Genomic DNA, 57,671 nt, shown 5'->3' with positions numbered 1-57,671 from the left:
TCTTTTTTCGTTAGATATTTCTTCTTTCCCATAAAAACAAGTCTTAACTATTAAAGCTTTTAAATTATCAGACTCTAAATATTGATGACTTATTTTATGGTCAATTTCATTTAATTTATAATAAAAAACTTCCATAATATTTTTAACATTCCGAGTTTGGACGTGGTTCTTATATTCATTCCAACCTGTTGCCAATGATGCAAGGACAGGAAATGAAGATGCAACGGAAACTGCAGTAGATTCAATAATTTTTAATAGTTCATTATTTTTCATACATCAAAAAATCAATAATATCTTTCTAGACTTAAAATGTTTATATAAAGCATATTATATTTAAAAACAGAACACCCACACAACAAATAACAAAACATTAGTCATGATATGACTATGACGTGGTTGGACACAAAACTTCGTCACACCAACCAATGATGACTCCAAACCTAAATCGTAAATTAGTTCGGTGATACTTGGCACAAGACACACTATACGTTTTGGTGTATTGTTTAAATGGATATTTCTTTGTAGTTGATCTTTAATCTGCATGGTTTAAAATACTTGCCATTTCCATTTGCATATTTTGAGCTTTTTGGGCTGCTGCTTCCGCAAAATCGGCTTGATTGGATGCATAGATTATTCCTCTAGATGAATTGATTAGTAATCCCACGTTATCAGCCATACCATATTTACAGACATCCTGTAAGTTTCCACCTTGCGCGCCAACACCAGGAACGAGCAAAAAGCTGTTTGGAATAATTTTCCGAATTTCCGAAAAATATTCTGCTTTAGTCGCACCAACAACATACATGAGGTTTTCAGAATTCTCCCATGTTTTAGAGGTTTCTAAAACCTGTTTGTACAACTCTTTATCATCAATCTGTTTCGTTTGAAAATCGAAAGCACCTTGATTAGAGGTTAAGGCTAATAAAATCGTGTGTTTGTTTTTGAAAGCCAAAAACGGTTCCACTGAATCTTTACCCATGTAAGGTGCTACAGTTACACTATCAAACCCTAAATCCTCTAAAAAAGCTTTGGCATACATGCTACTTGTATTTCCTATATCGCCACGTTTTGCATCTGCAATGGTAAAAATATCCGGATGCTTTTCGTTTAAATAATTAATGGTTTTTTCAAGTGCTTGCCAACCTTTTAAACCATAAGCTTCATAAAATGCTGTATTGGGCTTGTAGGCTACGCACACATGATGTGTAGCATCTATAATAGCTTTATTGAACGCAAAAATAGGATCTTCCTCCTGCAGTAAATATTGTGGAATTTTATTCAAATCCACATCCAACCCAATACATAAAAAGGATTGTTTTTTTTGGATTTGTTCCGTTAGTTGTTGTGTTGTCATGTTATAAAAAAAGCCTCAAAAATAGAGGCTTTAAAATTAAATATGTTCATCACTAGCCTTCAACTTCTCGGTGTTGTCCGCCAGCATTAATTCATCTATAATTCTTTGAATATCCCCATTTACAATATTCGATAAATCGTAAAGCGTTAATCCAATTCTATGATCGGTTACACGACCTTGTGAATAGTTGTACGTTCTAATTTTTGCACTTCTATCACCAGATGTTACCATCGTTCCTCGCAAGGCAGAATCTTCTTCCATTTTCTTGGCTAATTCCATATCATATAAACGGGAACGCAATACTTTAAAAGCTTTTTCCTTGTTTTTATGTTGGGATTTCTGATCTTGACATTGGGCTACCAATCCGGTAGGAATATGCGTTAAACGCACGGCTGAATAGGTTGTATTTACCGACTGACCACCAGGACCTGACGAACAGAAAAAATCGACTCGAACATCTTTCGGATTAATTTCTACATCAAATTCTTCAGCTTCCGGAAATACCATAACCGTTGCTGCACTGGTATGCACACGACCTTGGGTTTCTGTTTGCGGAACACGCTGTACACGGTGAACACCTGCTTCAAATTTAAGCGTTCCGTATACATCATCACCCGTAACTTCAAACTGAATTTCTTTAAATCCACCATTAGTACCTTCACTATAATCTACCGTGTCTACCTTCCATCCTTTACTCTCGCAGTATTTGGAATACATACGAAATAAATCACCTGCAAAAATACTCGCCTCATCACCACCAGTTCCGGCACGTAGTTCTACCACTGCATTTTTAGAATCTTGGGGATCCTTCGGAATCAACATAAATTTAATTTCATCCTCTAATTTCGGAATCCCTTCTTTAGCTTCTTCATATTGCATTTTAGCCATTTCTACCATTTCTGGATCGCTACCATCATCTAGAATTTCTTCGGCTTCTTTTAGGTTGTTGGTAAGCTCCAAATAGACCTCACGCTTATCCATTAACAACCTTAAATCCTTGTACTCTTTATTTAAAGCCACATAGCGTTTCTGATCTGTAATGATATCCGGTTGAATGATTAAATCACTCACCTCATCAAAACGCTGCTTTATAATCTGTAATTTGTCTAACATCTTCTTCCTTGAATTGTACCCCAAAAATACGATAATTTATGAATTGATATATTTTTTATGAATGACTTTAAAAATAATTAATCTAATTTTCCGTTTTTATGTCATGATACAACGTTTCGGAGCCATATTATTATTTTACAAACCTTACCTAATTTGGTCATTTGCGGCAACTATTTTATTAATTTCTCTTGGTTCTGAATATGCTGTTATTTGCCTAGCAAAACTATTTTTAACCGGATTTTTATGGTATTTCCTTTCCGAAACAACCGCCAAACGCAAACTCATTTTTTATAAGAACCTGGGGATATCATCCTTCAAACTCTTCGGTATTATTTATATTATTGATATCTTTATAACCAGCCTATTTTATAAGTTGATTGGCGTTTTTATATGATTTTAGAATTAGATAATGTTGAGCTGTATTTTAAAGAAAAGCGCATTCTTAATGGCATTTATCTAAAAGCCCAAACGGGTGAAGTTACCGGGATATTGGGTAGTAATGGCTGCGGAAAAAGTTGTATTCTGAATATTATTTTTGGCACCTTAAAACCAAAGTATAAACTAATCCGATTGGATAGTAAACCCATATTAAAACCTTTGTACAGAACCGAACGCGTTCATTTTCTACCACAACTTCCAATTGCGCCCAACAACTTAAAACTACAAACAGCTTTCAAATTATTTCAAGTGAATTGGAACGAATTCATTGCGCATTTTGAATCCTTTTCCATCTATAAAAACTATAAATTTCATCAGCTTTCAGGTGGCGAACGTCGTGTTGTGGAAACATACATGCTATTAAAAAGCTCGACAGACATTGTGCTTTTAGACGAACCATTTTCTCATGTAGCACCTTTGTATATTGAAAAAATAAAAGAGCTTATTGCTGAAGAAAAACAGCGAAAAATTATCATTATAACCGATCATTTATATCGTGATATTATTGAAACTAGCGATAATTTATATTTGATAAAAGATGGCCATTCTAAATTAATAACGGATTTAAAATTGTTAGAAGATTATAAATATATTAGTCAGGATATGTTGAGATAAATGGCGTTGTTGCCACTAATTTTATGTTGGAAGTACTATGAAATTCACGCCAACCAATTGCGATTCTTGAATGCGTAAAAAAACATTAAAGAACCTTCCAAAACACCAAATACCATTATTCTGAATTTGTTTCAGAATTACATCTTTAAGGTTTAGAATAGCAGCAAATACTGATTATAATTAAAAAACGCTATCTCATTAGAAATAGCGTTTTTTTTTTACAATTAACACATTTTTTTTGTTTTAACCACATTTTGAAGAGCCACAATCCTTACAGGTCAGGCAACCTTCTTGGTAAATTAAATTTTCCGATTCGCAATTAGTACATCTATGACCTTTGGCTTTCGTTCCATCGGCAACATAACGTTTCAACGCACGACCAACACCATTTTTCCACGTGTTGATAGATTCACTATCTAATTGTAAACTATTAATTAACTCTACAATATTATCAATTGGCATTCCATGACGCAACGTACTTGAAATTAGTTTCGCATAGTTCCAGTATTCTGGATTAAATTTATGCGATAAGCCTTCAATGGTTGTTTTATATCCGCGTTTGTTTTCATACTGAAAATCGTACCGTGAGGTTCCGTCTTCGTTTCGGCTTTTCATGATTACGCCTTTTTCAGCCCAACGTGGAATTAAAATACCGTCTTCATCATCTGCTAAACCTGTGAAAATTTCGTAGGGTTTCCCATCTATTAAACCAATAAATGCAATCCATTTTTCTTTTTTATTCTGAAAACGCACCACATCAGCATCTAACACTTCTGGGCGTTTAACAGGGAAATTTGTTAAGGTTTCTGCTTGACTTTCTTCCTTTTTCTCATCGTTTGAAATAAGTACTCCGGAACGCGATCCGTCACGATAAACGGTTACACCTTTACAACCTACTTCCCAAGCTTTTAAATACAAATCGCCTACTAATTCTTCACTTACATCGTTCGGTAAGTTGATAGTAACAGAAATAGAATGATCTACCCATTTTTGTACCGCACCTTGCATGGTTACTTTACTTAACCAATCCACATCGTTAGACGTTGCCTTATAATATGGTGATTTCTTAATAAGATCATCTAACTCTTCTTGTGTGAAGTTTTGCGAAGAATCAATCCCATTTACGTCCATCCACTGCTTAAAACGGTGGTGAAACACCACATATTCTTCCCAAGAATCGCCAACCTCATCAACGAAATCAATGCGTACATGTTTATCATTTGGGTTTACCTTTCGTCTCCGCTTGTAAACAGGCATGAAAACAGGTTCTATACCTGATGATGTTTGTGTCATTAAACTCGTTGTCCCTGTAGGTGCAATAGTTAATAGGGCTATATTACGACGCCCATACTCCAACATATCAAAATACAGTTTTTCATCTGCTTCTTTTAATCTAAGTATAAACGGATTATTCTTTTCGCGTTCTGAATCGAAAATAGCAAAAGCGCCACGCTCTTTCGCTGCCATAACGGATGCACGATAGGTTTCAATAGCTAATGTTTTATGAACTTCCACTGAAAATGCATTTCCAGCTTCACTACCATATTGAATACCTAAAGCTGCTAACATATCGCCTTCGGCTGTGATACCAATACCAGTTCTTCTTCCTTCTTCTGCTTTTTTCTGAATGTTAACCCATAAATTACGCTCTGTTGCTTTAATTTCAGCTTGTTCTGGATCGGCGTCAATTTTTGCCAATATTGCATCAATTTTTTCTAACTCTAAATCGATAACGTCATCCATGATTCGCTGTGCCACAATCACGTGTTTTTTAAACAATTCGAAGTTAAAAGATGCTTGTTTTGAAAATGGATTATCAACATAAGATAATAAGTTGATAGCTAGCAAACGACATGAATCGTAAGGACATAATGGGATTTCGCCACATGGATTTGTAGACACAGTTTTATACCCTAAATCGGCATAACAATCTGGAACGGACTCATTTATAATGGTATCCCAAAACAAAATTCCTGGTTCAGCTGATTTCCATGCATTATGCACAATTTTTTTCCAAATTCCGTTGGCATCAATAGTTTTAGAAACTTTTGGGTTTTTACTAAATATAGGATAGGTCTGCGTATACTCACCATTATTTTTAACGGCATTCATAAACGCATCATCAATACGAACAGATACATTGGCACCCGTTACTTTTCCTTGCTCCAATTTAGCATCGATAAAATCTTCTGAATCTGGATGATTTATGGAAACTGATAACATTAAAGCACCACGACGACCATCCTGTGCAACCTCACGTGTGGAGTTAGAATAACGCTCCATAAACGGCACAATGCCTGTAGATGTTAAGGCTGAATTTTTAACTGGAGATCCCTTTGGACGGATATGCGATAAATCGTGACCAACACCACCACGACGTTTCATTAATTGTACTTGTTCCTGATCTATTTTCATGATTCCTCCATAAGAATCTGAATCGCCATCATTACCAATTACAAAACAATTAGACAAGGAACCCGTTTGGTATGGATTTCCAATTCCAGCCATTGGACTTCCTTGAGGCACGATGTATTTAAAGTCTTTAATTAAATCGAAAATCTCTTGTTCAGACATAGGATTTGGATAACGAACTTCTACTCGCGCAATTTCTTTAGCGATACGTTTATGCATATCGTTAGGTGTTAATTCATAAATATTGCCTTGAGAATCTTTTAAAGCATATTTATTAATCCAAACACGTGCAGCAAGATCATCTCCATTGAAGTATTTAACGGATGCCTCAAAGGCTTCGTCTTGCGTATATGTTTTTGGTTTTGTAAGGGTTTTGGTTTGTGTTGGCATGGATTATATTTATTTAAAATTTTATTGCTTTTTACGAACTGTAAATAACGGAAAAATTTTAAACTTAATCCATGATAAAAATCATGAAGTTTCCAAGAAAAATATATAACAAACTGACTGTCAGCAAACTAATTACTTATCAACATAAAAAAGTTAACAAATAATTATTTTTTTTCTAAAACTCATAAACAACACCAACACCTAGCAATTGCTTCCATTGAATACGTGCACCTAACGGAACAAACTCCGTTTCATCAGTTTCCACATTTACAATTTCCTCCTGAATTTTAACATCGTTATCATATTTTAAATGTGAACCTAAAGTTGCGCGAACAAAATTATTCACCTTAAAATCTAAAACAATTTCCCAATCAATATCCACATTTCCAAAATCGTTGATATAATCGGTGTAGAAACTCATAAGGTTATGAATGGATATGTTTTCAAATAGCGTTGTTTCATAAGCACTCGTTAACAAAACACCTAATTCCTTTCTCACACGTTCTCCGGACCGAATCAGGTTTCCGTTTGAGTCATATTCGGCAGGCCGAACACCAAATGATCCTGCGTCTGACAATGCTGAATCCAAAACAAATGTCGTTTTCAGGGTTAAGGGTGAAAAATACAGAGAAAATTTATCAATATTCTTTCCGTACTCTGCACCACCACCAAGGAATAAATATCCAGGCGCCATAAATTTTGAAATCTCATTGGAGGTATTTGGATAACTATACCCGTTGGCAAACTGCGTTTTAAAACTAAATCGTGCCGAATAATACCAATTAGTTAACTTATTTTTCCGAAAGCCTAAACTGGAACTAATTTCTAATAAATCGTCAGTTTTTCTAAACTCTTGCTCCTCTTGCTTATTTAGTCCGTATCGTGCAAGTAAATTACTGTCCCAAATAAAATTTCGGTACTGGTAACGCAACATACTTTTAAGTCCTATTAGTGCCGAAATAGAGTTACTACCTCCAGAATTCCAATTAACAAATGCCACCTCATTAATATCTAACCCAGCCGTATTGGTATTTGTCCAAACGGGAATATTAGGGTTAGTAGCGGGTTTAAAATATAAAGAATCTGGTTGCGCACTTACAAATTGAACGAGAAGAATAAAAATTACAAAAACACTCTTATGCATTGAACTACTTTTTTTTGGGAGATTTAAAACTTAATGGTATACAAACTCACCAAATTCACTTTTTATTGTTAGTTTTTTCGCTGAAGCTGCTTCTACTCGACCAACTATTTTAGCATCAACATTATAGGATTTAGATATTTTAATAATCGTATCTGCTACTTTTGGATCTACATATAACTCCATACGATGCCCACAATTAAACACCTGGTACATTTCCTTCCAATCTGTTTTAGATTGTTCTTGGATTAGCTTAAACAGCGGTGGCACTGGAAATAAATTATCTTTTACAATATGAAGGTTATCCACAAAATGTAAGATTTTTGTTTGTGCGCCTCCACTGCAATGCACCATTCCATGAATGGTATCACTAGAAAATTTATCAAGAATTTCTTTAATAATTGGCGCGTAGGTTCGTGTTGGAGATAACACTAGTTTACCGGCATCAATTGGCGAATCTGGAACACTATCTGTTAATTTCATAGCTCCCGAATAAACCAGGTCATTAGGAACGGCTGCATCAAAACTTTCTGGATACTTTTCTGCTAAATAGTTATGAAACACGTCATGTCTGGCAGATGTTAAGCCATTACTTCCCATACCGCCATTGTAACTTTTCTCATAAGTAGCTTGACCAAAAGATTCAAGACCTACAATAACATCTCCAGGTTTTATGTTTGCATTATCAATTACATCGGCACGTTTCATTCTAGCTGTAACGGTAGAATCCACAATAATGGTTCGTACCAAATCACCAACATCAGCTGTTTCACCACCTGTAGAATGAATAGTAACGCCAAAGGATTTTAAATCGGCAATAAGCGCTTCGGTTCCATTAATGATAGCCGAAAGCACTTCGCCAGGAATATTGTTTTTATTACGGCCAATGGTTGAAGAAAGCATAATATTATCTGTAGCACCAACACAAAGCAAATCATCAATATTCATAATCAACGCATCTTGTGCAATACCTTTCCAAACAGACAAATCGCCTGTTTCTTTCCAATACATATAAGCTAATGATGATTTTGTTCCGGCACCATCTGCATGCATGATTAGGCAATATTCTGAATCGTTGGTTAAATAATCAGGAACTATTTTACAAAAAGCTTTAGGGAACAAGCCTTTATCTATGTTTTTTATGGCGTTGTGCACATCTTCTTTTGAGGCCGAAACACCTCTTTGCGCATATCGTTTACTTACTTCTTCACTCATATCCTAAAATTGAGCCACAAAAATAAGAATTGTTATTTAGTTATCGGCAGGAATTAGGTTAGTTTTAATAATTGTTGGCACAGCATTTAACAGTTTGGCTTTTTTCTTGGCACCACCAAAATAAAAATTCAGACCACAACCCATTCGCCAATAAACATCATCTGCATCTCCATATATTTTACCATCAAGCGCATCACTAAACACGTGGTTATAATCACCAAAAATTCTAAAACTTAATCCTTCATAAATAATATACTCTAAACCGAGACCTCCTTGCATTTTTGGATCTACAGCTTCAAAATAGTTAGAAGCATTTGCCCCACCACCAAAAAACACAAACGGTGAGAAACGCTCGTGCGGAAAAACTAAAACTTCCGCATTCAAATCGAACGACATGAAACCATTATTAAACAAATCTTTATATACGAGATTGAATTTATTAAATGTTAGGTTAACATTTACATGTGGAATAATGGATTTTTTATAGCCAAAACCCATATATATACCAAATTCCGGATTGGCATAATCCCCATTTATTACAGCCGAACCTAAAGCCGTAGACAGACCATGTGTGCCGCGATAATCATAGAAATCAGTTTTAGGTAATTGGGTTTCTTGAACACGCTCCGAATTATTTTGAGCGAAACTAGCACTACCATTCCATAAACCAATTGAAATGATTAAACCAAAACACCATTTCATTGGAGTTAAAAATGATGATTTTGCAATAAGATATCTCATTATTAGCTTTTTAACAAGTGGGCAATATAACAAATTTCCTATAAGAATAACCTCAACAAACTAAAATTTAAGGCCATAAAAAAACCATATTAAAATTTTAACGTATATTACAATACTTAAAATTTTAATATGGTAAATTCATCAACGTGACCGACTCAAATATTACCCTAATGTTGTTGACATTTTCTCTGGACTAACAACTTCTTGCTTTGACGCATTGTCATCGATTGAGTCTTTAGCTTGAGAAAAAATCAGGGTTGCAGCCATAAGCATAAGAACACTTATAATAAGCCTTTTCATAATGTAATTTGTAATGATTAATAGCATATCAAAAATACGATTTATTTACAAAAATTTGCATGTTAGATTATATTTTCGTTGACTTACAAAATATATCAGACAAACTACATAATAGAACCTTTAGCTCATGCAAAACGCCCTACATAAGTAAGGCGTTTAGAGCATATTAGCATGATTTTATTGTTATTTAGTAAACAATAATTCGCGGTATTTTGTCAAAGGCCAAATTTCATCATCAACCAATAATTCAAGCTTATCACAATGATATCTAATATCATCAAAAATAGGTTTCACTTTATTGCAATAGGCATCCGCTTTTTTATCAATTTCACCAATTTTGTTGGCTATTTTACGCTCATTAATCATAAGCGTTACATCGGAATTAATGGATGCAATGTGTTCAGAAATATCTTCAATTAAATTTAACTGTTCTTGTCCAAATTTCTTAAAGTCTTTACCATATATTTCCTTCAAGCCTTTTACGTTTTCAATTAAGATATTCTGGTATCGCACTGCAACAGGAACAATATGATTTCGAGCAATATCTCCTAAAACACGTCCTTCAATTTGAATACGCATAACGTAATCTTCCATTTCTATTTCGTAACGCGCTTCAGACTCAACACGATTCATAACCCCTAAATCCTCAAAAAGCTTTATTGCTTTTTCTGATATTTTAGCTTTTAATGCTTCTGGTGTTGTTTTATGGTTACTTAACCCACGTCTTTTAGCTTCAATTTCCCATTCTTCACCATAGCCATTTCCTTCAAACAATACGTTTTGAGATAATTTAATATATTCTCGCAGTACGTTAAAAATAGCTTCATCCTTTTTAAGACTTTCTTTCTTTATTAATGCATCAACCTCTGTTTTAAAGTCTATTAATTGCCTAGCCATAATAGTGTTTAAAACGGTCATTGGGTTTGCACAATTAGCTTTGGAACCAACAGCTCTAAACTCAAATTTATTACCTGTAAACGCAAAGGATGATGTTCTATTTCTATCCGTATTATCCAATAAAATTTCAGGGATTTTACCAACCACGTTTAGTTTTAAATCAGTTTTTTCTTCTGGTGACAATTTGCCGTTCGTCACGTTTTGTAGCTCGCTTAATACGTTTGTTAACTGTTCGCCTATAAATACAGAAACAATGGCTGGAGGCGCTTCATTTGCTCCTAAGCGATGATCATTACTAGCTGATGCGATAGCGGCGCGAATTATTTCCTCATGATCGTTAACTGCTTTAATAGCATTGATAAAGAAGGTTAAGAACTGCAAATTACTCATAGGTGTTTTTCCAGGCTGAAAAAGATTAACACCTGTATCAGTAGTTAAACTCCAATTATTATGCTTTCCGGAACCATTAACACCTTTGTATGGTTTTTCGTGAAAAAGCACTTTAAAGTTGTGGCGCTCCCCTACTTTATGCATTAAGTCCATTAATAAGGAGTTATGATCTACGGCTAAATTAGCTTCATCAAAAACAGGTGCCAGCTCAAATTGATTTGGCGCTACCTCATTATGTCGTGTTTTTGCAGGAATACCCAATAACATACATTCGGTTTCTAAATCTCTCATGAATTGCATAGCACGAGTTGGAATGGTTCCAAAATAATGATCATCCAACTGCTGTCCTTTGGCTGGCGAATGCCCAAGCATAGTACGACCGGTTAAAACGATATCAGGTCTTGAAGCTGCTAAAGCACTATCAACTAAAAAGTATTCTTGCTCCCAACCAAGAGATGCATTTACTTTTTTAACATTTTTATCAAAATATTTACACACATCTACAGCTGCTGCATCCACCGCTTGTAAAGCTCTTAATAAAGGTGTTTTATAATCTAAAGCTTCTCCGGTATACGCTACAAAAACGGTTGGAATACATAAGGTAGTTCCGTAAATAAAAGCGGGTGATGTAGGATCCCAAGCTGTATAACCACGTGCTTCAAATGTATTTCTAATGCCACCATTTGGAAAACTAGAAGCATCTGGTTCTTGCTGCACTAATTGTCCACCACCAAATTTTTCAATAGCACGACCATTACCAATAGGCTCAAAGAAAGCATCATGCTTTTCGGCTGTTGTTCCTGTTAATGGCTGAAACCAATGCGTATAATGTGTAGCACCTTTGGAAATAGCCCATTCTTTCATACCTGTAGAAATATGGTCGGCAACATGACGGTCAATTTTAGATCCGTTTTGCATGGCATCCATAACACTAACAAACGCTTCTTTTGTTAGATATTGACGCATGGTGTCTTCATTAAAAACGTTAGCTCCAAAAATAGCGGAACGCCGTTCATTTTCATCAATTTTAATAGGCTTACGGTTCAACGTTTCCTTAATAGCATAAAATCTTAATGTGGACATGTGTGTGGTTTTTTAAAATAATTAGAGTACAAAAGTAAACTTTTTTTTTAAAAAACAATATTGACCCCTATTTTTTTAGGGGGTTAAGATAAAATAAAACAACTTTAATCAATCTTAACCCTTCTAGTTACCTCCCATAAACGCTAAATACACAAAAAGTATATATGACCCTAAAAGCAAGGCGCCTTTATAGCGACCTAATGATAGTCGTTTTGGCAGAAATGCTAACGGTATAAGTATAGCAGCAAATCCTAACATCCAAAAGATATCTTGACTTAATATATTAGGATTATTAACAGGTATTGGATGGATCATAGCTGTTAACCCTAAAACAGAAGCAATATTAAATATATTAGACCCAATTAAATTCCCTAAAGAAATAGCTTTTTCCTTTTTCATAGCTGCTATAACAGATGCTGCTAATTCTGGCACACTGGTACCAATAGCTACCATGGTTACAGAAATAACGCGTTCACTAACACCCAAACTGAATGCCATATCTTTAGCGCCAGCTACTAACCATTCACTACCAAAGTATAAAGCTACACCTCCAATAAGCAACCATACAATTACCTTAAAATTGGAGGTGGTTTGTAAGGTTTCGTCCACTTCATCTGTTTCTGCCGCAATATCCGATGACTTTCTAGAGCGACGTATTAAAACAAATAAAAATAGGATAAGCGAAACCATTAAAGCTAAACCTTCTTTAAAGTCTAAGATTAATCCACTCCTTAACATAAAATATAATGCTATGGAAAGGAGCATCATCATAGGCCAATTTAATTTATAGAAATCCTTATCTATAGTTAAAGGTGAAATAAAGGCAGTAATACCTAATACAAGGCCAATATTTGCTATGTTGGAACCAATAACATTTCCGAGTGCAATATCAGGTGAGCCATCTAAAGCAGCTTGTAAACTAACTAATAATTCAGGAGCTGAAGTTGCAAAAGACACAACCGTCATACCTATTACTAATTTTGAAATATTAAATTTAAAGGAAAGTGCCACCGAAGATCTAACTAAAAACTCACCACCAACTACTAATAACACTAAACCTAATAGCATCCAAACTATACTCATTCTTACTTTAATTTAAACAGCTTTTTATTTCTGATATATTGAGGTGCGAAGATACTATTTCCTATGATTTTATAATCAAAACTAAAAAATTCGTTAAATAACTATATTTACAGTTGTATAACTATAAAAATAGTTATACATTTGAATGCATCAATAATACATTTCCATTACTGCGTAAACTTAAATAACTGTCAATGCAAAAATTAACAAATAAGGAAGAAGAGATTATGCACATTTTATGGACGCTTAAAAAAGCCTTTGTAAAAGACGTGTTAGCCGCGATAGAAACAGAAAAACCACATTATAACACCCTTTCTACTATTATTAGAAATTTGGAAGACAAAGGATATGTTAGCTACAAAGCGTATGGAAAAACGCACGAGTACTTCCCTATTGTAACCAAAGAGCAGTACAAAAAGAAATTCATGAATACAGCTATTGACAACTATTTTAATAGCTCTTATAAAAACGTGGTTTCATTTTTTGCCCAAGAGGAAAAAATAAGCGTGGATGAGCTGAAAGAAATAATTGCGTTAATTGAGAAAAACAAATAATCATGGAATACCTATTAAAAGTATCCGCTGTATTAGCACTATTCTACTTTGGTTACACTTTGTTTTTACAACGGGAAACCTTCTTTAATTCTAACCGCTGGTTTCTATTAAGCGGTCAAATTATAGCTATATTATTTCCTTTATTGGTAATTCCCATTTATGTAGAGGTTGCTCCACAAAATTTCAATTCCATATTAGTTCCAAACATGCCTATTACGGAACAAATTGTACCTGAAAACTTTAGTATAAAAAGCATATTTTTCTGGGCTTATAGTATAGGTGTTTTGTTTTTCTTCGGAAAATTCATCTTGAATCTCCTGTCACTTTTCAAATTAATACGGAATAAGTCTTCGAAACAAATAGCAGGTATTCATTATATAGAAACAGAAGATACAATTGCCCCATTTTCATTTTTTAATAGAATTGTCTTTAATTCCAAGTCATTTAATAATGACGAACTACAACTCATTTTAAATCATGAACGCATTCATGTTAAGCAATGGCATTCTATAGATGTAATTATTTCCCAGCTTACGTGTATTGCATTTTGGTTTAATCCGCTCGTTTGGTTTTACAAAAAAGCACTTCAGCAAAATTTAGAATTTATTGCAGACAAACATATACAGTCGGAAACCGATTGCAAACAAAGCTATCAGCGTCTTTTATTAAAGGCAAGCATACCAACTCATCAATTGGTGATGGCGAATAATTTTTATAATTCATTAATCAAAAAACGAATCGTTATGTTACACACATCAAAATCGAACACTGTAAACGCATGGAAATACGCTTTAGTAATTCCTGCTTTGGCCTTATTTTTTATGAGTTTCAACACGAAAGAGGTTTATATTTCTAAAGCTTCCATTGAAACTCAAAACTCATCCCAAGTATTTAGGGTTACCGAAAAGTCTACCACCGTGGAGCTCGCTAAAATTGAATCCCATTTTTCTAATAAAAACGTAAGATTAAAGTTTAGTAATGTTTCCAGAAATGCGGATAACACCATTCGGGAAATCACCATTAAAACAAAACATGAAGCAGGAACCAAATATGCCAAACGGGTAACGGTTAAAAATGATAAACAAGAAACCATTAAGCCATTTTCCTTAAGACTAACCGAAAACAAACAAGATATTTTGTTTCAATTTTCTGATGATGAAATAACGCGAGTGAGTAAAGACCGGATTACCTTTGGAAAAACCGCTGCCACCCAATTAGGAACAGAAAAAGTTATTCAAGAAGACCAAGGGTTAGGTGAAAATCCACTTTATATTATAAATGGGAAACCATATAAAAAAGAAGACCTAAAACATGAAAATTATACTATTTCTGAACGTATAACAGCCATAAACAAAACCGAAGGTTTAAAACGCTATGGTGAAGCAGGAAAAGACGGGGTTATTATTTTTGAAGGAAAACCACCTTTGAAATCAAGGATTCCAATCCCCATAAAAACAATCCCTTTACGACTGAAACGAAACCTCTCATTCTCTTAAATAACAAGGAAATAACCCCCGAAGAAATGGAGCAAATTGATCCAAATACTATTATTAAAACCAATGTTATTACAAATAAGGATCAACTGAAAAAATATGGTGATAAAGGTAAGGATGGTGTTATTGTTATTTCGACAGGAGAAACAGACACGAAACTTATGGAGATTCCCGAAACGGTATTAATACTTATTAACGGAAAATTATCTACTAGGAATGACATGCAAGCTATTAAACCCGATAATATTAAAAACGTAAATGTTTTAAAACCAGACATGGCAAAGGCCAAATATGGCGAAAAAGGCAAGCATGGCGCTATAATTGTTACGACCAAAAATCAGAAATAACCAGTTTTATACAAGCATAAAAAAGCCCAAACATGTACTGTTTGGGCTTTGTGTTTTTGCTTGATTTTATAATTAATTCACCATAATTTTTTTGGTGGTTGTTTTATTATCAGAAGTAATTTGTAATAGATACATACCACTTGACAAGTTTAAATCTATATACGAATTAGTAATTTCTTTGGTGAATAACGCTCTCCCTTCTATAGAATAAACGGTTGCATTAGCACGATTATTCAGTCCTTTTACATATACACGTCCAGACGTTGGATTTGGATAAATCACAATGGAATCCAGGGTTTTTTCATCAATACTCAAAGGTTGAACCCATGCTTCACCTACATTATCTCCCCAAAGATACTCTACTAAATCTGGCTGATCTATAAACGGATTTCTGTTATATTGCCAGGTATAAATTATATTATTTCTATTCATTTCAAAATCGTCAGGCGGATCATTTCTATGCCACTCTAAAAGGGTTTGTAAATCGCCAAATTGTCCCACGTTTCCATCCGGGTAACCATTTACAATATCCAATCCGTTATAACGTATGGCTAAATAAAATACGCCACGCGCTACATCACCTTTAAAACCTCCTAATGTTCCTGTAGGTCCAGTATATTGGCCATAAAACTGATTACCTCTTGAGCTATTTTCAGGTCCATCTGCCGCACGTAATGCATGTGCATCAGAATTTCCATGACGTAATGAATCGGCTTCAGTGGTCCAAAAAATGTCCTTTCCGTCTGCTATTTCGTCTTCTTCAATACTGTAATAACCAGCTCTAGATCTTGGAAATGTGTGCTCACGATTCCATTTACCCGTACTAACTGAATTTAATTGATAATCCAATTTAGCACGTCCTTGTTCTAAATATACCAACCACACTTCATTACTATTTTCAGGATTCTGATCGGCTTCTTTTAAAATATCAATAACATCTGTATATGTTTGAGCACGTACGACAGAAGGATCTGCAATAATGTCTTGTAAGGCTTGTTTTAAATTAACATCAGATAAATTATCCAAACTATCATAATAACCGCTAGGTTGTGTACTTGTAACGTTTCCATAAGTAGAATTTAAGGGTGTTCCAAAATTAGCTTGGGTGAAGTCGTTATCCACAACCCGCAATTTTATAAAATTATTAAATGGAATATAAGGTGACGGTAAGTTTACAAATTTAATAATAGGCTCTTCATCACCTTCGTCCACAGCATCATCAATTAATGTTATAATTGTTGAAACCGTATTTTGTCCGTTAGGAATGGTTACGGTAGTGTTTCCTGTAAAATCTGCCGCATTAAATCCGCCATTATCCATAGAAAAAGAAAAGGTTGCATCTGCTGTTACATTGGTTTGAGCTGTAAACGTGATTGTTATAGCATCGGTTTCCTGATACTGTTCTGCATCAGTTGAAATGGCAATACTATTAAAAATTATTCCACTACCATCATTTAAAGCACGAGGTGTAGGTGTTGTTGATGTGTAGGTTCCATCATTATTTCGCTGAATGGAATTGGTATTATTTCCAGGACCTTCATTAATTTGTTGAATATCCGTAAAATTTGGGTGGGCACTAAAGATGGCAATCATATCCACATCATCTGCATCTGATGTGTCATAAATTAGCACATCAATTAGATTATCAATAGTTGCTACCGTTTCTTCGGGAAAATCAAAATCACTTCCTAGATAAATGGCAACGGCATCTGGCCCATTTTGAATGGTATTTGCCGCAATTAAAAGTTGCGGAAAAGGTGTTACAGTATCACTACCTATAAGTAACAAGCCATTTTCATCTGTTGTATAACCATCTAAATCGACTGTAAAATAACTCGAGTTGTTTCCGGAACTAGAACCGTTAAAAAAAACAACTACATAACCATCTAGATCAAAATTTGGCGTATCCGATTTAAGTTCTAAAAACTCTTGATCATCAATACCTGGCGTATCACAATCCAGTTCATTAATAACAATTTGACCAAAGGATTGGAGTCCAATAAAAATGAATAAAACAAAAAGTAAATTATATCTCATAAAAAAGGGTTTTTGCAAATGTAAGCAACTACTTTAGGATAAATTATTATATAGATTATTAAATTCTTAAATTTAACATCTTGAACAGATACTATTTTTTTGGCCACCTATGAAAAAACAAATCTTTAAATTTTTAGCTAAATTAAACAAAGCCATCCTACCAAGTTTCACGAAACAACGTTTGGATTTAAGTAAAGCCAGCAAATTTCAAATGGCAATTTTTGGCTGGAAATTATATGTAACAAAAAATGCTTTAGATTAATTGACATTTTATTTGGCATATAATATAAAAACGAATATATTTGCACCCACAAAAACGGCCTCGTGGCGCAACTGAATAGCGCACTTGATTACGGCTCAAGAGGTTACTGGTTTGAATCCAGTCGAGGTCACTAATGTTTATAAGGGTTTCAAGCAATTGAAGCTCTTTTTTTATTTTCATTTGCAGAAAATTTGCAGAATTTTAGACTGCTAAATATTTATTTCAAGACTAGATTCGCTTTCTCAATTAATCAGAACATTCAAAGTGCGCGATATAAATATTAATTTTTAAGACTATCTTAAAACCTTGTTACCTCTTCCCTTCTTACTATCTAAATAAAATTATACTTACTTTATCTACGTTTACAACCCGTAATCTAAAAAGTTTAAACTTAAAATCAGTAAAATGGAAATTTTTGTTGCTAAAAAAGGAGCAGAATATCGAGCTTAAAGTAAAGTCATTGAATAGCTTTAATTTTTTTTTTAATAACCTAGAACAGTTCTATACAACTAAAGGCTTGAAGTATTTAACTAAACGTTTATTGTATTATATGGAAAACCTCAATGGTTAATCAATTTATATTTATATTTTTATGGGTTAAAATTAGAGTTATAGTAAAACATAGATGAACGCAGTAGAAATAGAAGAAGCAGTATCGGAATTGGCATTAAAGCCTTTTGAAGCAGAGGAATTTCCTTTTTCTTTTTTAGAGGCTTTTGGTAATAAAAGTACGACTATTAAAAAGTTACGTAGTGGTACTTCAAATAAAACAGATGTTGCGGGTGCAATTCTACAGCGTAATAATATCCATATACTTACTAGTAAAAAAGGGAAAGTAACAGAATCTTTAGAGACACTACGTAATAGTCCATCTACACAAAAGAGTAAAGTAGAATTTATCCTAGCTACAGATGGTTTAGATTTTCAAGCCGAAAACATAATAACAGGTGAAACAGTAGTTTGTGAGTACAAAGACTTTCATAATTATTTCGGTTTTTTCCTTTCACTAGCAAATATTACAACAGTAAAACAAATACGTGAAAGCGCGTTTGATATTAAAGCTACAAGTCGTTTAAATAAACTTTATGTAGAGTTATTACAACACAATCCAGATTGGGCAACAATTGAACGTCGTCCAGATATGAATCACTTTTTGGCAAGATTAATTTTTTGCTTTTTTGCAGAGGATACAGATATTTTTAAAGACGATAATCTATTTACAGATACCATCCAAAAAATAAGTGACCCAGATGCTTCAAATACACACGAAGTCATAAGTGAGATTTTTAGAGCAATGGATACAAAGCTCGAAAATCGTGAAAAAGAAAATATCAAAGTTTGGGGTAAAAAATTTCCTTACGTAAACGGCGAGTTATTTTCTGGCTCTACAGAAGTACCGAAGTTTACTAAAATAGCACGTTCTTATTTATTACACGTAGGTAGTTTAGACTGGAAGCAAATTAACCCAGATATATTCGGGTCAATGATACAAGCTGTAGCAGACGAAGATGAACGTGGTTCATTAGGTATGCATTATACATCCGTTCCAAATATTTTAAAGGTATTAAATCCTTTATTTTTAGATGATTTACGAGAGCAACTAGAAAAAGCAGAAGACAACAGTCGTAAATTACTCAATCTACGTAATCGTATGGCACACATACGAGTATTTGACCCTGCTTGTGGTTCAGGTAATTTCCTTGTAATTGCGTATAAAGAAATGCGTAAAATAGAAAATGAGATTAACATTAAACGAGGTGAAATTAATAAAGCAAGTGAAATACCATTAACGAACTTTAGAGGTATTGAATTAAAAGATTTTTCAGCAGAAGTAGCTCGTTTAGCTTTAATTATTGCAGAGTACCAATGTGATGTGTTGTATAGGGGGCAAAGACTTGCACTTGCAGAATTTCTACCTTTAGATGCTCAAAACTGGATTGTTAAAGGTAATGCATTAATGCTTAATTGGCTCACAGTTTGTAATTCAAAAGGTACAGCAGTAAAATTGCAAGGCGATGATTTGTTTTCAACACCTCAAAATCAAGCAGAAATAGGATTTGATAATGAAGGTGGTGAAACTTATATATGTGGTAATCCCCCATATATAGGTAGGAAAAAACAAACTGATGAACAAAAAAGAGAATTAAAAAAAATATTTGGTAATAGGTCAAAAGATACTTTATCTCTTGATTATGTTTCAGGTTGGTTTATGAAAGCTGTAGACTATATGAATTTAACTAATTCTGATGCAGCGTTTGTAAGTACTAATTCAGTTTGTCAAGGCATACAAGTTTCAGCACTGTGGTCAGTTATATTTGCTGAAAATGTAAATGTTTCATTTGCGTATCAATCTTTTAAATGGTCAAATCTTGCAAGCTACAATGCTGGTGTAACAGTTTCAATAATTGGTCTTACCAAGAAATCGAAAAAAAGGACTTTGTATTCTATTAATGCAAAGGAAGAGATTGAAGCAAAGGAAGTTGATAATATAAATGCATATTTGGTTCCTGGAGATAATTTATTTATTTCAAAAGCCAATAAACCGAATGATGATAAGTTTCCAATGCAATTTGGGAATCATCCGTATTATGCAAATGAACTAATGTTAGATTCTGTTGAAGCTAGAAATCTTAAGTTCAAAAAATCTATTAATAATAATTTTATACGGCCATTATATGGTTCAAGAGAATGTATAACTGATAGACCGAGATATTGTATTTGGTTGAGTGATGATGAAAAAGAGTTAGCATATAAAAACGATATATTAAAACAAAGAATTGAACAGGTAAGGAAAGCAAGAGCATCTAAAACAAAGGATAAACAGGCTCAAAAATTGATAGATTATCCTCATCGTTTTCGTGATCAGCACGTTGCTGAAAAAGAATTATTAGTAATACCTATAGTTAGTTCAGAAAATCGAGATTACCTACCTGTTAATTTAAAAGCTTCGGATGCAATTATTCACAATAAGGCATTTGCTATGTATGATGCACCTCTTTGGAATATGGCTTTAATTGCTTCTCGTTTACACTTAATTTGGATTGGAACTGTTTGCGTTCGTTTAGAAATGAGATTTTCCTATTCAAATACTTTGGGATGGAATACATTTCCTTTACCAACATTAACTCAAAAGAATAAAGAAGATTTAACTACAACAGCAGAAGAAATATTAATAGCAAGAGAACGTCATTTCCCTGCAACAATAGCGGACTTGTACGTCCCAGAAAAAATGCCTAAAGATTTGAGATTAGCTCACGAACGTAATGATGAAGTTTTAGAGCGTATTTATATAGGTCGAAAATTTAAAAATGATACCGAGCGTTTAGAAAAACTATTTGAACTCTACACTAAAATGACTGCCAAAAAATAATAAGAATGAGTAAAGAAAAAAATATACCTACAATTACAGTAAACTATAATAATAACGGTAGTTCAGTTACCTCTAATGAGTTAGGGATGCGTGCTATGCAAGAGTTAGCATATGAAAAACGTGGTGAACAATATTTATTAATTAAATCACCACCCGCATCTGGTAAAAGTAGAGCTTTAATGTTTATAGCTTTAGACAAACTAAATAATCAGGGTGTTAAACAAGCTATTATTGCAGTTCCAGAAAAATCTATTGGTTCTAGTTTTAATAACGAGCCATTATCTAAATATGGTTATTATTATGATTGGGTAGTGACACCAAAATGGAATTTATGTAATTCACCAGGAGAAGATGGCGGCAAAGTAAATTCAGTTAAAGCTTTTCTTGAAAGTGAAGATAAAGTTTTAGTATGTACGCACGCTACATTTCGATTTGCAGTAGAACGTTTTGGTGTTGAAATTTTTGATGATAGATTAATTGCAATAGACGAGTTTCATCACGTTAGTGCTAATGATAATAATGTATTAGGTTCTCAACTTAAAGATTTTATAGAAAGAGATAAAGTTCATATTGTAGCAATGACCGGCTCTTATTTTAGAGGCGATGCCAACCCTGTTTTAATGCCAGATGATGAATTAAAATTTGAGCCAGTCACATACACATATTATGAGCAATTAAGTGGTTATGAGCATTTAAAAACCTTAAATATTGGCTATTATTTTTATAGTGGAGCTTATGCTGATGACCTTTTAAAAGTGCTAAATCCACAAGAAAAAACAATCATTCATATTCCTAATGTTAATTCTAGAGAAAGTATGGGTGACAAGATAAAAGAAGTAGAGCATATAATTGAGGAATTAGGAGAATGGTTAGGTGTGGATGCTACAACAGGTTTCCATAGAATAAAGACAAGGTCTGGTAAAATTATTAAGATTGCTGATTTGGTTGATGATGACCCATCAAAACGTCCTTTAGTACAAGCAGCACTAAAGATGCCAGAAATTAAAACAAATCAAGACCACGTAGATATTATTATTGCATTAGGGATGGCAAAAGAGGGTTTTGATTGGATTTGGTGCGAACACGCTTTAACAATAGGGTATCGTTCTAGTTTAACAGAAATTGTTCAAATTATAGGTAGAGCAACTCGTGACGCCCCAAATAAAACACAAGCAAGATTCACTAATTTAATAGCAGAGGTAGATGCTTCAGAAGATTCTGTAACAGATGCTGTAAATGATACGCTAAAAGCTATTTCAGCGAGTTTATTAATGGAACAGGTTTTAGCACCAAAATTCAATTTCACACCTAAAAATCCACAAAGTAAAGAGCAAGAAGGATTTGATTACGGTGAAGGTGGTTATGACCCTAATAAGGAAAATATAGGTTTTAACGAAGAAAAAGGCGAATTTCAAGTTGAAATTAAAGGTTTAGCGATGCCAGAAAGTGAAGATGCTAAACGTATATGTAAAGAAGATTTAAATGAGGTAATTGCAGCTTTTGCACAAGATAAAGATTCAATTGGTAGAGGGTTGTTTGATGAAGAATTAGTACCACAAGAATTAACTCAAGTACGTTTGGGTAAGATTATTAAAGATAAGTATCCAGAAATTGATGATGAAGATATTGAGGCTATTAGACAGCACGCTATAGCAGCTCTTAATATTACTCAAATGGCGAAACAATCTATAAATAATGAAGGGAATGATAATATTAAAGCTAACACAGCTTTAATTGATGGTATTAGAAAATTTGCAATGGACGTTAGAGAGTTAGATGTAGATTGGATAGATAGCATAAATCCTTTTAGTGAAGCATACTCAATCCTTTCAAAAGCAATGACAGAAAAAAGCTTAAAAGCAATGGCAGAGGTAATATCAGCTAGAAGTCCGAATATGTCAATAGAGAAAGCTCGAGACCTAGCAAAAAGAGCTTTATTGTTTAAGAATGAAAGGGGAAGATTGCCAGATATTAAATCTGCTGACCCTTATGAGAAACTTATGGCACAAGGTATTGCATATTTAGCTAGAAAAAAATCAGAAGAACAAAATGGCTAAAAAAGATAAATTTACAGCAGAAGACGATGAGTTATTATCAGCTTTAGGTGTAGAGGTAGAAGTAAAAAAGAAAACTACTTTTACAGCTTTAGAAGAGCGTGTTATTGCAGGTTTTGAAGAAATTCAAAAATTTGTTGATGAACATAATCGTTTACCACGTCACGGAGAAGAAAATGATATTTTTGAAAGATTATATGCTGTTAGATTAGAAAAAATTAAAGAGAAGCAAGAGTTTGTAGATTTGCTTAAAGAGTTTGATAATCAGAACATATTAACTGGAGAAATAAAAAATACAATTGATATTCCAAGTGATATTGATGATGATGAATTATTAAATCTTCTAGGTGTTGAAGATGAAGAAAATTCAATAACTAATCTTAAGCACGTTAAAACGAGAGCAGAAAAAAGAGCTGTTGAAGAATTTGCAAATAGAACCATTTGTGAAGATTTTGAGAAGTTTAAGCCACTATTTGAAAAGACAAAAAAAGAAATAGAGAACGGCTTTAGAGAAACTGTCCGTTTTAGAAAGGATTCTGGTTTTACAAAAACCTTAATTCAAGAAAAGCTATTTGTAATTATAAGAGGGCAAATGGCTTATATTGCAGATAAAGGTGAAATTTTTCAAGCACCAAACGGCGAAGAAGATGCGCGTTTAAGAGTAATTTACAATAATGGTACAGAAAACGATTTATTACAGCGTTCACTTATAAGAGCAATGTATAAGGATGAAACAAGTCGTTTTGTAACAACACCAGGTTTGGGTCCTTTGTTTTCAGATGAATTAGAAAGTGATGATTTAGAAAGTGGTATTATTTATGTTTTAAGGTCAAATTCTAACAATCCTTTGATTATTGAAAATAGAGACGTGTTTCATAAAATTGGGGTTACAGGAAATGATATTAATAAGCGTATAGTAAATGCAAAGAACGACCCTACTTTTTTAATGGCAGATGTTGAGGTTATTGCAACTTATAAATTAGCAAATATCAAACGTCATAAATTAGAAAATCTAATACAATCTTTCTTTAAAAACGCAAAGTTAGATATTGATATTAAAGACCGTTTTGGTAAGCCAGTAAACCCAAAAGAATGGTTTTTAGTTCCAATATTTATAATCGATGAAGTTGTAGAAAAAATAAAAGACGGTACAATTGAAGATTATTATTATGATGTTAAATCTGCAAGCTTAAAAAAATTCTAAAACTCCTCAAATTAATACTAGAAGGACTATAAAATAGTTAGGTCAATTATTCATTAAAGAAACTAATGATATAACAGAGCGACTGTAAGTAAACTTAAAAAGACTTTTATTTAAAACATATGCATTTATACAACTTAAAATCAAAGGAATCGATTAGTGTTCTAAAAGAGAAACCGTTTAAACTAGAAAGAGAAATACAAACACTTTTTGAAAATAATTTAAATGAGTTAATGCATTTGCAATTGGTAAAATCTGAATTTTCCATTAAGAATAAACGTATAGATACTTTAGCTTACGATACACAGTCAAAGGCGTTCATTATCATTGAATATAAAAGAAATAAAAATATTAGCGTAGTAGATCAAGGCTTCACATATTTGAGTTTAATGCTTGAAAATAAGGCAGATTTTATTGTTGAGTATAATGAAACCCTAAAGCAGAATTTAAAACGTACAGATATAGATTGGAGTCAAACAAGAGTAGTTTTTGTTTCAACAGGTTTTACAGAAAATCAAAGAACAGCAACAAATTTTAAAGATATAGCTATTGAGTTATGGGAAGTAAAACGTTATGAAAACAATTTAATTAGTGTAAATCAAATAAAGAAAAGTAAGTCAGCTGAAAGCATTAAACCTATTACATCAAGCAATACACAATTACAGGCAGTAACTAAAGAGATAAAAATATATACCGAAGAATTTCATTTAGATAGCTATCCTGATAAAGTAAGAGAGCTTTATGAAACATATAAAGATGCTATTTTAGCTTTAGCAGATGATATTGAGTTAGAACCTAAAAAACTATATATAGCTTTTAAAAAGGATAAAAACATAGCGGATATTGTAACCCTAAAGAAAGGATTAAAACTATTTATAAATCTACAAAAAGGCAAACTAGAAGACCCTAAAAACCTTATGCGTGACGTATCAAACACTGGTCATTGGGGAAATGGGGATTATGAATTAGTAATAACTAACACTGATAATTTAGAATATATTTTATACTTGATTAAACAAGCTATATAATACTAATACACACAAAATTTTTGTTGCTTGTTGCTACATTTTTCACAGACACAACCCTGTAAGGATTTTTGCCTAAAACAATTAAGAAACAAGGTGTCAACAATTACAAAGTTAGAGATGTTGCAAACATGTTGAGTTGATGTTTTTACTATAAACGCCAGCTAGCATGGCATTATAGCAATTAGTCAACGAATCAACTTAAATTTTCAAACATTCCTTTTGTAAAGGTGTAATGACGCCCTTTATGATTCGTTTCTTCCACAATAGGCTTATTTTGAACAGAATACGAAATATGATATTTTATATACGTACTGTTTTTGGGCTCTATTTTATATAAGCTTCTTATTAGTTCAGATATTTTAAACGAACTGGTTCTAATATTATGTTTTCCCAGTTTATCAACTAAATCACCTACGGAATATTTCAACTCTTCGGTATCGAATTGCAAAAATTCATCAGAAAGGATTTGTTCCAACTCCCTGTTAACAAAAGTTTTATTCCCATTCATCAACACCTCTAAAGCTTGAGTATAAATTTGCTCTTTGGTGAACCACATTCTTGTTTTTCTAGGACACGAAATTTTACGACTATTAATAAAATTAAGGAAATGCGGTATCTCTTCTTTTAATGACTCCAAAAGGTTTGGATTATCTTGAGATAAATCAAATGGTATAATTTTTCGCACCCAATATCTGGTTTCAGAATTATCTATATAAACAAAATTTTCTTCATTGTTTGAACACAGTATAAACTTACCAAAAAAGTTACCTTCTATCTTATCCTTCCCTTTCGCTTCACTTTTATAGGTTTTAGCTGTAGAAAGGTTTTTTAACCGTTCACTATCCTCTCTTTTATCGAGTAACACTTCATCTACTGCAATAATTAATTTTGAAGCCCAATCGGAATTAAACCGACTTCTAAAATCCTCATTATTATTGATGGTCATATTATTTTGAAATATGAACTTCAACCAGTTAATAAAAGTTGTTTTACCCGTATTACGTTCGTTACTTACTAAACATAATACAGGCAATATTTGCGTTGGATTATGCCATAATATGGATAAGTAGTCCAAACCGATTTCATATTGTTCTCCAAAAATGTGTTTTAGAAATTTTTCAGTTTCTACGAAACTTCCTTTAGCAATTTTATGATCTAATTTTTCATATCTATTGTAAAAACCATTAATAACTGGTTGGTAATTGGTGTGGGATGGTATTAAGCAAAAACCATCATACTTTACAATATCTTTTACAAAGTCTCTTCCATGATCCGTTGCTATTTCATTTTTAGACCATGGCACTAACATTTTCATAGTGTCCTGACTATTTAATGGCATTTTCACGTCTTTATAATACGCTGTGCCTATTCTCAAGTATTTTTCTTCCATATTTACACATTTACATTTAAAACAGACAACTTTGAGTAATCGATATTCCCATATTTAGTGGTAAAGAGAAAATTGCAGGTCACGCCATGAGTCGTTTTATCATTCTTACATATTTCTTTTATGCGCTCTTCAATTTGATGTAGCGGTAATCTTGGTTGATAATTAATTACTTCTATTGCTATATTTATTTTAGACATTAAATTATGCAATATTCGTGGCGATAAAGAATTATCAGCATGTGAACATGCACTTAACAAGTCTCTTCGGATGTCTTCCAGTATACTTAAGCCATCTGGCTGGTATGTTTTTATGTTTTTCATTTCTCTATTTATAAATTAGTATTTGTTTAATAGTATCAAAATAGGTTCTTGTTCCATCCATCCTTACTGGTATGTTTTTCACAAGTATCAAATTATTAATACCACCGTTTAAAAGTTTCTGAATATCCCCTTTGGTCGCAGGTTTATTCTCTTCTTTTGTAAATAAACTGGTAGCTAAATTGGTTGCTAAAGTTCCTACAGCAGCATCACCGATTCCAGACCAACTCATTCCCTTTTTTGCAGAATCCTTTTGTGTCTTTTCTTTATCGGGTAAACTCTGTTCAGTCTGTTTTCGTTTATTGAAAGCATTTACTCTACAACTATTACTACAGTATTTCTGTTTGAACCTTCTTTTTGGGGTATATTTAGCACCACAATATTTACAATCGTATGTATATCTATCCATTGTGCGTTAATTTAACGTTAGACTAACGATTAATAAAATTGATTTCGTGAATGATTTAATTCTTAAATTTCTCATTTTCTTAATCTTTTTCCTTTGTTAGACAATAAAGTATCGACGTCAGTTTCAACTTCTTTAATAGTTTTTTGCTTGCCCTGTTTTATCCAGTCTATTATTTCAGATTTGAAAAAATACAAGCGGTTACCTTTCTTATGAAAAGGTATTTCGTTCCGTTGAACATATCCGTAAATTGTGGGTTTAGAAAAACCCGTAATAGGCATAACACCATCCACTTGGATTGGCACTTCCATTTCGGGTTCTAGAGTTGCCTTTTGAAGAAGTAAGGCTCTTAATTCGCTTTGACCTTTTATAAGTTCAGCGACTGCGTTAGGCAGATTTTCAAATTTTAATGTTTTCATAGTACTTGTTTTGAGTTTTACAGGTACTAAGTTAAAAGGTATTTCAATAGCTATTAATAAAAGGTAATAACAAAGGTAAGTGAGGTAATAACAAAAGTAAGTTAGGTAATTATATAAGTGATTTTGGCTTTGTTTTGAAATTATTTTTCACATTTTTAAAATGCCATCCCGTGAAATTTTTAGTCAAAAGTTTAATAAAAAGATCTTGTGTTTGCCCAGTCCCGAAATACTCAAAACAATTGTTTTCATAAAACTGTCTAAATAAATATTGTATTTTAAACTTCTCCCCTTTCGGTGCTTGATTAAATTTTAGTTTTTCTAAATTATCTACACCTAAAAAGGCTCTTTGAATAAAAATTTCAAATTCACCTTTGGTTAAATACGGTTTACCATTTTTGCTTTTGCTGATTGTAAGTATTTTGAAATGCTCTATAGGTATATCCAAAGGCATTGACGCACAAAAAACATTATTCCCCGTTAAAAAGGGTTTAGGATCAATTATATTATTGTTCAATTCTAAAACATCATCTATATCAGGCTCATCATTGGATCTATCTATTAAAGATTCTGTTAATAGCCTTTTCTCATAATATTTCAATTGTTTTTTTAGGAATTTTATTTGAGGTTTAACATGATTATATAATACCCTATCTGTAGATTGCGCAATAACCTTGTGGGTTTGCAATTCTTCAATAAGCTTATTAATTTCCTGTATTGCAGTGCTGGTATCCAACTCAAGTAGAGAATCCCGCAGAATCATTAAAGAATTGGTCAACATTATCTTATCAAATTTATCAGCGTAAAAATCCAACTTACCATTTTTAGCTTCAAAATGCTCAAAAAATTCATTGGTCGCTGAAAGCAGTAAGTCTTTTGAATTAAATGTGTGTCTATTATTTTCTACATAGACAACATATGGAACAACTTTCGCAACAATCTCGTCGTAGGCTTCTTCAAAATATTTTCTACATATAATTTCATCTGAAAGATTACGATCCATACGACAAACATTACATTCTTCTTTCACTTCATTTGGAATTGACATGTGTAATTTTATGAAAATAGAATTTATTCGTTCTTTGTACAACATCTCGCTTCCTAAATACTCTTTAAGTGCATCAACAAACTTTTCGAGCTGTATATCTATATCTGCATCCTTTATAACACCAGCTTCATAGGCTTGATAAAGTTCATCTAAAAAGCTCTTAACCTCTACTTCTGAATAACTATAACGATTATCTAATTTTTTTAGCATTATTGTATATTTAAAAATCCATTATTGAGTTAGCAAATTCCTTTTTGGCTTCATCTTCAAAGCCGTCAAGATAATTTTTAGTTACACTTAAATCACTATGATTTAAGGCTTCACTTATAAACTCTATACTAACACCTTTACGCATTGAATTAGTAGCGAACGAATGTCTTGCCCAGTACGTCGAAATATCGCTTGGTAAATTGTTTCTTTTAGCTAGTCTCTTTAAGTGGTCGTTAACCAAGCGTGTGAAGTTTTTAATTTTCTTGTATTGCGTTTCACTTGTATCATTTTTAGATATGATGTTAAAAACAAAATCATTTTTAATTTTATTACCGTATCGGGATATAATACCATTCGTGAAGTCGGTCAAATATATTATTATTTCAGTTTTTTCGGCAGTCTTGTCAAATGTTTTTGCCCTAAAATATGAGAATCTGTCTTTTTTTATGTCTGAATATTTCAACAAAGCCATATCTTTAAAATTCATACCGTTGCATGAATAACTAAAAAACCAAAAATCTTTAGCCAGTTGTTCATTATCGTTTTCAGCTTTAGCATTAAATAACGTTTTAAGCTGCGTTGAGTTTAAAGCCTTTTTTACCTTCTTGGATTTAGGTATGCTATATTTCTTCTTGCCAAAAGGGTAAATATCATTAATTATATCGCCTTCATCAATGGCATTATTAAAGATCACTCTTAATGTTCGTGTGTAAATCCCAATAGTGGTTATACTTTTACCTTGCAGTAGCATCGTTTTCTCATAATCTTTTAACCAATCAACAGTAATATGATTAAAAGTTAGCTTTTCACCTTGACATTTCTTTTTAGTCTTGCTAAATTCAGCCAAAGAATTAAAAGTGTATTTATAACTTTCAGCTGTTCCAATTTTATCATTTTTCATGTTTTTGCTAATCACAAGATCAAAATGATACTTCACATTATTTTTATCTGACGATTTACGGAAAAATTTAGTTTCAAATTTATCAAAATCAAAAACAGTCATTTCCCTTGCTTCATTTTCTGCTCTTGATAGATAAGCTTGAAGCTTTGTATAAACCTCTTTATTAGAACCACGTAACTTATTACTATTACCGTTTACCCAAATAGTTTCAAATTTATCTTCGGTTAAGTCAACATCTAAAGAATACCATTTTTCTTTTTTTGTCTGCTTTCCATATACTCGCAATTTAACAGGATAAGTTTTATTAGCTTTTTTCCTTCTGACATCTAGCTTAATCGAAATTTTATAGTCATCTATTTTTTTGTTCATAGTAATACCGTTTCTGCAAATATAAACATTTGCAGAATATTTGCAGAAAAAATACATTACTAAACATATAATAGATATTAACACATAACAGCAAAAACCACGTTAATGCTATATAATATCAATAATCAGCTATATTTTGAGTAACTAACAAATAGCTATATACTTGATTACGGCTCAAGAGGTTACTGGTTTGAATCCAGTCGAGGTCACGAAAATTACTTAAATAAGAAAAAAAACGCCAAGCTAGCTTGAGCGTTTTTTTTGTTTTAAGCATGTTTTGAGCGGAGCTTCATTAATGCGCAGCAATTTAAAAAACTTAATTTTTTTTAATACACTTCTGAATTTGAAACCATTACACCGTATAATCCATGTTTTAAGTATTCAAATCAATTTTAAAGTTAAATACCGAATTTATTAGTTCCCTTTTTTTAATTCAATACTCAAATTTGCAAGCATAATAAGCTCGGATTTGTTTTGACCAGAAAAACTAGCGGCTAGTTTACTCGCCATTTTTAATATAGCTTCATTGATAGGTTTTGAGAATAGGTTATTATTCTGCTTTTTATAATCTAAAAATTCATCAAAGCACTTTTGTGCATCGCTTTGTTCTAAATACAATGTATTAAATATTGATATAACGTGGTATTTAAATTCTGTTTCTAAAAAAATATGACTGAAGCTCGAATCATCTAAACATGAAACTAAAGTACCAAACTCTTCTTTAACGATGTTTTTATCGGCAAAAGCTACAGCATAAAACAACTTTCCAAGGTTTTGAAAAAATTCTAAATTTCTTATTTGATTGATATTCATAAACAAAGGTCTTTATCTTTAAATTTAAAGCTTTAAAACGGTTTTATATATGATATAAATCAGTTTGGATACATTAAAAAAAAAACACCTACAATAACTTCTATTTGTAAAGCCTTTTCTTTTTGAAAAACCGCTTATGGCCTACCGAAAAATGACCAAAACGTTCCGTTATTGTGATTGAAGAAAATAAAAGAAGACTTAATAACTACCAAGAAACATTTTGAATACTGATAAAAATCATAGTTTTTTAGCTAATTATTTTTGATATTTATTATGCTATTAATCGGAGGATTAACACTTAATCAAGTGGATTTCCTTAAATGAGGTACCCAAATAAATTTGGGTACCTTTTTTAAATTAACTCCGCACTCAAACCTGCTTCTAAAAGCATTGAGCATCGTGGTTCTAGCTCTTTATAAGAACCTGTTTTTACCGTGCACTGTCCTTTATAATGCACTAAAATAGAACATTGTTCGGCTTGTTCGGCTGTATGATCACAGGCGTAAATTAAAGTATTTATAACGTGATCAAAGGTATTAACATCATCATTATAAAGAATAATTTCGTTTTCCTTTAAAACCTCTTCTTTAAGGAGAACATCTTCTAATGTTTGTTCTTTGGTACTCATAATTTTTAAATTTATCGTTATTTGAAGCCAGCTTCAATTAACGGTTATTCTTTTTCGAATTTTAAAGCAACCCAATCGTTACGTTGTAATGTATCAACGCGTTTAAGGTTCATTTTATTACAAAGTTCTTCAATGACCGGAATATCATCAAAATAAAATCCACTTAAAAATAACAAACCTTTCGCATTTAGGCAAGTAGCATATTCTGGAATGTCCTGAAGCAATATGTTTCTATTGATATTCGCAATAATTATATCGTAAGCTTTATTTTTAAGCAAGCTAACATCGCCTTCGTATACGGAAATTTTATGGCAGTTGTTACGCTCCACATTTTCCACACTATTTAAATAACACCAGTTGTCAATATCTATAGCTTCCAGTTTTTTGGCGCCTTTCATTTCGGCTAAAATAGCCAAAACACCAGTTCCACAGCCCATATCTAAAACGGTTTTATCCGTAAAATCATTTTTAAGAATATGCTGAATCATCATGTGGGTGGTTTCATGATGTCCTGTTCCAAAACTCATTTTGGGTTCGATAATAATATCGTATTTCGTATCGAACTTTTCATGGAAAGGGGCACGAACTGCACAGACATCATCCACAATAATTGGATTGAAATTTCGCTCCCATTCGGCATTCCAATTTACTTGTTCTATTTCGTTGAATTCGAATGTTATTTCAAATTCATCGGAATCTAAAATTTGAATATCTTCTAAAATATCGCTTCGCCATTCGTCTTTCTGAATGTAAGCCGTAACGCCTGTTTCTGTTTCCACAAAACTCTCAAAACCGGCATAGCCTAGTTCGGCTATTAAAATTTCAACAGCTGGTTGCAATGGGGTTACGGTAAAATCGTAACCTATATAAATTGTATTTGACATATATTTTTACTTAAAATGCATTAACAATAGCCATAAAATCGTCGGCATTCAATGCTGCTCCACCAATGAGGCCACCATCTACATCTGGTTTGGAAAATATTTCCTGCGCATTATTAGGTTTCACGCTTCCACCGTATAATATGGAAACTGATTCCGCTACGCTTTGTCCATATTTATTGGTTAAAGTTTTTCTGATAAATGCATGCATATCCTGTGCTTGTTCCGGACTAGCGGTTTCGCCAGTTCCTATTGCCCAAACGGGTTCGTAAGCTAAGACAATAGTTTTAAAAGCATCTGCTTCCAAATGAAACAGCCCATTCTTGATTTGGTTTTCAACAACCGTTTCATGATTATTAGACTTTCTATCTGCTAATTCTTCCCCGAAACAAAAAATTACACGCATATCATTTTTTAAAGCAGCATCAACTTTTTTAGCTAATAAATCATCGGTTTCATTAAAATACGCACGACGCTCACTATGGCCTAAAATTACCGTTTGTATACCAACGCTTTTCAACATACCCGCACTTACCTCTCCTGTATAGGCACCACTTTCTGCAAAGTGCATGTTTTGAGCAACAACTTCAACATCATATTCCCGAAGCGATTCAAAAGCAGACCATAAATTGGTAAAGGATGGTGCTATCATCATTTCTGCTTCAGAGGTTTTTACCTGTCTTTTTAAATTGGTAATTAACAATTCGGTTTGCGACAAATCATTATTCATTTTCCAATTTCCGGCAACTATTTGTTTTCTCATATTCCTATTTTTTTAATGCATTATGCTTCTTTTAAATAATATATTTGACTGGGGTGCTGCTTGACTTTAGTTTAAGCATGATTTTATAAAGTTCTTGTTTTCACAGGGATTCTATTCCAACGCTACTTTTGGATCCAACCACGTATAAATAATATCGACAAAAATATTGATAATTATGAAGATTACCGCAATTATCAATACAGAACCCATTATAACCGGCAAGTCCAGTGTATTTAAAGCATTTACAATTTCTTTACCGAGACCATTCCAACCAAAAATATATTCTACAAAAACAGCACCAGCCAACATAGATGCAAACCATCCAGAAATGGCGGTAACTACAGGATTCAAGGCATTTTTAACGGCATGTTTTCTAATAATTTGATATTCGCTTAAGCCTTTTGCTCTTGCTGTGCGAATAAAATCTTGATTATACACCTCCAACAGTGAATTTCGCATGAGCTGAATAACCACTGCTAACGGCCGAATTCCCAAAACTATAGCTGGAAGTATTAAATTTTTCCATTGAATATGCATGGCTTGTCCATAATCATCTAATTCATAAAGACTGCCTGTCATTTCCAATTTGGTATATTTATGTAATACGAATCCGAAAAACCAAGCGAATAGAATAGCACTAAAAAATGAAGGCACACTCATTCCTACGGTACTCACAATTTGAATGCCTTTATCCAACCATGTATCCTTGTAAATAGCCGAAACCACACCAAGAATAAGCCCTAAAAACAAAGCAATAGTTATGGCGGATACGGCCAATATAGCTGTATTTGGTAAGGTTTCTCCAATCACTTCAGAGACGCGTTTACCTTGCTTGGTAAAGGATTCCCGTAAATAGGGAAGTTTTAAAACGATTGTTGTATTGCCAACAGAAAACAAAGGCGTTGCTGCATACTTTCCGGGTTTTAAAAAGGTATAATCCGCTTCATTTTTAGCGTGAAATGATATAGGCAATAAATCGTTAAGGTAATAAAAATATTGAGTGGTTTTGGGTTTATCAAAACCGTATTTCTGACGGACGGCTTCTACCTGTTCAGCTGATTGGTTTTGACCTAGCATCATTTTAGCGGGATCACCAGGCAATACATTAAACAATAAAAATATAACTGTTACCACCCCGAAAAGCGTCAGTAATGCATACATGATTTTATGTAATAGGTAGCTTATCAGAATTAAATCTCTTTATTTTATTAGTGTTTATCCTTACAGTTTTATTTTCTCAATATCATTCCAATGTGCTTTTTGAACAACGGTTCCTTTTTCTAATTTAACAATACCAGGGCTAGCTCGAACAACTGTTTTTAACGCTTTTTCATCACATAAATAAAAATCGAAATTTAATTTATGTGACGCTTTAAACTGCTCTTTTTCAGCCGCTCCAGATGCTGATAAACCAATTACTGTATAGCCATTTTTAAGGGCTTTATCTGAAAAAGCTTTCAATTTAGCTACACCGTCCGGTTCGGCAGTTGCCAAATTATACATGACAATCATGATGAGCTTGTCTTTTTCTAAATAGTACTCTGTAAGATCTTCATCTTCTGTTTCTATTGAAAAATCGACAACAGGAGGCTCATACCCTGGATCAATTACTTTGGATTCTACACCAACATACTCGCCATCCACAGATGGGTAACTTCCGTCGGTTACAAATATTTCTTCGGCTCCATTTACGTTAAATGTCCAAGTAAATTCTTGAACAGGTTTTGCCGCATTTTCAGGAACCGTCATGCCTTCTTGAATATTAGCCCCAACCTTATAGGCTCTGAAATCTATTGCCGGCAAATGCATTAAAACATAATAAGCAAATGATAAAGAGGCCAAGAAGCTCAATAAAGCAATGGCGGTTGTTATAACGGGTCTTCCAAATAGCGGCTTAATGTATTTGATGCCAACTAATAAAATTAAAATAAAGACTAGCAACACCACATCTTTAGTAAAACTCTCCCATGGCGTTAATTTTAAGGCATCGCCAAAACAACCACAGTCTTTAACTTTATCAAAATATGCGGAATAAAATGTTAGAAATGTAAAAAACACAATCATAGCCAATAAACTATAAATTGTAAATTTAGGTTTGTAACCAATGAGTAAGAAAACGCCTAAAACGACTTCAAAAACAACTACAAGAATTGAAATAATTAATGCGTAAGGTTCTAAAAAAGGGAGATTTAAAACACCTTCGCCAAAATATTCATGCAATTTATATGAAAACCCAAGTGGATCATTCAGTTTAATGAAACCTGAAATGATAAAAAGTACGCCTACAAATATCCGACTAAATGCTACAATGTATTTCATGATACTAAAAATTTAAATTCCCTGTATATGAACAGGATGGTGAAATTTTTGCTATTTTAAACCTAATTAGGTGTTATAATTAATTTTTGGCTACGCCCAAATGAATCATAGCAAAAACGGCATAATTAATCATATCTTGATAATTAGCGTCAATGCCTTCACTTACTAATGTTTTTCCTTGGTTGTTTTCAATTTGTTTAACGCGTAATAGTTTTTGAAGGATTAAATCTGTTAAACTACTCACCCGCATATCACGCCAAGCTTCACCATAATCATGATTTTTATCCATCATAAGTTGTTTGGTAAGAGCCACTTTTTCTGTGTATAATTTTACGGCCTCTTCCGTATCTAAATCAGGTTGTTCTACCACACCTTTTTCAATCTGAATCAATGCCATTACACAGTAATTTACAATGCCTATAAATTCACTCACTTCGCCTTCATCCACTTTCTGAACAGCATTTTGCTGTAAACCGCGAATGCGTTGCGCTTTTATAAAAATCTGATCGGTTAGTGATGGCAAACGTAAAATACGCCATGCGCTACCATAATCTGACATTTTTTTCTCGAAAAGGTTTCTGCAAATAGAAATTACAGCATCATATTCTTGTGATGTATTTGGCATGTGTACTATTGAATTTTGTGTAAATTTCGCTTAAATTGTTTAAAGTTCAAAGTTGAATGATGATTGTTTTTATTTTGACATAAATACCCATCAATTTTAGTCTGAATATCTTAATTTTGTGCTTGACTTTTGAAATTGATTGTGGGAAGATACCACTTTCAAACTATAAACCAGATACCCTGATATGACCATTAACTGCCAAGGAAACCTAATTGATTTAGCTACACCAAAAGTCATGGGAATACTGAATTTAACACCAGACTCTTTCTTTGATGGTGGAAAATATAAAAACGAACACGAGGTGTTTTCTCAAGTGGAAACGATGCTTCACCAAGGCGCAACCTTTATTGATGTTGGTGCCTATAGTTCTAAACCAAATGCTAGTTTTGTAAGTGAAACGGAAGAGTTAAAAAGGATAATTCCAGTAATTCAAGCCCTTGTTACTGAATTTCCAAACGTTTTACTATCTGTTGATACCTTTCGGAGTGAAGTTGCTATGGCAAGTATTTCAGCAGGAGCTGTTATGATAAATGATATTTCGGCTGGTAAGTTGGATAATCAAATGCTGGAAGTTGTGGGTAAACTGCAAGTTCCTTACATTATGATGCACATGCGTGGCACACCACAAACTATGCAAACCTTAACGGAATACGAGGCACTTGTAAAAAACATATTATTTTATTTTTCTGAACGTGTATCCGCGGCAAAAAAACATCAAATTACAGATATTATAATCGATCCTGGTTTTGGTTTTGCTAAAACACGGGAACAAAACTTTACGCTTTTAAATCATTTAGAACATTTTAAAATGCTTGAAAAACTCCTATTAGTAGGTGTTTCAAGAAAGTCTATGATATATAAAACATTAGAAAGCACGGCCAACAACGCCTTGAATGGTACAACTGTGTTGCATACAATTGCCTTGCAAAAAGGCGCCAACATCCTTCGGGTTCATGATGTAAAAGAAGCCATGGAATGCATTAAACTAACAAATGAATTGAATTAAACTTATGAAATATTTTAAATTTTTAATCCCTTTACTTGTCGTTGCTTGTAGTTCTGACAAGGTTATTTTACTCCCTGAAGTACAACAAGCCCACGTTCATGAGGTTTTGGATGTGTCTCCAGCATATTTATTTTACGATTCTACGGCTGTAAATGGGGTAGAGCTAAATAGAAAAAATTTAATCATTTCCACGAATTGGCTAGTAAATGTGGATAAGCGATTGACTTTAAAACAACTGATTCCCGAAATTCAATTTCTTCAAAACAAAAAACGCGGTTCTGAATTACATAAAAACGAAGATGCCAAAAATTATTATTCCTGTAATGATACGCGTATTAAAAATCTAGGTTTTATAGAATTTACAGATGTTTATTATCATTTAAAAGATTCAGTAGCTTCCACAAAAAAAGCTTTTAATGATTTGAAAACGTCTAGTATAAACCTTCAAATAGAATCTTTAAAACTTATCAAGCTTGCAGATTCTGAACAAACACGAAATTTACAGGAATTGGTTTCTGATTTGCAAACGGATTCACTTTTCAAATCAAAACCAGTCGTTCTTCATCTATCTGAATCTTTAACATTTCAAGATTATATTAGTTTGAAATCGGCTTTGATTTCAGTGACTTCCGAAGATTTGATAGTTGATAACAATGAATTTATTTATTAATCTATAATTCTTACATTTACAAAAACACGAGCCTTTGGAAATTTTTGACGACCTATTAAAATTTACCGTTATAGATATTATAGATGTTGTTCTTGTAGCAGCACTACTCTACTACGTTTATAAATTGGTAAAAGGCACAGTTGCTATCAACATTTTTATTGGTATTGTTATAATCTACCTCATTTTTTTGGTTACTGAAACCTTACAAATGAAAATGTTAAGCAAGATTTTGGGTGGTTTTATGAGTGTTGGACTAATTGCTTTAATAGTCGTTTTCCAACAGGAAATTAGAAAGTTTTTACTTATGGTAGGGTCCACTAATTTCAGTAAACGCGGGAAATTTTTTAAGCAATTTAAGTTTTTAAAAACGGAAACTGAAAATGAAACGGATGTGGAAACTATTATTTCGGCCTGTATTAAAATGAGTTCGTCTAAAACGGGAGCTTTAATTGTTTTAGAACACAATAATAATTTGGATTTCCTGACTACCACAGGTGATGCTATGAATATTACGGTAACGCAACCTATTATAGAAAGTATTTTTTTTAAAAATAGTCCGCTTCATGATGGTGCTATTATTATTTCGAATAATATTGTTAAAGCCACTCGTGTTATTTTACCGGTAAACAATGATAAAATTTTACCAAGTCGTTTTGGTTTACGTCACAGAGCTGCAGTAGGAATTACTGAAAAAACAGATGCTTTAGCATTAGCTGTTAGCGAAGAAACGGGTCAAATTGCCTATTTTAAGGATGGTGAGTTTATTAGGTTTGAAGACACGGATGAATTAATTGAATTGATTAGAAAAGACTTAACATAATTCAGAATTAAGCTACCTCTTCTTCTTTAGCAAATTGGACGTCGTGTAAATTTTTGTAATACCCATTCTCTTTTTCTAAAAGTTCAGAATGCGTTCCTTGTTCTACAATTTTTCCAGCGTCCATAACAATAATTTGATCTGCTTTTTTAATTGTTGCCAAACGATGTGCAATAACAATGGATGTTCTGTTTTTGGTTATTTTATCAGTCGCATTTTGAATTAGTTGTTCAGAATAAGAATCTACAGACGATGTAGCCTCATCCAGAACCAATATACTCGGATTGGTTACATAGGCCCGTAAAAACGAAATCAGTTGGCGCTGCCCCGATGATAACATAGCGCCACGTTCCTTCACGTTATAATGGTACCCATTAGGTAAGGTCATAATAAATTCGTGAATCCCGATTGCTTTAGCGGCTTCAATGACATCATCTTCTGTAATACTTGGATTATTTAAAGTAATGTTGCTCAAAATAGTATCCGCAAACAAAAATACATCCTGTAAAACCACGGCAATTTGTTGTCTTAAAGACGCTAATGTGAATTCTTTTATATCGGTACCATCAACTTTAATAACGCCTTTGTTTATCTCATAAAAGCGATTTAATAGATTGATAATGGTTGACTTTCCAGCTCCTGTTGCTCCAACAATAGCAATGGTATCTCCTGCTTTTACATTTAAAGAAATTCCTTTAAGCACTTCTTCATCTGAAACATAACTAAAGTGCACCTTTTCAAATTGAATATCGCCTTTAAAATGAGCGGCAACTTGCGTTCCTGTGTCATCAATTTGCGAGGTGGTTTCTAAAACTTTAAACACACGATTGGCAGCAACCATCCCCATTTGTAGTGTATTAAATTTATCAGCTATTTGGCGCAATGGCCTAAATAACATAGGAATCATCATGATAAATGCTGTTAAATCTCCTAATGTTGCGGTATCATCCACAACGGCATTTAAACCACCATACCAGGCTATTAAACCTATGGTAATAGATGATGATAATTCGGCAATTGGAAAAAATATAGAGTTATACCAAACGGTTTTTAGCCAACCTTGTTTATGACGCTCATTTATTATTTTGAAGTTTTTATATTCTGTGTCTTCTCGCGTAAATAGCTGTAAAATTTTCATACCTGTAACACGCTCTTGAACAAAAGAGTTTAGGTTGGAAACTTCCGTACGCACTTCCTCAAAAGCCTTTTTCATATACTTCTGAAAAATTCGTGTGGCATATAAAACCAAAGGCAGCATTAAAAACACAATAATACTCAACTGCCAATTCATATACACCATTACAGCTGAAACGACTATCATGGTTAACAAATCACGGAAAATCATAAATAAACCTTCGCCAAAAATAGCCGCAATTCGCTCCATATCCGTTACGGCTCTTGTAATTAAAACACCTACCGACGAGTTGTCATAATACTTCATTTTAAAACGAAGCATGTGGTTAAATAGCGTTACCCGAATATCCTTAACAACAGTTTGCCCTAACCAGCTAGCATAAAATATAAACAGCAACTGACTAATAACTTCAAACAATAATAAAGCTGCCATTAATAGAATATAAGGCAGAAACCCTTCCAAGGTTTTCGTGGCTATATTATTATCAATAGCTTGCTGTAAAATATATGGTCTTGCAGCACTTAGAAGTGCTAATAAAATAACCACAAAAAGAACACCTACAAAAACCTTGTTGTAAGGTTTCATGAACTTCACAAGCTTTTTAAGGAGATTGGTATCTAATAATTTATTATCTGTTTTAGTTGCCATTTTTTATCGTCTCTGGATACGAAATATGAATTAAATACAAACCGTGAGCTGGAACGGAATAGCCTGCTTCTTGTCTGTTTTTAGATTGAATAATAGTGTGTAGGTCGGATTCATTAATTTTTCCCAACCCAATATTTATTAAAGTGCCAACAATGGCCCGAACCATATTACGCAAAAACCGATCGGCTTGAATGGTAAAGTGTAATTCATCGTCTACCTGTTCAAAATGCACATTCATAATAGTACAATTATACGTCTTTACATCGGTATTTGTTTTGGAAAAGCATTGAAAATCTTTATAGTTTAATAAACTTTCGGCCGCTGCTTGCATCTTTGGAATATCCAATTTTTGCTTTATAAAATAGGCGCTTTCAAAATTAAAAGCGTTTTTCTCTAAAGCTATTCTATATAAATAGGTTCTACTTGTAGCATGAAAACGCGCATGCGCGTCCGGTGCTACAGGAAATATATGCTGAATAGCTACATCTTTAGGCAATAACGCATTGAGTCTGTAACACAGATTCTCGTTTTCAAAAACAACATCTGTATCAAAATGCGCGAACATGTTTTTGGCATGCACTCCTGCATCGGTTCTTCCGGCTCCCACAATAGGTGTTTCTTGTCCTAATAATGTAGACAACGCTTTTTCAATAACCTCTTGAACTGAAATAGCATTAGGCTGATTTTGCCAGCCATGGTAATCTTTTCCGTTATATGAAAGCGCTATAAAATATCTCAATGGTTTATGCTATTTTTGTAAAACGCAAAGATAGAATTTTAATCGTTCTTGAAATTTCAAATAAAAGTTAAATTAAAAGAGACTCCCATATTCTGGGAAGTAAGCATGACAAAAATACTCCTACTTTCCGATACCCACAGTTATATGGATGATGACGTTTTAAAATACGTAAAACAAGCAGATGAAGTTTGGCATGCTGGTGATATTGGCGACTTAAAAGTTACCGATGCTATTAAAGCGTTAAAACCATTAAAAGCCGTGTATGGCAATATAGATGATGAAAAAGCCCGAATGGAATTCCCATTAGACAACCGCTTTATGTGCGAAGAGGTTGATGTTTGGATAACCCATATTGGTGGTTATCCGAATAAATACAATGTTAGGATTCGGGAGATGATCAAGGAAAATCCGCCACGTATTTTTATTTCAGGTCACTCGCATATTTTAAAAGTCATGCCAGACAAAAAACTCAATTTAATACATATGAATCCTGGTGCCATAGGCAAACACGGTTTTCATCAAGTACGAACCATGTTACGTTTTACAATTGATGGGAAAAAAATTGAAAATTTAGAGGTGATTGAATTTAAGAAATAAAAAAGCCCAAGATCTTCACCTTGGGCTCACGCACTAATACTACTAAGATGAAAGGTTTATCGTAATCGATCTACAGATTTTACAAGATCTTCATCCTTTTTGATGGCCTTATTAGCTAACGCTAATAACACGATAGAAACAATTGGAAGAAAAATCCCAATACCCTTCTCAGAAACAACCGTTTCTCCAGATAAGTTTAGAGACAGATACACAAATAATCCTAGTAAAATAAAGTTTAATATGATGTTCAGTCGTCCCAACATAAATTGCGACTTCCTACTTTTAAATCTTGTTATGGAGATAAGTGATAATGCTGCCGATACAATAAACATAATTACAATATAATTAATATCCATTGCAAACACTTTTACATCTTCTGGCGTGGTCCATAATTCAAACACACCAATTAAACCACCTGAAACTACAGCAGCCAATAATAAATATAAAGTTTGAATTCTTTGAAGCATTAATTATCTAATTTATCCAGAGCAAAAATAGCAGTTTCTTTTAAAATTAAACTAAAAAAAAGAAAATAAAGTTGTATAATTGCAGTAATGATTTGCAACTATCAGAGTTGTAAGGCATTAATTCTTCAAAAAAATAAGATCAATTTTTCTTCGGAATCATTCAACTTAACAACATTAAAATAAAACATTCAATTCAACATCAATGTTTGAAATATCTCAATTAAAAGCAATGAAGCTACCTGAATTACAGGAAATAGCTCAAAAACTGAACGTTCCAAAATATCGTTCATTAAAAAAATTAGATTTAGTTTATCAAATTTTAGACCAACAAGCCGCCAACCCAAAAGCGGTAAAAGAAGTTGTTCCTTCTGAAAAAAAATCGGAAAGCCCAACAGAAAAACCTGTTGAAAAAGCACCTAGAAAACGCGTACAGAAACCTGCTCGCGAAAACAAACCTAGTGCAGAACGTACAAAAGAACCTACGGCTCAAAACAGTGTAAAAGATTCTAGTAAGGACAGTACAAAAGAAAGCAGCACACAAAAACCTGCTCCAGAAAAGTCTAAAACGCCTCAAAAACAAAACAAACCTAACCCGAGACCAAAGTCAAATCAGCCACAGAAACGTGATGACAAAAATGGCAATACGCGCGATGATAAGCAAAAGGATAATCGGACTCAAAACCAGAAACACGACAAAAAGAATAACGGTAATAAAGATACACGGAATCGCTACAGAGAACCCGACTTTGAGTTTGATGCTATTATAGAAAGTGAAGGTGTTTTAGACATTATGCAAGATGGTTACGGTTTTTTACGGTCATCCGATTACAACTATTTATCCTCTCCTGATGATATTTATGTATCCCAATCGCAAATTCGTTTATTTGGTTTAAAAGTAGGAGATACGGTTTTAGGAAATGTAAGACCTCCAAAAGAGGGTGAAAAATATTTTCCACTTATAAAAGTTATTCGCATTAATGGTCAAAGTCCTGAAGTGGTAAGAGACCGCGTTTCTTTTGAGCATTTAACACCGCTATTTCCGCAAGAAAAATTTAATATAGCAGAAAAGCAAAGTACCATTTCAACACGAATCATGGATTTGTTTTCGCCTATTGGAAAAGGTCAACGTGGTATGATTGTATCACAACCTAAGACTGGTAAAACCATGTTATTAAAGGACGTGGCAAATGCCATTGCAGCCAATCACCCAGAGGTTTACCAAATGATTCTTTTAATTGATGAACGTCCAGAAGAAGTAACAGACATGCAACGCAATGTTCGCGGAGAAGTTATTGCCTCTACCTTTGATAAAGAAGCGCATGAACACGTAAAAATTGCTAACATTGTTTTAGAAAAAGCAAAACGTTTGGTAGAATGCGGACATGATGTGGTTATTTTATTAGATTCCATTACACGTTTAGCTCGAGCCTACAACTCGGTACAACCAGCATCTGGTAAAATATTAAGTGGTGGTGTGGATGCTAATGCGCTACACAAACCAAAACGTTTCTTTGGTGCGGCTCGAAATATTGAAAATGGTGGGTCATTAACGATAATTGCTACGGCATTAACAGAAACAGGATCTAAAATGGATGAAGTTATCTTTGAAGAATTTAAAGGTACTGGTAATATGGAGCTACAATTAGATAGAAAAATATCGAATCGTCGTATTTTCCCTGCCATTGATTTAACATCTTCAAGCACGCGTCGTGATGATATTTTATTAGACGAAACAACAATACAAAGAATGTGGGTAATGCGTAAATACTTAGCAGATATGAATCCTGTTGAAGCTATGGAGTTTATCAACGAACGTTTTAAACAAACTAAAAATAATGAGGAGTTTTTAATCTCTATGAATGGTTAAAATCTGCATTACTGAATAATACTAAAAAATGCCTTGAGAAATTCTCAAGGCATTTTTATTTATAAACAAAACTGGATTTAACTTTTCAACTTTAAATTTTCACCATAAAAAAAGCTTCTCACGAAGAGAAGCTTTTAATATATGAACTTTTCCTCTTTACTTATAAAGAAGCTATATGCATAGCTAAACCAGACTTTAAGTTGGCAGCTTTATTAGCATGTATAATATTTTTCTTCGCTAATTTATCAATCATAGACGATACATCAACAAACAATTCTTGAGCTTGCTTCTTATCAGTCGTGTCACGCAATTTTTTAATTGCATTACGCGTTGTCTTATGCTTATATTTATTAACTAAACGTTTAGATTCGTTACTTCTAATTCTCTTTAACGCTGACTTGTGATTTGCCATTTGTTTCTTTTCTTATTAAAAATTGTAGCCCGTAGGGGAATCGAACCCCTCTTACATGGATGAAAACCATGCGTCCTAGCCGATAGACGAACGGGCCATTTTGTTTTTGAGTGTGCAAATATAAATTTTTATATTTAAACTTGCAAGCCTTTTGTTTGACAAAATAACTCACAATGTTTCCATTGCGGATGCAAAAATACAACTATTTTTAAATGTTGCAACAACTATTTGAACTTTTTTAAAAATATTTTCAATTAGTACGCTTTTGCAAACAGCACACGTCGTTTGGATGGCTTACCAGAGTACACACAATCACCACTTTGCGTGTCAACTTCCATAGGAATACATCGAATGGTAGCTTTTGTAATTTCTTTTATTTTTGCTTCGGTTTCTTCTGTACCATCCCAATGAGCCGAAATAAATCCGCCTTTTGTTTCTAAAATAGTTTTGAACGTTTCAAAATCTTCTACTTCTGTGATATGTGAATCTCTATAATTTAATGCTTTTGTATATAATGCCGTTTGGATTTCTTCCATTAAACCTTCTACAGTAGCCGTTAGATTATCTATAGCAATTACTTCTTTAGTTAAGGTATCACGTCTGGCTAGCTCCACAGTTCCATTTTCAAGATCTTTTGGCCCAATAGCTATACGTAATGGTACACCTTGCAATTCGTGCTGTGCAAATTTAGCGCCTGGTCTAAAGGTTGTTCTATCATCAAACTTAACGGTAATACGTTTTGAGCGCAATTCACCCATAATTACATTAACGAGTGTTGTAATTTCTTCTAATTGCTCATCCGTTTTATAAATTGGTACAATTACGACTTGATTTGGCGCTAAGTTAGGTGGTAAAACTAAACCATGGTCGTCACTATGCGTCATAATTAGCGCCCCCATTAATCGGGTTGACACACCCCAAGATGTTGCCCAAACATATTCTTGCTTTCCTTCTTTAGTTGCAAATTTAACATCAAACGCTTTTGCGAAATTCTGTCCTAGAAAGTGAGATGTTCCCGCTTGTAAAGCTTTCCCATCTTGCATTAAAGCTTCAATACAATAGGTTTCAACTGCACCTGCAAAACGTTCGCTATCGGTTTTAATACCTTTTATAACTGGTATAGCCATAAAATTCTCAACAAAGGTTGCATAGACATTATTCATTAATTCTGCTTCCTTAATTGCTTCCGCCTCTGTTGCGTGCGCTGTATGTCCTTCTTGCCATAAAAATTCGGCTGTTCTTAAAAAGAGACGTGTACGCATTTCCCAACGTACAACGTTGGCCCATTGATTTACAAGAATTGGCAAATCTCTATAGGATTGAATCCAACCCTTGTAGGTATTCCAAATAATAGCTTCACTAGTCGGTCTTACAATAAGCTCCTCCTCTAGTTTTGCTTCTGGATCAACACGGAGTTTCCCTGGTTTATCTGGATCGTTTTGCAATCTATAATGAGTAACAATGGCACATTCTTTAGCAAACCCTTCGGCATTTTTCTCTTCGGCTTCAAACAAACTTTTAGGAATAAATAAGGGAAAGTAAGCGTTCTGGTGACCCGTTTCTTTGAACATTCGGTCTAATTCGGCTTGAATCTTTTCCCAGATAGCAAACCCATAAGGTTTAATTACCATACAACCACGTACGGCTGAATTCTCTGCTAAGTCCGCCTTAACAACTAATTCGTTGTACCATTTGGAGTAGTCTTCTTCTCTACTTGTAAGTTTTTTGCTCATATACAGGATTTTGGCACAAATATTGCGACTATGTTAAATATAAGAATAGTTTCGCAAAACTAACTATTTTTGTTATGTTCAACAATAAAATTAAGAGATATGTCCTTTAAAAACTACTTTACAGAAAAAATACCCACAATAGCTATTTTAAGCAGCTTGCTTTTAGTGACGGCTTGTGGTACCTACCAACAAGTGGACGATAGTGATGGAATTTACAGTTCCAGTTCCGTTGAACCAGAAACTTACGTAGAAGCTAATAATGCTAGCAGTACGTATTATGAAAATTATTTTAAAGAAAAATCTTCTGAATTAGAATTATATTCTGAAAATGAAGTTTTTACAGATGTAGATGATTATGAAGGCGAATATGTAGAAAATGATTCATTAGAAGTTGAACGAGAATCATACGCTGGTTGGGGTCAAGAGTCCTCTAGTGTTTCCGTTAATATTTATAATAGCGGTGGTTTTTACAGTCCATACTATTCTCCTTTTGGTTTTGGTTTTGGTTTTGGTTATGGTTATGGTTATGGTAGCTGGGGCTATGGCGGATATTACAGTCCTTGGTACGGCGGTGGCTATGGTTATTACCCACCTTATTATGGTGGATATTACCCCCCTTATTACGGTGGTTACTATCCGCCTTATTACGGAGGTGGTTATTACTACAGAAATAATGTAGCCTATGTAAATGGAAGAAGAGGTTCAGTGTATGCGAACAATTCAAGACGTTATGCAAGTTCTAGATACTATGATTCTGATCGTATTTATAACGCGCAAGCCAGAAGAAGCACCACTAATGGTGACGTTACTAGACGAAGCAGAACGCAATCTACATATTCAACACCTAGAAGTACGCGCTCCAATAATGAGGTTCGCACTCGTACACCTCGAGTGGACGCCAACACACCACGTGTAAGAACAAATACTAACAACACACCTCGTGTTCGTACCAATACGAATAACACACCTCGTGTAAGAACAAATACTAACAACACACCTCGTGTTCGTACCAATACAAATAACACACCTCGTGTAAGAACAAATACAACAACCCAACCAAGAACCAATAATTCCTTTAGTACGCCTAGAAGATCTTCATCGCCTACAATGAGCACTGGCGGAAGTCGCAGTAGTTCAGGTGGTGGTGTACGAAGTTCTGGCGGAAGACGTGGTGGTGGACTGTAAACCATAATTAAAAAGAAAAAAAATGTTATATGAAAAAGATACTCCTACTATCTATGGCCCTTTTGAGCATGTCCTTAATCCACGCTCAAGATATTTCTGACGCCTTACGATACTCGCAAGATAATGTTCAAGGGACGGCAAGATATAGAGCTTTAAGTGGTGCATTCGGTGCTTTAGGTGGCGACATGAGTGCCATTAGTATTAACCCTGCAGGTTCTGCTGTTTTTACTTCAGGACATATCTCTATGTCTTTATCTAATATATATACCAAAAATAAAACTAGTTTTTATGATGGTTACAGCGAATCAACCGAGTCAAATTTTGATTTAAATCAGACTGGAGCCGCTTTTGTGTTTAATACTACTAACCCAAACTCCATTTTGAAAAAGTTCACTATTGCCGCGGCTTATGATAAGATAAGTGACTACGATAATAATTGGTTTGCTTTTGGGAATAACCAAAATCGCTCTATCGGTTCCTATTTTGAAGGCTATGCCAATGGCTTAAGACTTGACGAAATTTCTGCTTTTCCAGATGAAAGTTATTCTCAAGCCTATAGAGAAATAGGTAGTACTTACGGCTATGGTAATCAACAAGCTTTTTTAGGGTATGAATCATATATTCTAGAACCTTTAACAAACGATGATGATAATACCATTTACGCGTCCAACATTGCTCCGGGCGAGTATTACCAGGAGTACAGTTATGCATCACGCGGATACAATGGGAAATTTACATTTAATGCAGGTGCACAGTTGGGTGAAAAATTATATCTAGGACTGAATTTAAATTCTCATTTTATAAATTACGATCGCTCTACGTACTTGTATGAAAGCAATAACAATGTAGGCTCTACGGTAAATAGGGTGCGTTTTGAAAATAATATTTACACAACAGGTTCCGGGTTTTCATTTCAAATAGGAACTATTTATAAGGTAACTGAAAGTTTACGAGCTGGTTTAAGTTATAACTCGCCAACTTGGTTTACTATCAATGAGGAATCATCGCAATATGTTTCCACAGTAAGACAAGACGGCGGTGACACTGTCTCACAGGTCGTTAATCCGTATATTACTAATATCTATCCAAGTTATAGGTTGCAAAGCCCTGGGAAATTTACAGGTAGTTTAGCCTATGTTTTTGGAAACTTTGGTTTAATAAGTTTTGATTACTCGTTACGAGATTACGGTAGCACTAAATTTAAGCCTTCATCTGACCCTTATTTTAGATCGGAGAATAATAGAATGAGTAACTTACTAACGACAGCATCTACATATAAAGTTGGTGGCGAATATAAATTAAACCGATTAAGTTTAAGAGCTGGTTATCGTTTTGAAGAAAGCCCTTATAAAAATGGCTCGTTTGAAGGTGATTTATCGGGATACTCTCTTGGTTTAGGCTATAACTTTGGAAATTCTACTAAATTAGACTTAACGTACGACCAAGCCAATCAAACAAATGAGACCCAATTATATAGCGTAGGATTAACTGACCGAGCGAATATTGACAGACGTAATTCCAATGTAACATTGACATTAAGTTTCAATTTATAAAGTAAAAATCGTTTTAATTAAGTTATACTTTAGTTACAAAAAAAAGCCTAATATATGTATTAGGCTTTTTTTTGTGGAATGACATAAAGTATAAATTATTCGATTATAAATTGTGATATTCAAAACATACACGTATTTGAAAACTTTAGTTTTATTAAGTACATCGCTAGGATTAATTCGTTTATAATATTATACCCTTTATAGGGGGTTCTAGGTTGGCTAACACAAAACTTTCAGCAATCTTTAAAAGGCGTAACGATTTTATATTTGTAAGAAAATACTATTTTTCCATACATCATCTATATACTATCCATACATCATCCATACATTATCCATACACTAGCTATATAAAAGCTCCGTCCTGAAATAGCTATACAGGTTATTAATTAAATCCTGATATAATTATACCATTCTAATTTAGCATCCTAAAATGTATATATGTTCTATACATCACGTTGATACCAATGCGCGAGATTGATTCTTTTGGTACTATACAACAGACCTAAAAAAAAAGCTAAACAATTATATTTCTATAAAAGTTTAGCCTTTTTAACGGTTGGTTAATTAGTTGTTCTAACGCTTTAAGGTAAAGTGAGCTTTAAATTGTTTCATAGCTTCGTCAGACGGCTCTTTATAATCTATACTAAACCAATAGTCACTTGATGGTAATGGTTGTCCATTATAATTTCCATCCCAACCTGGTCCGTTTGGATTTAATTGTTTTACTAATTTGCCATATCTATCAAATATATAGATTTTCACATTTTCTAATGAGGTTATACCTGAAATTTGCCAGGTGTCATTATCACCATCATTATTAGGTGTAAAGAAAAGTGGATAATCTAATACCAATACGGTTTCACTTGCTTCTCCACAACCATTAATATCTCTGGCTTTAATAATATGTTCGCCTATGGAGACATTTGTGAAGGTATATGTATTAGTATTTGGTTCATTGCTAACCCATGGACCATTATCAATACTAAACTCAAATACTGCTGAACCATCACCTGAAGCCGTAGCCACAATAACATGGTTGTCCGCAAAAGCTTGTGTTGTTACCTCTGCCACTAAAACTGGTGGCGAACTAACTATAACTTCTGTTGTTAACATACTTGGACACAAATTATTTATATCTGTAACCAGTACTGTATAAGTACCACCCATCGATGGTGCATAACTAGAATCTGTTCCTATGATGGTAGTTGGATTGCCCGCTTCAGTCCATTCAAATGTATACAGACTAGGATCTAGATTTGTATCTAAAATTGGACTATTTACAACTTCACTTCCATTTGTATTAATACATAATGTATATGAATCTTCTAATGTAAACGCTGGAATAGGATCTACCATAAGGGTCATAGTAGTGGTATCATAACAAATATCATCAACCGTTGTATCATTATCCACACGCACATAAATAACTTGTGGATTCACGGTGTTTTCAAAAGGCACACTCGTATCTATTGCGTTGGTTGCCAAATCTGCATCTGTTTGAGATGTATAATAGGAAACCGTGAAGTTTGTTGGATTTTGACCATCTAACACCAAAGGATTTTGTGATACTAAATCAAAACCAACAGAATCATTTGTTGGGTCGTTATCAAACTCCATATTATCATCACATAATGCAAAGTCTAATGGGTTATTATCCGGATTTGCTACAGCTGCTTCCTGAACAATAACAAAGAAACTTACAGTAGCAATATCACAACCGGTAGTTCTATTAGCTATATTAACAAATATCTCCTGTGGATTTACCGTATTTGGAAATGCAGATGGATTCGCTATGCCTCCTGTACCAGCTTCTGCAGCTGCCAATGTTGTATAGTATGTTACATTGAAATCAGTGGTGCTCTGACCATCTAAAATATCCAACTCTCTTTGCGTTAAATCGAACGTATAAACACCATCAAACGGATCATCACAAGCTATGATATCTTCAACTGAAGCCGGTGTATCCGGTAATGGATTTACAATAATATCAAAGGTTACAATGGTATAGCAACCTGTTCCTAAATCTGCTGGATCTGCTGGATCACCTGTTTTTGTAACACGTACATAAATTGTTTGTGTTGGGCTCTCATTAGGATACATGGTTGGATCAAGAATTGGATTGTTCCCAGATTCTGCATCTGCAATTGTGGTATGATACGTTACCGTTTCATTAAACGCATTCATCATAGCTGCTTCATTCTGTGTAAGATTAAATTCTTCTTCTAAATCACCTGGATTATTGTCATCACATAATTCTAAATCTGGTAATACATCATTTGGTGTTGGCAAGGTATTTACAACTAGTGTTAAGGTTGTAACTGCATAACAGCTATCACCACTTGTTGTTTCAGTAACCGTTACAAAAATGGTTTGTGGGTTATGCGGTAAACCATTTACTGATGTATTGGTATAATCCGTATAATCAGGAATTGGTGTTCCAGACATAATATCGGCCATGGTTTCATAATAATCTACACTTAATGTAGCATCGTTACCAGTAATGATATCATCTTGACTTGTTAAATCGAAACTTGCAAAACCATCATTACTTATATCGTCATCACAAATTTCAAATAAACCATCTTCGGAAGCAATTGTTGGTGGTAAATTAACCACTAAATTAAATTGACCTGTAGTGATACAACCATTTGCGCCTTCTAATCTCACGTATATTGTTCTATCAGCCGTAACATAATTTGATAATTGCGGCTGAACTATTGGATTAATTCCAGGAGTGGCTTGAGCATTTGCTAAAGACTCATGGTACGTTAACACATAATCAGCTGGATTTTGTGTTCCGTAGATTATGGCATCCATGGTTGTCAAATCGAAAGCTGTGATACCATTATAATCATCGTCACATTCCGAATAATCATCAATAGTTAACGGTACGACTGGTGTTGGTTGAACAATTAACGTTAATTCAACAATTGTAAAACAACCGGTTGTTGGATTTTCTGCTCTTACATAAACAATGTCGATGTCTTCATCATTATTTTCATAAAAATCAGGTAATTCATTTACGCCATCAAATGCATTCTCATAGGTTCCATGATAGGTAATGTTATTTCCTTCACCATTATCTATCTGCAGGGTTGCGGATTGTAAATCGAAAACTGCATAGCCATTATTATCAGCATCACACTCCTCTAAAGGCGTTATACTTGGGGTTGGTGTTGGTGTTGGCACATTAGACACCTCAAGTGTTAAGGTTGACGTATTGGTACAACCTGTTGTTCCATTGGTTACTAAAACAAATAATGTTTGCGGGTTATGTGGTAAGCCGTTAACACTTGTGTTTGTATAAGCTGTAAAGTCAGGAATTGGATTGGCTGGAATATCAGCGGCTGTTTCAAAATAGCTTACAGACCAGTTGGTATTTCCACCTGTAATTAAAGCATCTTGAACGGTTAAATCAAATTCAGCATAGCCATCATTATCAACGGTATCATCACAGATGGTTAAAAATAATGCTGCAGCTGTCGTTTCAGGAACAGGCAATGGATTCACAATTAAATCCAAAGTCGTAACTGTATAACAGTTGGTTGTATTGTTTTCTACACGAACACCTACTGTATGTAAATCTGGAATTGTATTTGTGTATGCGGCTGGAGTTCCAATATAACTAGGCGCTGTTATCCCTATATCGGCATCCGCTGGATCTGCATAATAGGTAACCGTATAATCTGCTGGATTTAAGCCCATCAGCACATCTGCATTTCTGATTGTTAAGTCGAATTCTGTTAAACCATCTGCCACGGCATCATCACACAATTCAATTGGATCTAGATTTTCGTCAATCACAGGTGTTTCATCTACTACTAGTAATAATTGCACGATTGTTGGACAATCGGTAGTTGCTCCAGCATAATCCACTCGGATGTAAATAATCTGACCTAATAAATTTGATAGTGTTGTACCTAATGGCAATACATCATCAATGGCATTTTGTTGCGTTAAGTGAAATGTTACTTCTAAAGCTGGGTCTGTTGTAACTTGTGCTGCAATACCTGACAAATCGAATGTTCCTAAACCATCATTATCTGGATCACAGTAATGCAAGTCTGCTGGTGTATTAGCAGCTGGTGCACTTACCACGTTCAGTGTTAATGTGGTTGTATCAAAACATCCTGTTGTTGCATCTTCAACACGAACATGTACAATTTCACCATCCGTTCCAATATAGGCTGTTGCCGATGGTGTAACTTGAGGTGTTCCTGCTATAGCATCTGCAGCGGAATTATAATACGTTACAATATAATTGGGGTTATTGCCAGTAATTTCGTTATTCGTAACGGTTAAATCAATTTCGGTCATACCATCTGGCACATTATCATCACAAGCAAATAATGGCGCTGGTGCAATAATAGTTGGCAAAGGATTGATGGTTACAACAAAATCATTTTCTGCTGAACAATTAGGTGTTGTTCCTGTTTCAGCATACACATAAATTGTTTGTGTAGTTGTAATACTCTGTCCTGCCATTAATACAGTTCCAGTTCCTCCTGCCCCTGTATAATAGGTTCCATTGGTTAATGCTGGCAACGTATAGGTAACACATTCCGTAACATCGGCAGGATCATCAACTAGAGGTGTTGGGTTAATGGTTACATCAAAACTATTTTCTGCAAAACAGTTTGGTGTTGTTCCTGTTTCTGCATATACATAAATAGTTTGACTGGTAGTAACGGACTGACCTGCAGTTAATACCGTTCCAGTCCCTAAAGGACCTGTATAATATGTTCCAATGGTTAAGGCAGGCAACGTATAAGAATCACAGATGACTACATCAGCTGGATTATCAACATTTGGTGTATTATTAATAGTCACTTCAAAATCATTTTCTGCAAAACAATTTGGTGTTGTACCTGTTTCAGCATACACATAAATTGTTTGTGTACTTGTAATTACTTCTCCAGCGGTATAAGCTATTCCTGTCCCTCCTGTTCCTGTAAAATAAGAACCATTTGTTAAGGCTGGAAGTATATAGCTATCGCAAGCAATGACATCTAATGGATCATCAACTATAGGTGTTGTATTAATAGTGACATCAAAACTATTTTCCGCAAAACAATTTGGTGTAGTTCCTGTTTCTGCATATACATAAACAGTTTGCGAAGCATTGATAGCTGTTCCAGCTGCAATAATTCCACCAGTTCCTCCGGTACCATTATAATATTGTCCACCTGTTAAAGCTGGTAAAACATAACTATCACAAGCAGTAACATCAGCTGGATCATCGATTGTTGGTGTATTGTTAATGGTTACAACAAAACTGTTTTCATCTGTACAATTAGGTGTAGTTGCTGTTTCACCAAACACATAAATAGTTTGAGTTGTTGAAATAGTATCGCCTGCATTATAGGCTGTTCCTGTTCCATTTGATCCTGTGAAATAATTTCCGCTCGTTAAAGCTGGTAAAACATAGGTATCACATGCCGTTACATCCGCAGGATTATCAACCGTTGGCGTAACATTTACAACGACAGTTACGGTATTGGTTGCGGTATTGTTTGGTGCTGTTAAACCACTATCTGTTAACGTCACCTCATACGTGATTGTTGCTGCTGGTGGCGGCGACAATACGAGTGTTGGATTGGTGCCTACAACCGTAGCATTCCCTTGAACAGTCCAGCTATAGCTATATGTTCCTATTGCTGTTCCAGGTGAAGGGTTTGCGGTTAACGTCACATCTGCTCCAGCATCATTACATATAGCAGGTGTATCTGCAGTTGCAGTTACAGAAATGGTACAAACATCAATAGTTGCTACAAAACTATTCTCTGCAAAACAATTTGGTGTTGTTCCTGTTTCGGCATATACGTAAATAGTTTGCGTTGAGGTTATTAAATCGCCTGCATTTAAAACAGTTCCTGTTCCACCAGGCCCTGAATAATAAGTTCCATTTGCTAAAGCTGGCAACGCATATTCATTACAAGCCGTTACGTCTATTGGCGCATCGACTGTTGGTGTGTTGTTTATTGTTACGACAAAACTATTTTCAGAAAAACAATTAGGTGTTGTTGCTGTTTCAGCATACACATATATGGTCTGTGAGGCATTAATAGATGTACCTGCTGCAATAATACCGCCAGTTCCTCCTGCTCCATTATAATATTGACCTCCAGTTAATGCAGGTAATACATAACTATCACAGACTGTAATATCGGCAGGGTTATCTATAACTGGTGTATCATTTATGGTTACTACAAAACTATTCTCATCAAAACAATTAGGCGTGGTGCCTGTTTCTCCATATACATAAATAGTTTGTGTGGTTGATATTGTGTCTCCTGCATTATACGCAGTTCCTCCTCCATTTGTTGCCGTAAAATAATTACCACTTGTTAAAGCAGGTAAGATATAGGAATCGCATGCTACGACGTCAGCTGGAGCATTAACCGTTGGTGTTGTATTAACGGTTACGGTTACCGTGTTGGTTACTGTGTCATTGGGCGGTGTTAATCCATCATCGGTTAATGTGACTTCATAGGTGGTCGTAGCCGCCGGTGGTGGCGATAAAACCAAGGTTGGATTCGTTCCTAACACCGTTGCGTTTCCTTGAACCGTCCAGCTGTAACTATATGTTCCTATAGCTATTGCTGGCGATGGTGTTGCTGTTAAGGTAACATCTACACCTGCATCATTACAAATGGAAGGCATATCAGCCGTTGCCGTTACAGATAGTGTACAACTATCTATAGTAACCGTAAACATATGCTCATCAAAACAATTTGGTGTTGTTCCAGTTTCGGCATAGACATAAATATCTTGCGTGGTTGTAATAACATCCGTTGCATTTAATACTGTTCCTGTTCCTGTTGGACCTCCTGTAGCGGTATAATAAGTACCAACTGTTAAGGCTGGTAAGGTATAATCGTTACATGCGGTTACATCTGCTGGGGTATCTACAGTTGGTGTTGTATTTACGGTAACGGTTGCTGATAAAGCCACTGCACCACCACAAACAGAATTCAAGTTATTTGCAGATAACAAGTTTATAGTTTGAGTGGTTGTAATTCCCGTAAGCGTAATAACTTCAATTCCCGTTGCATCTAGCATAACGGATTGTGTTGCGCCTCCATTAATATTGTATTCTACCACATCATTTTCTGACCCAGTAATAGTAAAAACAGCATCACCTGAATCACATACATCGGCACTTGCGGTAACCGTAACGACAGGTGTTGGCTGAACGACCACTGTAATAGGTTTAAATGCTATATAATCGACTCCTGTTATGGCATCCGTATACGTAACTTGTGCAATATATGTAGTAGTTTGACTTGGTGTTACTGTTAAGTTTGCAGGATCTGTTCCTAACACCGTACCATCCTCCGCTAACCACTGAAAGGATGTAATCGGGGTTCCATTTGGATAAAACTGCCAAGCTTCTGGAGCTGTAAACGGAACATTCCAAACACCCGTATTTCTGCCTGGAGGCGATATTCCCTGTGTTCCAGCGTTATTTTGAATTCCTATAGCTGCTCTTCCACCAGCCCAATTAGAGCAAACATCTTTTTGAAATATATAGGTTTCAATGATATTTGTGGTTTCATAAAACATGATCATTTGGGAGGTTCTCGTTGCTCCCCAACATCCTGATCCATATTGTCCCAGGTTAAAGAAGCTAAATACAAATACTCTAAACGGCGCTTCACCTTTGACCGCGTAAGTCGTTTTAAAACTTGTAGGATCAATTCCATTATTTGCAACTGGATACATATCATGGATGGCACCAAATATATTACCATCTCTTAATGCTGCATCCGTATTATTTGGTATTAATTGTCCGGCTTGTGGCGTCCAATAATGTCCATTTCCGGCATTACTCAAGTCAAAACTAACCGCACCATTGGTTGACAGCACACAACTATTATAATTTTGTTGGTAAAACTCGAAATCGAAAATAAAATTTTGAACACCACTCCAGTTATCATCAGTAGTTAAAGGTGTATCCGTAGCCGTATCGCCAAATGAAAAAGGCGGATTTACTGGAATTGATCTAACACCATAGCTGTTAGATTCTCCGACCACCGTGTAGTCTGCTGTTAGCGTTAAAGGTGGAATGGTTCCCGTATTCAGATCCAAACAAAATGGATCTGTAATACACACATTACCGCCACAATTTACGTTACCAGAACTCGCTGTGATAGTCATTTCAGAAGATCCAGAACCAGCACTTATAGTTGCTGGAAAAACCCGAATTTCAATTTCAGCGGTATCACAATTTGTTGG

Annotated in this window: 45 protein-coding genes and 2 tRNA genes (2 of these 47 only partly in view); 17 read left to right on the top strand and 30 right to left on the bottom strand. The window is 34.1% G+C overall.

The genetic code is table 11. The annotated features are described in order from the left end of the window. The 3 genes from ACN0QX_RS03320 to prfA form a co-directional block, all read right to left on the bottom strand. Positions 1–273, bottom strand: the 5' portion of a protein-coding gene (locus ACN0QX_RS03320) for a hypothetical protein (protein WP_417195540.1). Its footprint begins 576 nt before the window's first position; 273 of the gene's 849 nt are visible here — the first part of the coding sequence; it begins with the start codon at positions 271–273; its stop codon lies beyond the left edge, outside the window. 259 nt (positions 274–532) lie between these two features. Beyond that, positions 533–1,354, bottom strand: coding sequence for an orotidine-5'-phosphate decarboxylase (gene pyrF / locus ACN0QX_RS03315; RefSeq protein WP_417195538.1), 822 nt, complete (start codon positions 1,352–1,354; stop codon positions 533–535). A gap of 36 nt (positions 1,355–1,390) precedes the next feature. Next, positions 1,391–2,467, bottom strand: a complete 1,077-nt coding sequence (gene prfA / locus ACN0QX_RS03310; protein WP_248398381.1) for a peptide chain release factor 1 — start codon at positions 2,465–2,467, stop codon at positions 1,391–1,393. 390 nt (positions 2,468–2,857) lie between these two features. On the opposite strand from prfA, the gene ACN0QX_RS03305 reads away from it, so the two are divergent. Then, positions 2,858–3,520, top strand: coding sequence for an ATP-binding cassette domain-containing protein (locus ACN0QX_RS03305; protein WP_417195536.1), 663 nt, complete (start codon positions 2,858–2,860; stop codon positions 3,518–3,520). A 243-nt stretch (positions 3,521–3,763) separates the two neighbouring features. Here ACN0QX_RS03305 and ACN0QX_RS03300 read toward each other — a convergent pair whose 3' ends face one another. From ACN0QX_RS03300 to ACN0QX_RS03275, 6 genes are all read right to left on the bottom strand, one after another. Further along, entirely contained in the window at positions 3,764–6,322 is a 2,559-nt protein-coding gene (locus ACN0QX_RS03300; RefSeq protein WP_417195535.1) for an adenosylcobalamin-dependent ribonucleoside-diphosphate reductase, read from the bottom strand. Positions 6,323–6,497: 175 nt separating this feature from the next. Then, entirely contained in the window at positions 6,498–7,466 is a 969-nt protein-coding gene (locus ACN0QX_RS03295; protein WP_248398372.1) for a DUF3078 domain-containing protein, read from the bottom strand. Between the two features lie 30 nt (positions 7,467–7,496). Further along, positions 7,497–8,678: an AIR synthase related protein gene (locus ACN0QX_RS03290; protein ID WP_417195533.1), complete on the bottom strand. Its 1,182-nt coding sequence runs from the start codon at positions 8,676–8,678 to the stop codon at positions 7,497–7,499. A gap of 36 nt (positions 8,679–8,714) precedes the next feature. Continuing rightward, the gene (locus tag ACN0QX_RS03285) at positions 8,715–9,419 is read right to left on the bottom strand and encodes a Curli production assembly/transport component CsgG (protein ID WP_417195531.1); all 705 of its coding nucleotides are present in this window, start codon (positions 9,417–9,419) and stop codon (positions 8,715–8,717) included. A 483-nt stretch (positions 9,420–9,902) separates the two neighbouring features. After that, positions 9,903–12,089 (bottom strand): glutamine synthetase III, encoded by a 2,187-nt coding sequence (locus ACN0QX_RS03280; protein WP_248398366.1) that lies wholly within the window; start codon positions 12,087–12,089, stop codon positions 9,903–9,905. A gap of 123 nt (positions 12,090–12,212) precedes the next feature. Next, entirely contained in the window at positions 12,213–13,172 is a 960-nt protein-coding gene (locus ACN0QX_RS03275; protein ID WP_248398364.1) for a calcium/sodium antiporter, read from the bottom strand. A gap of 194 nt (positions 13,173–13,366) precedes the next feature. On the opposite strand from ACN0QX_RS03275, the gene ACN0QX_RS03270 reads away from it, so the two are divergent. Genes ACN0QX_RS03270 through ACN0QX_RS03260 form a run of 3 tightly spaced genes read left to right on the top strand, consistent with a single transcriptional unit; the run spans position 13,367 to position 15,566 of the window. Continuing rightward, positions 13,367–13,726 carry a BlaI/MecI/CopY family transcriptional regulator gene (locus tag ACN0QX_RS03270; RefSeq protein WP_248398362.1) on the top strand — a complete coding sequence of 120 codons (360 nt, stop codon included), beginning with the start codon at positions 13,367–13,369 and terminating at the stop codon, positions 13,724–13,726. A gap of 2 nt (positions 13,727–13,728) precedes the next feature. Continuing rightward, on the top strand, positions 13,729–15,222 hold the full coding sequence (locus ACN0QX_RS03265) for a M56 family metallopeptidase (RefSeq protein WP_417195528.1): 1,494 nt from the start codon (positions 13,729–13,731) through the stop codon (positions 15,220–15,222). Positions 15,223–15,248: 26 nt separating this feature from the next. Next, positions 15,249–15,566, top strand: a complete 318-nt coding sequence (locus ACN0QX_RS03260) for a hypothetical protein (RefSeq protein WP_248398355.1) — start codon at positions 15,249–15,251, stop codon at positions 15,564–15,566. Between the two features lie 72 nt (positions 15,567–15,638). Here the strand turns inward: ACN0QX_RS03260 and ACN0QX_RS03255 are convergent, their stop codons facing one another. Next, positions 15,639–17,603: an endonuclease gene (locus tag ACN0QX_RS03255; protein ID WP_417195525.1), complete on the bottom strand. Its 1,965-nt coding sequence runs from the start codon at positions 17,601–17,603 to the stop codon at positions 15,639–15,641. A gap of 109 nt (positions 17,604–17,712) precedes the next feature. Here ACN0QX_RS03255 and ACN0QX_RS03250 point away from each other — a divergent pair, with 109 nt between their 5' ends. From ACN0QX_RS03250 to ACN0QX_RS03225, 6 genes are all read left to right on the top strand, one after another. After that, a complete protein-coding gene (locus tag ACN0QX_RS03250; RefSeq protein ID WP_066253112.1) occupies positions 17,713–17,865 on the top strand; it encodes an SsrA-binding protein in 153 nt (50 codons plus the stop codon). 56 nt (positions 17,866–17,921) lie between these two features. Next, positions 17,922–17,995: transfer RNA gene (locus tag ACN0QX_RS03245), tRNA-Arg, on the top strand. Between the two features lie 495 nt (positions 17,996–18,490). Further along, positions 18,491–21,235, top strand: a complete 2,745-nt coding sequence (locus ACN0QX_RS03240; RefSeq protein WP_417195523.1) for a class I SAM-dependent DNA methyltransferase — start codon at positions 18,491–18,493, stop codon at positions 21,233–21,235. A 5-nt stretch (positions 21,236–21,240) separates the two neighbouring features. Then, a complete protein-coding gene (locus ACN0QX_RS03235; RefSeq protein ID WP_417195522.1) occupies positions 21,241–23,292 on the top strand; it encodes a DEAD/DEAH box helicase in 2,052 nt (683 codons plus the stop codon). Continuing rightward, the gene (locus tag ACN0QX_RS03230) at positions 23,285–24,493 is read left to right on the top strand and encodes a GIY-YIG nuclease family protein (protein ID WP_417195520.1); all 1,209 of its coding nucleotides are present in this window, start codon (positions 23,285–23,287) and stop codon (positions 24,491–24,493) included. The genes ACN0QX_RS03235 and ACN0QX_RS03230 overlap by 8 nt, the downstream gene beginning before the upstream one ends. A gap of 119 nt (positions 24,494–24,612) precedes the next feature. Further along, positions 24,613–25,518 (top strand): DUF5655 domain-containing protein, encoded by a 906-nt coding sequence (locus tag ACN0QX_RS03225; protein WP_417195518.1) that lies wholly within the window; start codon positions 24,613–24,615, stop codon positions 25,516–25,518. A 193-nt stretch (positions 25,519–25,711) separates the two neighbouring features. On the opposite strand, the gene ACN0QX_RS03220 is transcribed toward ACN0QX_RS03225, so the two are convergent. The 13 genes from ACN0QX_RS03220 to ACN0QX_RS03160 form a co-directional block, all read right to left on the bottom strand. Then, positions 25,712–26,908, bottom strand: coding sequence for a primase-helicase family protein (locus ACN0QX_RS03220; RefSeq protein WP_417195517.1), 1,197 nt, complete (start codon positions 26,906–26,908; stop codon positions 25,712–25,714). 2 nt (positions 26,909–26,910) lie between these two features. Further along, on the bottom strand, positions 26,911–27,228 hold the full coding sequence (locus ACN0QX_RS03215) for a hypothetical protein (RefSeq protein WP_417195515.1): 318 nt from the start codon (positions 27,226–27,228) through the stop codon (positions 26,911–26,913). A 4-nt stretch (positions 27,229–27,232) separates the two neighbouring features. Further along, complete coding sequence (locus tag ACN0QX_RS03210) at positions 27,233–27,634, bottom strand: hypothetical protein (RefSeq protein WP_417195513.1); 402 nt, start codon at positions 27,632–27,634, stop codon at positions 27,233–27,235. Positions 27,635–27,705: 71 nt separating this feature from the next. After that, on the bottom strand, positions 27,706–28,050 hold the full coding sequence (locus tag ACN0QX_RS03205) for a helix-turn-helix domain-containing protein (protein WP_417195511.1): 345 nt from the start codon (positions 28,048–28,050) through the stop codon (positions 27,706–27,708). A 109-nt stretch (positions 28,051–28,159) separates the two neighbouring features. Further along, entirely contained in the window at positions 28,160–29,305 is a 1,146-nt protein-coding gene (locus ACN0QX_RS03200; protein ID WP_417195509.1) for a hypothetical protein, read from the bottom strand. 10 nt (positions 29,306–29,315) lie between these two features. Then, positions 29,316–30,575: a tyrosine-type recombinase/integrase gene (locus tag ACN0QX_RS03195; RefSeq protein ID WP_417195507.1), complete on the bottom strand. Its 1,260-nt coding sequence runs from the start codon at positions 30,573–30,575 to the stop codon at positions 29,316–29,318. A gap of 414 nt (positions 30,576–30,989) precedes the next feature. Continuing rightward, positions 30,990–31,388, bottom strand: coding sequence for a hypothetical protein (locus ACN0QX_RS03190; RefSeq protein WP_417195505.1), 399 nt, complete (start codon positions 31,386–31,388; stop codon positions 30,990–30,992). A gap of 352 nt (positions 31,389–31,740) precedes the next feature. Continuing rightward, entirely contained in the window at positions 31,741–32,016 is a 276-nt protein-coding gene (locus ACN0QX_RS03185; RefSeq protein ID WP_248398318.1) for an ATP-dependent Clp protease adaptor ClpS, read from the bottom strand. 44 nt (positions 32,017–32,060) lie between these two features. Beyond that, positions 32,061–32,900 carry a 50S ribosomal protein L11 methyltransferase gene (gene prmA / locus ACN0QX_RS03180; protein ID WP_417195504.1) on the bottom strand — a complete coding sequence of 280 codons (840 nt, stop codon included), beginning with the start codon at positions 32,898–32,900 and terminating at the stop codon, positions 32,061–32,063. A 10-nt stretch (positions 32,901–32,910) separates the two neighbouring features. After that, on the bottom strand, positions 32,911–33,660 hold the full coding sequence (gene tpiA, locus ACN0QX_RS03175) for a triose-phosphate isomerase (protein WP_417195502.1): 750 nt from the start codon (positions 33,658–33,660) through the stop codon (positions 32,911–32,913). Between the two features lie 111 nt (positions 33,661–33,771). Next, entirely contained in the window at positions 33,772–34,848 is a 1,077-nt protein-coding gene (locus ACN0QX_RS03170) for an ABC transporter permease (RefSeq protein ID WP_248400599.1), read from the bottom strand. Between the two features lie 33 nt (positions 34,849–34,881). Then, positions 34,882–35,979, bottom strand: coding sequence for a BT_3928 family protein (locus ACN0QX_RS03165; protein WP_417195501.1), 1,098 nt, complete (start codon positions 35,977–35,979; stop codon positions 34,882–34,884). Positions 35,980–36,058: 79 nt separating this feature from the next. Next, entirely contained in the window at positions 36,059–36,604 is a 546-nt protein-coding gene (locus ACN0QX_RS03160; RefSeq protein WP_248398308.1) for a DUF1599 domain-containing protein, read from the bottom strand. Positions 36,605–36,788: 184 nt separating this feature from the next. Between ACN0QX_RS03160 and folP the strand changes: the two genes are divergently transcribed. The 3 genes from folP to ACN0QX_RS03145 are packed head-to-tail and all read left to right on the top strand — an operon-like array spanning position 36,789 to position 39,100. After that, positions 36,789–37,610, top strand: coding sequence for a dihydropteroate synthase (gene folP, locus ACN0QX_RS03155; RefSeq protein WP_248398306.1), 822 nt, complete (start codon positions 36,789–36,791; stop codon positions 37,608–37,610). A gap of 4 nt (positions 37,611–37,614) precedes the next feature. Next, positions 37,615–38,280 (top strand): hypothetical protein, encoded by a 666-nt coding sequence (locus ACN0QX_RS03150; protein WP_248398305.1) that lies wholly within the window; start codon positions 37,615–37,617, stop codon positions 38,278–38,280. Positions 38,281–38,314: 34 nt separating this feature from the next. Then, positions 38,315–39,100, top strand: a complete 786-nt coding sequence (locus ACN0QX_RS03145) for a diadenylate cyclase (RefSeq protein WP_248398303.1) — start codon at positions 38,315–38,317, stop codon at positions 39,098–39,100. Positions 39,101–39,107: 7 nt separating this feature from the next. Here the strand turns inward: ACN0QX_RS03145 and ACN0QX_RS03140 are convergent, their stop codons facing one another. Together ACN0QX_RS03140 and truA are read right to left on the bottom strand one after the other, a co-directional pair. Beyond that, positions 39,108–40,880, bottom strand: coding sequence for an ABC transporter ATP-binding protein (locus ACN0QX_RS03140; RefSeq protein ID WP_248398300.1), 1,773 nt, complete (start codon positions 40,878–40,880; stop codon positions 39,108–39,110). Then, entirely contained in the window at positions 40,870–41,619 is a 750-nt protein-coding gene (gene truA, locus ACN0QX_RS03135; protein WP_248398297.1) for a tRNA pseudouridine(38-40) synthase TruA, read from the bottom strand. The genes ACN0QX_RS03140 and truA overlap by 11 nt, the downstream gene beginning before the upstream one ends. 105 nt (positions 41,620–41,724) lie before the next feature. On the opposite strand from truA, the gene ACN0QX_RS03130 reads away from it, so the two are divergent. Next, positions 41,725–42,216: a metallophosphoesterase family protein gene (locus tag ACN0QX_RS03130; protein ID WP_248400598.1), complete on the top strand. Its 492-nt coding sequence runs from the start codon at positions 41,725–41,727 to the stop codon at positions 42,214–42,216. Between the two features lie 56 nt (positions 42,217–42,272). Here ACN0QX_RS03130 and ACN0QX_RS03125 read toward each other — a convergent pair whose 3' ends face one another. After that, positions 42,273–42,683 (bottom strand): DUF4293 domain-containing protein, encoded by a 411-nt coding sequence (locus ACN0QX_RS03125; protein WP_248398294.1) that lies wholly within the window; start codon positions 42,681–42,683, stop codon positions 42,273–42,275. A gap of 202 nt (positions 42,684–42,885) precedes the next feature. On the opposite strand from ACN0QX_RS03125, the gene rho reads away from it, so the two are divergent. Next, complete coding sequence (gene rho / locus ACN0QX_RS03120; protein ID WP_376861477.1) at positions 42,886–44,550, top strand: transcription termination factor Rho; 1,665 nt, start codon at positions 42,886–42,888, stop codon at positions 44,548–44,550. 160 nt (positions 44,551–44,710) lie between these two features. Here the strand turns inward: rho and rpsT are convergent, their stop codons facing one another. The 3 genes from rpsT to proS form a co-directional block, all read right to left on the bottom strand. After that, positions 44,711–44,962 carry a 30S ribosomal protein S20 gene (rpsT, locus tag ACN0QX_RS03115; RefSeq protein WP_248398289.1) on the bottom strand — a complete coding sequence of 84 codons (252 nt, stop codon included), beginning with the start codon at positions 44,960–44,962 and terminating at the stop codon, positions 44,711–44,713. 25 nt (positions 44,963–44,987) lie between these two features. After that, positions 44,988–45,059 (bottom strand) — tRNA-Glu (locus tag ACN0QX_RS03110). A 157-nt stretch (positions 45,060–45,216) separates the two neighbouring features. Continuing rightward, positions 45,217–46,695, bottom strand: a complete 1,479-nt coding sequence (gene proS, locus ACN0QX_RS03105; RefSeq protein WP_376861480.1) for a proline--tRNA ligase — start codon at positions 46,693–46,695, stop codon at positions 45,217–45,219. A 99-nt stretch (positions 46,696–46,794) separates the two neighbouring features. Here proS and ACN0QX_RS03100 point away from each other — a divergent pair, with 99 nt between their 5' ends. Beyond that, positions 46,795–47,880, top strand: coding sequence for a hypothetical protein (locus ACN0QX_RS03100; protein ID WP_417195496.1), 1,086 nt, complete (start codon positions 46,795–46,797; stop codon positions 47,878–47,880). A 29-nt stretch (positions 47,881–47,909) separates the two neighbouring features. Continuing rightward, complete coding sequence (locus ACN0QX_RS03095; protein WP_248398280.1) at positions 47,910–49,433, top strand: OmpP1/FadL family transporter; 1,524 nt, start codon at positions 47,910–47,912, stop codon at positions 49,431–49,433. 573 nt (positions 49,434–50,006) lie between these two features. On the opposite strand, the gene ACN0QX_RS03090 is transcribed toward ACN0QX_RS03095, so the two are convergent. Then, positions 50,007–57,671 carry the 3' portion of a T9SS type B sorting domain-containing protein gene (locus ACN0QX_RS03090; protein ID WP_417195493.1) on the bottom strand. 321 nt of this gene lie beyond the right edge of the window, so 7,665 of the gene's 7,986 nt are visible here — the last part of the coding sequence; its start codon lies off the right edge, out of view; the stop codon is at positions 50,007–50,009.

Origin of the sequence: Bizionia sp. (assembly GCF_048259285.1) — a bacterium.
GTDB classification, from domain to species: Bacteria; Bacteroidota; Bacteroidia; order Flavobacteriales; family Flavobacteriaceae; genus Algorimicrobium; species Algorimicrobium hallyeonense.
The sequence above is the reverse complement of the archived record's forward strand: the minus strand, read 5'-3'. Positions and strand labels throughout refer to the sequence as shown.

Coding starts and splice junctions, on each gene's coding strand:
- ACN0QX_RS03205 (WP_417195511.1), bottom strand. CDS start 28,050: ATGAAAACATTAAAATTTGAAAATCTGCCTAACGCAGTCGCTGAACTT.
- ACN0QX_RS03260 (WP_248398355.1), top strand. CDS start 15,249: ATGGAGCAAATTGATCCAAATACTATTATTAAAACCAATGTTATTACA.
- ACN0QX_RS03100 (WP_417195496.1), top strand. CDS start 46,795: ATGTCCTTTAAAAACTACTTTACAGAAAAAATACCCACAATAGCTATT.
- ACN0QX_RS03295 (WP_248398372.1), bottom strand. CDS start 7,466: ATGCATAAGAGTGTTTTTGTAATTTTTATTCTTCTCGTTCAATTTGTA.
- ACN0QX_RS03255 (WP_417195525.1), bottom strand. CDS start 17,603: ATGAGATATAATTTACTTTTTGTTTTATTCATTTTTATTGGACTCCAA.
- ACN0QX_RS03265 (WP_417195528.1), top strand. CDS start 13,729: ATGGAATACCTATTAAAAGTATCCGCTGTATTAGCACTATTCTACTTT.
- ACN0QX_RS03240 (WP_417195523.1), top strand. CDS start 18,491: ATGAACGCAGTAGAAATAGAAGAAGCAGTATCGGAATTGGCATTAAAG.
- ACN0QX_RS03185 (WP_248398318.1), bottom strand. CDS start 32,016: ATGAGTACCAAAGAACAAACATTAGAAGATGTTCTCCTTAAAGAAGAG.
- pyrF (WP_417195538.1), bottom strand. CDS start 1,354: ATGACAACACAACAACTAACGGAACAAATCCAAAAAAAACAATCCTTT.
- ACN0QX_RS03285 (WP_417195531.1), bottom strand. CDS start 9,419: ATGAGATATCTTATTGCAAAATCATCATTTTTAACTCCAATGAAATGG.
- ACN0QX_RS03150 (WP_248398305.1), top strand. CDS start 37,615: ATGAAATATTTTAAATTTTTAATCCCTTTACTTGTCGTTGCTTGTAGT.
- ACN0QX_RS03190 (WP_417195505.1), bottom strand. CDS start 31,388: ATGAATATCAATCAAATAAGAAATTTAGAATTTTTTCAAAACCTTGGA.
- ACN0QX_RS03200 (WP_417195509.1), bottom strand. CDS start 29,305: ATGCTAAAAAAATTAGATAATCGTTATAGTTATTCAGAAGTAGAGGTT.
- ACN0QX_RS03250 (WP_066253112.1), top strand. CDS start 17,713: ATGAAAAAACAAATCTTTAAATTTTTAGCTAAATTAAACAAAGCCATC.
- ACN0QX_RS03235 (WP_417195522.1), top strand. CDS start 21,241: ATGAGTAAAGAAAAAAATATACCTACAATTACAGTAAACTATAATAAT.
- proS (WP_376861480.1), bottom strand. CDS start 46,695: ATGAGCAAAAAACTTACAAGTAGAGAAGAAGACTACTCCAAATGGTAC.
- ACN0QX_RS03130 (WP_248400598.1), top strand. CDS start 41,725: ATGACAAAAATACTCCTACTTTCCGATACCCACAGTTATATGGATGAT.
- ACN0QX_RS03305 (WP_417195536.1), top strand. CDS start 2,858: ATGATTTTAGAATTAGATAATGTTGAGCTGTATTTTAAAGAAAAGCGC.
- ACN0QX_RS03290 (WP_417195533.1), bottom strand. CDS start 8,678: ATGAGTGAAGAAGTAAGTAAACGATATGCGCAAAGAGGTGTTTCGGCC.
- rho (WP_376861477.1), top strand. CDS start 42,886: ATGTTTGAAATATCTCAATTAAAAGCAATGAAGCTACCTGAATTACAG.
- ACN0QX_RS03095 (WP_248398280.1), top strand. CDS start 47,910: ATGAAAAAGATACTCCTACTATCTATGGCCCTTTTGAGCATGTCCTTA.
- prfA (WP_248398381.1), bottom strand. CDS start 2,467: ATGTTAGACAAATTACAGATTATAAAGCAGCGTTTTGATGAGGTGAGT.
- ACN0QX_RS03125 (WP_248398294.1), bottom strand. CDS start 42,683: ATGCTTCAAAGAATTCAAACTTTATATTTATTATTGGCTGCTGTAGTT.
- ACN0QX_RS03230 (WP_417195520.1), top strand. CDS start 23,285: ATGGCTAAAAAAGATAAATTTACAGCAGAAGACGATGAGTTATTATCA.
- ACN0QX_RS03165 (WP_417195501.1), bottom strand. CDS start 35,979: ATGAAATACATTGTAGCATTTAGTCGGATATTTGTAGGCGTACTTTTT.
- folP (WP_248398306.1), top strand. CDS start 36,789: ATGACCATTAACTGCCAAGGAAACCTAATTGATTTAGCTACACCAAAA.
- ACN0QX_RS03210 (WP_417195513.1), bottom strand. CDS start 27,634: ATGGATAGATATACATACGATTGTAAATATTGTGGTGCTAAATATACC.
- ACN0QX_RS03140 (WP_248398300.1), bottom strand. CDS start 40,880: ATGGCAACTAAAACAGATAATAAATTATTAGATACCAATCTCCTTAAA.
- ACN0QX_RS03225 (WP_417195518.1), top strand. CDS start 24,613: ATGCATTTATACAACTTAAAATCAAAGGAATCGATTAGTGTTCTAAAA.
- ACN0QX_RS03160 (WP_248398308.1), bottom strand. CDS start 36,604: ATGCCAAATACATCACAAGAATATGATGCTGTAATTTCTATTTGCAGA.
- rpsT (WP_248398289.1), bottom strand. CDS start 44,962: ATGGCAAATCACAAGTCAGCGTTAAAGAGAATTAGAAGTAACGAATCT.
- ACN0QX_RS03195 (WP_417195507.1), bottom strand. CDS start 30,575: ATGAACAAAAAAATAGATGACTATAAAATTTCGATTAAGCTAGATGTC.
- ACN0QX_RS03280 (WP_248398366.1), bottom strand. CDS start 12,089: ATGTCCACATTAAGATTTTATGCTATTAAGGAAACGTTGAACCGTAAG.
- ACN0QX_RS03270 (WP_248398362.1), top strand. CDS start 13,367: ATGCAAAAATTAACAAATAAGGAAGAAGAGATTATGCACATTTTATGG.
- ACN0QX_RS03220 (WP_417195517.1), bottom strand. CDS start 26,908: ATGGAAGAAAAATACTTGAGAATAGGCACAGCGTATTATAAAGACGTG.
- ACN0QX_RS03275 (WP_248398364.1), bottom strand. CDS start 13,172: ATGAGTATAGTTTGGATGCTATTAGGTTTAGTGTTATTAGTAGTTGGT.
- tpiA (WP_417195502.1), bottom strand. CDS start 33,660: ATGAGAAAACAAATAGTTGCCGGAAATTGGAAAATGAATAATGATTTG.
- ACN0QX_RS03215 (WP_417195515.1), bottom strand. CDS start 27,228: ATGAAAAACATAAAAACATACCAGCCAGATGGCTTAAGTATACTGGAA.
- ACN0QX_RS03300 (WP_417195535.1), bottom strand. CDS start 6,322: ATGCCAACACAAACCAAAACCCTTACAAAACCAAAAACATATACGCAA.
- prmA (WP_417195504.1), bottom strand. CDS start 32,900: ATGTCAAATACAATTTATATAGGTTACGATTTTACCGTAACCCCATTG.